Origin of the sequence: Sphingopyxis chilensis, assembly GCF_035930445.1 — a bacterium.
Lineage (GTDB): Bacteria > Pseudomonadota > Alphaproteobacteria > Sphingomonadales > Sphingomonadaceae > Sphingopyxis > Sphingopyxis chilensis.
This window is the reverse complement of record NZ_CP142394.1, coordinates 3,501,884-3,559,554: the sequence shown is the minus strand read 5'-3', so window position 1 is coordinate 3,559,554 and position 57,671 is coordinate 3,501,884. Positions and strand designations below refer to the sequence as shown.

Sequence of the window (57,671 nt, the reverse complement as noted above, 5' to 3'; positions counted from 1 at the left end):
GCAGCTGGTGTCGGCACGTCAGAAGGGCCGCGAATATAGCGTCGATGAACGCGACGGGACGCTCTATATCCACACCAACGACGAGCATCCCAATTTCCGCGTCGCCACTGCGAGCCTCAAGGCGCCGGACGATTGGAAGACGCTGATCCCCGGATCGGACACGAATTACATTACGGGCCTGTCGGTCTTCCGCGACTATTTTGTCCTCGAATCGCGCGAGAAGGGCGTCGATCAGGTCGATGTCCGCCAATATGATACACCGCTGACCCCCGGCCGGATACAGTTCCCCGAAGCCACTTATGTCGCGGGACTCGGCGACAATCCCGAATATCACCAGGACAAGCTGCGGCTCGATTATGAATCGATGGTCACCCCCGACACGGTGTTCGATTACGACCTTGCGAGCGGCAAGCTCGAGACGCTGAAGGTGCAGGAAATTCCGTCCGGTTATAATCATGACAATTATATAACCGAATTGGTAAACATGCCGGCGCGCGACGGTACCCCGGTCCCCGTGTCGCTCGTCTATAAAAAGGGCACGCCGCGCGACGGAAGCGCGCCGATGCACCTCTATGTCTATGGCTCTTACGGCTACCGCGTCCCGCCGGGTTTCTCCACGACGCGCCTCAGCCTCGTCGACCGCGGCATGATTTACGCCATCGCCCATGTCCGCGGCGGCGACGACCTCGGTCGCGGCTGGTATCTCGCGGGCAAGACCGACAAGCGCAAGAACACGTTCAACGATTTCATCGACGTCGCCAAGGGGCTGATCGCCGCGAAATATACGAGCGCGGGCAAGATTTCGATCGAGGGCCGCTCGGCGGGCGGGCAGGTCATGGGCGCGGTGTATAATCAGGCGCCCGAGCTGTGGGGCGCGGTGCTCGCGGGCGTGCCCTTCGTCGACGTCATCAATACGATGGTCGATGAAACGCTGCCGCTGACCCCCGGCGAATGGCCCGAATGGGGCAATCCGATCACCGACAAGGCGGCGTTCGACTATATGCTTTCGTACAGCCCCTATGACAATGTGACCGCCAAGGCCTATCCGCCGATGCTCGTCTCGGCGGGGCTCAACGACCCGCGCGTGACCTATTGGGAGCCCGCCAAATGGGTCGCCAAGCTCCGCGCAACGCGCACCAACGACGCGGCGCTGCTGCTGCGCACCAACATGGGCGCGGGTCACGCCGGCAAATCGGGCCGCTGGGGCGCGCTGCGCGAGGATGCCGAGGAGTTTGCCTTCGTGCTGACGCAGCTGGGGGTGGAGAAGTAGGGCGCCAACCCGGCACTATGGGAGAAATGCATACCAGCTTGAGCGCAGACTTGCTCAGCGAAGCATTCCCTGAGTCGCTAGATACGCTCGCGACTGAGGCCGCGACATATGCCTCTGTTCAACTTCAGGTTAGCCAATGGACCGAGCAATTTGAAGTCTCGCTCGGTGGCGAGACAATTCGAATTCCCGCGCGATTGCGTTTCCGCAACAATCACGCTGATGAGGCATTGAACGGCGATATTCGCTTGATGGTGCGGTGCCTGCGATCACGCAGTAGCGACGGGTTTGAACGACAGCGCACGGTCCGTGACCTCTTGCGGGATATTCAGCCTTGGGCTGCACCGTTCATTGTTGCACTGATCGGCGAATATCTGGTCGAGATTTTGGACGATATCGCTGGCGTGTTCGGCGAATCGGTTCCGGAGCCGATCATTGAGTTTCTGAGAGAAAATCCGGCTTACTGGTTTCTGACGAAGCAACGCGTTTCCAGCTATTGGAATGTCTACTACCGGCGCTCCACGCGGAAAAAAGACTAGGCCGGCTTCAAATTGAAGCGTCAGATCGATCGGCATCTACGTCAAGTAGCCAGATAACCCCGCTCCACCAGCTCGCGCTCCAGCGTCTCCGCATCGACGAATTGGTGCCCTGCAATCCCGACCGATTCGGCGCCCGCGACATTCGCCGCGACATCGTCGATGAACAGCGCGCCCGCCGGATCGATGCCGAATCGCTCGATCGCAAGGGCATAGATCGCGGGGTCGGGCTTCATCATTTTCTCGGTGCCCGATACGACGATGTCGCGGAAGCGGTCGAAGACGGGCTGGGTCGGGCGAAAGCCTTCCCAGAATTCATGTCCGAAGTTGGTGATCGCGAAGAGCGGCACGCTCGCATCGTCGAGGCGCTCGACAAGTTCGAGGCTGCCGGGCACCGGGCCGGGGATCGTCTCGTTGAAGCGCGCCGCATAGGCGTCGATCAGCAAGTCGTGCCCCGGAAACTCGGCTTTCAGTTCGGGTACCATCTCGGCGAGCGGGCGGCCGGCATCGTGCTGGAAATGCCATTCGGGCGTGACGACATTCGTCACGAACCATTCAAGCTCCTGCCGGTCAGCGATCAGCTTGGCGAACAAGTGACGCAAATCCCAGTCGAACAGCACCCTGCCGACGTCGAAGATCACGCTTTGGCGAATCATGCTTGCTCCAGACACGCGAAAGCGCCGCCGGAAGCATCCGACGGCGTTACGCTAACTTCGCTATACGCGCGGGGCGAGCAACGCCCCGGCAGGGCCATCAGCCCTGGCGCGCCTTGAAGCGGCGGTTGGTCTTGTTGATCACATAGGTGCGGCCACGGCGGCGAATAACGCGGTTATCCCGGTGGCGGTCCTTCAGCGACTTCAGGCTGTTGCGAATCTTCATGATCTCTGTCCGTAAATCTTGGCGTATTGACGCGAAGCGGCGCAACTATGGGGAAGCGGGTAAAAAGTCAACCGGTTCACTCCCCTAATTTCGTCATGCCGGACTTGATCCCGCATCCATAGCCGCGGCGACGTTATGGACGCCGGATCAAGTCCGGGGTGACGAGGAGGATCATCCCGCCAGCGCCTTTTGACGCCGCCTTTGCACCGACGAACCATAGCCCATCGCCTCGCGATATTTGACCACGGTACGCCGCGCGATGTCGTGGCCTTCGGTCGACAGTCTCTGCGCGATCGTCTCGTCGGAAAGAATCGCCTTCGCGTCCTCGCCCTCGATCATCGCCTTGATCCGGCTCTTTACCGCCTCGGCCGACACCGCGCCGTCGCCCTCGGTCGCGGAAATGCCGGACGAGAAGAAATATTTGAGTTCGAACAGGCCGCGCGCGCAGCTCAGATATTTGTTGCTGGTGACGCGGCTGACGGTCGATTCGTGCATGCCGATCGCTTCGGCGATCTGGCGCAAGGTCAGCGGGCGCATATGCGCGACCCCGTTCAGGAAAAAGCCCTCCTGCTGCTTCACGATCTCGCTCGCGACCTTGACGATCGTGCGCTGGCGCTGGTCAAGCGCGCGCACGAGCCAGTTGGCGCCGGCGAGCTGTTCGGAAAGCCACGCCTTGCTCTTCGCCGCGGCGCCTTGCGCCAGTTCGGTGTAATAGCGGCGGTTGACGAGCAGGCGGGGCAGGGTGCCGCTATTGATCTCGACCGCCCAGCCCTTTGCGGTCTGGCGGATATAGAGGTCGGGAACGACCGCAGGCGCGCCGTCGCCGCCGAATCGGAGGCCGGGCCGCGGGTCATAGCCGCGCAGTTCGCGGATCATGTCGGCAAGATCCTCGTCGTCGACGCCGCAGATACGTTTCAACTGCGGGAACGCCCCTTTTGCGACCAGATCGAGATGCGCGATCATCGTCGCCATCGCGGGGTCGTAGCGGTCGGCCTCGCGCGCCTGGATCGCGATACATTCGGCAAGGTCGCGCGCGCCGACGCCCGACGGATCAAAACACTGGATGCCGGCCAGCACCGCCTCGACCAGTGCCAGTGGCACGCCGAGCTGCGCGGCGAGCTCGGCCAGGTCGGCGCGCAGGTATCCCGTCTCGTCGATCAGTGCGACGAGCTGCCCCGCGACGATTGCCTCGATCCCGCCGAAACGTTCGCCGACCTGCGCGAGCAGATAGTCGTGGAGCGTGCCTTCATGTTCGGCAAAGCTGTCGAAATCGATATCCTCGCCCGCGCCCGACAGCCCGACATTGTCGCTTGCGCTGTCGTGGTGGAAGCTTTCGGTGAGGTCGACGTCGAGGTCGTTTTCGCTTCCGCCATCGGCCGACAGCGCCTGATCGGCTTCGAGCGACGCGGCTTCGGCCGCGGGCGCATCGCCGCCGACTTCGTCGCCTCCGCCGCCCTCGCTGTCGGGCGAAGCCGTGTCGAGCAACGGATTGCCCTCGAGCGCCTCGGCCAGATAGGCCTCGAGTTCGAGGTTCGACAGCGCCAGCAGCTTGATCGCCTGTTGCAGCTGCGGCGTCATCACCAGCGATTGCGACTGGCGGAGATCGAGGCGTGGACCCAACGCCATCAGCGCGTCACCGCATCACAGGGAGAAACCCTCGCCGAGGTAGAGGCGGCGCACCTCGGGATCGGCGACGAGTTCGGCCGGCGAGCCGGCAAGCAACACCTTGCCGTCATAGATGATGCAGGCACGATCGACGAGGTCGAGCGTTTCGCGCACATTATGGTCGGTGATCAGCACGCCGATGCCGCGCGTCTTCAAATCGGCAACAAGGTCGCGAATGTCGCTGATCGACAGCGGGTCGATGCCCGCGAAGGGTTCGTCGAGCAGGATGATCGACGGATTGGCGGCAAGCGCGCGCGCGATTTCGGCGCGGCGCCGTTCGCCCCCCGACAGCGCCATCGCCGCGGCGTCGCGCAGCCGCGTGAGCCCGAATTCGTCGAGCAGTTCCTCGAGCCGGCGTTCGCGCGCAATCTTGTCGGGTTCGGCGAGTTCAAGCACCGCCTCGATATTCTGCGCCACTGTCATCCCGCGAAAGATCGAGGTTTCCTGAGGTAGATAGCCGAGGCCGAGGATCGAGCGGCGGTACATCGGCAGCGCGGTGATGTCGGCGCCGTCGAGCATGATGCGCCCCGCGTCGGGCTTCACCAGCCCCATGATCGAATAGAAACAGGTCGTCTTGCCGGCGCCGTTGGGGCCGAGCAGGCCGACGACCTCGCCCTTGCCGACCGACAGCGAGACGTCCGACAGCACGACGCGTTTGTCATAGCTTTTGGCGATCGAAATGACCGCCAGTCCGTTGCCCGCGGCGGCATCCTCGCGGACATGCGCTCTGTGCTCGGTGACGCCATGATCGTCATCGGAAAGCGTCGCCACGGTGGATTCGTCGTCGGTCATAGGTTGGTCGGTTCCGTTTCTAGCCCCCGTGCGGCGTTACCCCAGCGACGCGGCCAAGGTCAATCTGGCAAGATTTTTGCAGGATGCGCGGGGGAGGCGCCGGCAACGGCGCCTAATGCGCGGCCTGCGGACCGCGCACGATCCCCGAGAGGGCAAGCTGATCGTCGATCGCGGCGAGCAGGCGCGCGAGCGCCGTCTCGTCCTTCGCCTCGGCACGCGCGACGAGCACGTCCTGTGTATTCGAGGCGCGCAGCAGCCACCAGCCATCGTCGGTCAGCACGCGCGCGCCGTCGGTCCGGTCGACCTGCGCACCCGATGCGCCGAGCCGGTCGAGAACCTCCTCCACAATGGCGAATTTGCGGCTCTCATCGACCTGGAAGCGCATTTCGGGGGTGTTGACCATCGGCGCCATGGCGCCGCGCAGATCGGTGACGCTCTGCCCCAATTTGGTCGCCGCCTCGATCAACCGTATCGCGGCGTAAGGCGCATCGTCATAACCATAATAGCGGTCGGCGAAAAAGATATGCCCGCTCATCTCGCCCGCCAGCGGGCTCGCGGTTTCTTTCATCTTCGCCTTGATCAGGCTGTGGCCGGTCTTCCACATCAGCGGCTGGCCGCCGAGCTGCGCGACCCGGTCGAACAGCGCCTGGCTCGCTTTCACATCGGCGATGACCGTCGCGCCGGGCAAGTCCTTCAGCACCGCGGCGGCATAGATTTGCAGCAACTGGTCGCCCCAGATGACGCGGCCCTCGCCGTCGATCGCGCCGATGCGGTCGCCGTCTCCATCGAAAGCGACGCCGAAATCGAGGCTCTTCTCCGCGACGAGTTTCCTGAGGTCGGCCAGATTCTTTTCTTCGGTCGGATCGGGATGGTGGTTCGGAAAATGGCCGTCGATGTCGGTGAACAGCAAGTGATGCTCGCCCGGAAGGCGCGCGGTAAGTTTCTCGATGACGGTGCCCGCGGCGCCGTTGCCGGCGTCCCAGCCAATGCGGAAAGCGCCGCCCGCGAACCCCTCGACCAACCGGTCGACATAGGCGTCGACGATATCGATGCTCTGCGACGTGCCTTCGCCAGCCTCCCAGTCGCCCGCGGCGGCCATTTCGCCGATCGCCAGAATGTCGGCGCCGAAGAAGGGACGCCCCTGAAACACCATCTTGAAACCATTATAGTCGGGGGGATTGTGGCTGCCGGTTATCTGTATACCGCCGTCCACATCCTCGGTTGACGCGGCATAATAGAGCATCGGCGTCGGACCGAGCCCGACATTGAGCGCATCGACGCCGGCGGCGTTGATTCCCGCGATCAGCGCGTCGGCGAGCATCGGCGACGACAGCCGCCCGTCATAGCCGACCGCGACGCGCTTGCCGCCCGCGCGGCGGATCAACGTCGCGAAGCTGCGGCCGATGGCATAGGCGTCCTTGTCCGAAAGCGTGTCGCCGACGACTCCGCGAATGTCATATTCGCGGAGCATCGTCGGGTGAAATTGGTGCGTCATCTTGAACCTCTTGGGGAGAGAAGGGATCAGGCGGCGGCGAACAAATCCCCGTCCGGATGCAACCGCTCGCGCGCCGGAAGGTTCAGTCCGCCCATCGCCTCGCGGAGTTCCTGCCGCGCGACGACGTGGCCGATACCCATGCCGCCGAGATGCGCCTTGTCGAGCAGGGTGAGGCCGGCGGGGAAAAGTTCGCGATAGATGACGCGCTCGCCGAGCCCCGGGATGACGCGAAAGCCGACGCGGCGCGACAACTGGGTCAGCGCCTCGCCGACGCGGCGCATATTATGTGCATCGACATGCTGGAGGCGGTTCCTGAGGATGATCCAGTCGATCGTCCGCCCGTCGCTCTTGGCGCGCGCCTTTCGCGTGTCCCAGATGAGTTCGGAATAGAAGCTGGGGCGGGTGACCTGGAACGTCTCGGGATCGACCTGTCCGATCAGGTCGAAGTCGATGAAGCTGTCGTTGATCGGCGTCACCAGCGTGTCGGCGGTTGTTGCCAGGTGGCGCGCGAAGACATCGTCGCGGCCCGGTGTGTCGGCGATCAGATAGTCGGCGTCTTCGGAGAGTCGCGCCACTTGCTCGTCGAGTTCCTCGATCGTCGATCCGGTGAACACCTCGAAGCGCGGCGTCGGCAGCGCAATCTCGCGGCGCTTCGCGGTATTTTCGCGGTTTTCGAGGTAGCGATGAAAGGTGCGCTGGCGCGGGTCGAGGTCGATCCCCGCGACGCGCCATCCCTGGCTCGCCAGCGCGACCGCGAAATGCACGGCGCAGGTCGATTTGCCGGTCCCGCCCTTTTCATTGGCAAAGATGATGCGGTGCGGTGCGGGCGTCGTCATGGGCGTTGCGATTTTCCTGTTGGCACGGCATGGGCGGCCGTCGCGCGAAGTGATATAGTCGCGCCAATATCGGAGGGCGACGAGCCGTGCAAATCATCCGTGACATCGCGATGCTGCACCGTGCCGTTACGGCACTGAAGCAGGGAGGGAAGAGCGTCGCGCTCGTGCCCACCATGGGGTCGCTGCACGACGGCCACCTCTCGCTCGTCCGCATGGCGAAGCGCGTCGCCGACCACGCCGTCGTGTCGATCTTCGTCAATCCGACCCAGTTCGGCCCGAACGAGGATTTCGACGCCTATCCGCGCGACGAGGCGCGCGACGCCGCGATGCTCGTCGAGGAAGGCACCAGCCTGCTCTGGGCGCCCGACGTCGCGACGATGTACCCCGCCGGTCACAGCACGCGTATCGAGGTCGCCGAACTTGGCGCCGATTATTGCGGCGCTGCGCGCCCCGGCCATTTCGACGGCGTCGCGACCGTCGTCGCCAAATTGTTCAACCAGGTCCGCCCCGACGTTGCGATCTTCGGCGAAAAGGACTGGCAGCAGCTCGCGATCATCCGCCGCATGGCGCGCGACCTCGATTTCGCGATCGACATATTGGGCGCGCCGATCGCGCGCGATACCGACGGCCTCGCGCTGTCTTCGCGCAACGCCTATCTGTCGAACGAACAGCGCGCGGCGGCGGCCGCCTTTCCGGGCGCGCTGAACGCGGCGGCAAAGGCGATCGCGGGCGGCGCCGACGTCGCCGAGACGCTCGCCAAGGCCGAGGCGGTGATCGTCGGGGGCGGTTTCGAGAGCGTCGATTATGTCGCGCTCGCCGAGGCCGACAGCCTTGAAAGATTGAGCGCTTTCCGCAGGCCCGCACGCCTGCTCGCGGCGGCACGGATCGGAAAAACGCGGCTCATCGACAATCTGCCGGTAGGCTGAACAACGTGGAAACCCCGAGGTTTCCGACGATCTTGGACGATGCCCACAAAAAACGACGTCACCGTTAACGCTTTGTTGACCATAAACCGCAAATTTGACCCCGAGGTCTCCATGTGGGGTGGAGGTAAAGGGGGTTATCATGGCGAACAGTCTGAAGTCTGCCCAATATCTGATCGAGAGCCGCTTGCTCGATGCCGCGCGCGGCGATGCCAATGCCTATTTCGATCTGGGTATCGCGTTTTCGACCGGATCGGGCGGGGTCGATGTCGACCTGATCCAGGCGCATAAATGGTTCAACCTTGCCGCGCTCGGCGGCAATATCGAAGGCCAGCAGTGCCGCGCCGATGTGTCGGGCGAAATGTCGCAGGGCGAAATCGCCGAAGCGCAGCGCCAGGCGCGCGCCTGGCTCGACGAGACGGCCCGCCGTCCCGCCGCCCGGCGGTTCGCGGCGTAAGTTTTCTGCGCTTCGACCTCGTCATGCCGGACTTGATCCGGCATCCATCCGGCTACAAAGCCTCGACCCCGGATCAAGTCCGGGGCGACGACAAGGGCAAAGTCAGCCCTTCCGCTTGAAGGGTGTGTGTCCCTCCAGCCATTCCATCTCGACCGCCTCGGCCTGTCGCTCCTGTTGCAGATAGTCCGCGACCGCGCGGCGAAAGCCGGGATCGGCGATGAAATGCGCCGACCAGGTCGCGACCGGGCCATAGCCGCGGGCAAGCTTGTGCCCGCCCTGTGCACCCGCTTCGACCCGCGAAAGCCTGCGTGCGATCGCGATGTCGATCGCGCGATAATAGCATAGCTCGAAATGCAGATACGGGATCTCGGCCAAGCATCCCCAATAGCGGCCATAAAGTGTGTCGGCGCCCAGGAAGTGCAACGCGCCGGCGACCGGCCGCTCCTCCGCATCATAGGCGATGAGCAGGATGATCTTCTCCGCCATCGCCGCGCCCATCAGGTCGAAAGCCTCGCGCGTGAGGTACGGATGCCCCCATTTGCGCGCGCCGGTATCCTGATAGAATAGCCACATCGCGTCCCAATGCTCGGGACGGATCGCCGCTCCCGTCAGTTCCTCGATGCGCAAACCTTCGACGGCACGGAGCCTTTCCTTGCGCAATTGCTTGCGCTTCTGCGAATTCAACGTGCCAAGGAAATCGTCGAAGCTGGCATAGCCGCTATTCGCGAAATGGAACTGGATATCGCGGCGGACGAGCCAGCCGGCCTCCTCGAACAGCGGCATCTGTTCGGGGGCGACGAAGGTCGCATGCGCCGATGACAAGCCGTTCTGCCGCACCACCGCCTCGGCCGCGCGGAGCAGCAGCAGCGCGTCGGCGCTGTCTTTCGCCAGCAAGCGCGGCCCCGGGACGGGGGTGAAGGGTGCCGCAATCTGAAGCTTCGGATAATAATCGCCCCCGGCGCGCGCCCACGCATCGGCCCACGCATGGTCGAAGACATATTCGCCCTGGCTGTGCGATTTCAGATAGGCGGGCGCGGCGGCGACGAGCGCGCCGGCCGCATCCTCGATCAGCAAGGGTGCGGCCTGCCAGCCCGTGCCCGGCCCCACGCTGCCCGATTCCTCGAGCAACGAAAGGAAGGCATGGCCGACGAAGGGATTGCGGCCGTCGTGTAGCGCGTCCCACGTCGCCGCATCGATTGCGGCGACGCCCGTACCGAGCGAAATCGTCCGTGAGGGTGGGTCGGCTTCGGCCACCGGCGTCCTTAAGCTGGCTTCACCGCAACGATCGCGTCGGCCTCGACCGCCGCGCCGAGCGGTAGCACCGCGACGCCGACTGCGGCGCGCGCATGGCGGCCCGCGTCGCCGAACAGCGTTTCGAAAAGTTCCGATGCGCCGTTCGCGACCTTCGCCTGATCGGTGAAGCTTGGCGCGCTGTTGACGAAAACGCCGAGCTTGACGACGCGCTCGACGCGCGACCAATCGCCGCCGAGCGCCTGCCCGATCTGCGCGACGAGCATCAGTGCGACGCGCTGTGCTGCATCCTGCCCGCCGGCAATGTCCATATCGTTGCCGAGACGGCCGGTGACCACCTGCCCATCACGGAAGGGCAATTGGCCGCTGACATAAAGCATCCCGCCCTGCTCGACGACGGGTACATAGGCGGCGACCGGGGCGGCGGGCTTGGGCAGCTCGAGGCCGAGTTCGGCGATCTTGGCGGCGATATCCATGGGAGGTTCCTTCTTAAACCGGCTCGGAGGCCGGGGCGGGGATATTTTCGGCGAGGCGCGCCAATATCCAGCGCTGCGCCTCTTTCCAATCGTCGATTCGCGCATGGGCGTATTGCGCCGGTGCGATCTTGCCCGCGATCGCGGGCTCGCCGACCAGGTGGAGGCGCCACACGTCGGGCGCGGTCTCCGCAACCGACTGGTGATGGCCGGCAAGGTCGTCGATGAAAACCGCAACCGAAGGCCGATACTCGTCGATCAGGCGACGCACCGGCCCACCCTTGCCGCCGCGGCTACCGATGACGGGCGCGCGGAAATCGTGGAGTGCGAGCTGGTCGATCCGCGCCTGCTGATGCTCGGGGCCGACATTGGTGAGGACGACGATATCGGCCTCGGCGCCGATCGCCGCCATTGCCGTCAAGGCACCCGCGATCGGATATTGCCGCGTCATTTCGGTGCGGAAGAAGCCGTCGAGCAGCGGCCACACTTCAGCCGCTTCGAGCGGCGTGCCGCACTCCTTGCGCTTGAGTGCATTGGCAAAGCTCGCATCCTCGATGCGGAAGATCACGCCATGTTCGGCATCGACCCATTCGGCAAAGGGCACGACCATGTGCATCAGCACCTCGTCGCAATCGGTGATGACGAGCGGGCGGTTCATGCAGTCGTTCCTTCAAGTCGTTGGGCCGCAGCGGCAAGGCGGGCAGGCGGCACCTGCAACGCATCGGCGCAGGCGACAAGGTCGTTTTCGTGGGCGGTGAGGAATGAGAGGATCGCCGCGAGCGTCGCCCGTTCGCCGAGTGAAGCGCGCAGCTCGGCGGGCGCGAGCCCGGTGAGCGCGAGCAGCCGCTCGGCGCGCGGCTCGTCGCTCAATATCCAGCCGAGCGCATGGAGCGCCAGCGCCGCATCATCCTCAAGCAAGCCCGATCCCTTCGTCGCGATGCAATTGTGTCGTGCGGCCGATTCGCCTAAACGGGCCGCGCACGCAAGGTGGGGAACGGAACGCACATGGGCAAGACCATCCTGGTCGTCGAGGATAATGAACTCAACCTGCGCCTCTTCTGCGATCTACTGAACGCCCACGGCTATAGCGCGCATCCGGTGCGCGACGGGCGCGACGCGCTGGCAAAGGCGCGCGAGATTTCGCCTGACCTGATCATCATGGATATCCAGTTGCCGCATGTCAGCGGGCTCGAACTGATCGGGCAGATGAAGGCCGACCTGACGCTGCGCGCGGTGCCGATCATGGCGGTGACCGCCTATGCGGGCAAAGGCGACGAGGAGCAGATCCGCACTGCGGGCGCCGAAGCCTATGTCTCGAAACCGATTTCGGTGATCAAATTCATCGAAAGCGTCGGCGCGTTCGCCTAGCGCCGGTTTCGGACGCATGGTTCCTACGTCGTCAACCCCGCGAAAGCGGGGACCCATCGCGTGCGTAAGTTGATCCCACACCGGGTTCCCGCTTTCGCGGGAATGACGAATATTTGGTGTGCCCGCTTCCCACCCCAATGCCTTCCCCTGTCCCCTAAAAAGGAAAGGGCCTGTCGCGACAGTGCCCGGCCGCGGCAGGCCCTCCCTACGCCCTCCCCGCCTTCGGGGAGGGGGAGAGCCCGTCAGAACTGGCCGCGCAAGGTCACGCCATAGGTGCGCGGTTCGCCGGGGAAGCCGACGAACAACTGGTTTGCGGTCGCCGGGAAGCCCAGCGCTGCGGGCGCGGCGACCGAGCGGAACGAGCCGCTGCCCTGCAACGGCATGTCGGCGCCGATCTGATAATATTGCTTGTTGAACAGATTCTGCCCCCACAGCTCGATTCCCCAGCGGCGATCGCGGCCATAGAGGCCGATCCGGCCGTTGAAGACCGCGAAGCCGTCCTGGACCTTTTCGACGTCGAGATCCGACCCGGTGTTGGTGTCGCTCTGGAGGCGCGTGTCGAAATAGACGAGCGCGCTCAGCCCGCTGCCGCCGATCGGCGGCGTCCAGCTGATCCCAGCGGTCGCCACATATTTGGCGGCGTTCGACACGCCGCGGCCGGGCAGCTGGAACAGGACGGGCGACAGCGCCCGCCCGCCGGTGCCGACGAGGTTGCGGCGATAGAGGGTGTCGACATAGGTGAGCCCCATGTTGACCGACAGATGGCGCGCGGGACGCAGGAAGGTCTCGATCTCGAACCCCTTGGCGACGACGCCGGGTTTCAGCCGGTCGGATGCGCAGGCGCCGGTCGCGGCGCTATTGTCGGTCGGCCCGGTCCCCAGGTCGTCCTTGCACGCCTGGATATTGGTGACCTCGAAATTGACGCCGTTGAAGGTGTTGAGCTGGTAATTGCTATAGTCCTGATAAAAGGCCGCGAGATTGACGTCGATCCCCGGACCGTCCCATTTCAGCCCAAGTTCATAGGCGTCGACCTTTTCGCTCGCGAATTGCAGGTCGCTCGCTTCGGGCCGCGCGTTGCCGGACGTGTTCTCGGGCCGCGCGAGCGCCGCGACGCAGGCCGCATCCTGCGCGTCGGACCCCGCAGTGGTGCTGCACGGCCGGTCGAGCGCCGAATAGTCGAGGTTGAAGCCGCCGGCCTTGTAACCCTTCGATGCCGAGGCATAGATCAGCCATTCGGGCGCGGGCTTCCAGCTCAGCACCGCGGTCCCCGTCCACTGGCCCTCGCTGAACTTCGTCCCCGGCGCGCCGCGGACGATGTCCGGCGCGGTGCCGTTGATCACGCAGGCGAGGCTCGCGAGCGCCTGTAGCGGCGAGTTGACGATCGCGGGGCACAAGGTGTTGGTGAAATTGGCGTCCCCCGCCAGGGTCTTCTTTTCGTGGGTGTAGCGCGCGCCGACGGTGAACGTCAGCGTATCCTCGACGATATCGAAGCTGTTATGCGTAAAGATCGCATAGTTGGTGCTGCGCTGCGCAAAGGTCGAGTCATTGTTGCCCGTGCCATTCAGCGGTGCGGCACCGAGTAGCGCGGCGATGCCCTGAAAGCCGGGAAAGCTCGCCGCGGGCAGGTTCGAACAGGTCGCCGAGGCGGGGTTGATGAGGGCAGGCGCGAGCGCCGCCGCCGCAAGGCAATTGGCATAGCGCTGATAGTCGGCGCCATAGACGATATCATCGTCGACATCGAGTTTCTCGTTCGCATAATAGCCGCCGACGAGCCAGTCGAGCCGCCCGTCGAACGCTTCGCCCTGAAGCCTGAGTTCCTGCGTGAACAGCCGGAACCGGCGGTCGAGGTCGGTGCGCCGCAATATGTCGAGCGTGTTGAAATCGGCGTCCTGGCCCTGTGCATTCCTGTAGTCGCGATAGGCGGTGATCGAGGTCAGCGTCGCGCCGCCGAAATCCCAGTCGAGTTCGCCCGACACACCCCAATCCTTGGTGTCCGACCGATAGGTGACGCCCGGGGTCGTCGACTGGCGGCGGACGAAACTGTCGCCCGCGGGTGGAACCTGATGGTTGGCGCCGAGGAACTGGAGCAGCGGCAGCAGCGTGTTGGGCGACGCCACCGGGAAGCCGTCGGGACCGCGCGTCAGGTTGCGCACGGGGTTCAGCAGCACGCCGCCGCAGCAATTCTCGTTGCGCTTCGAATAGTCGGCAATCAGCCGCAGCGTGATATTCTCGGCGGGCTCGAGCAGCAGCTGGCCCTTGGCCAGCCAGCGATCGCGGTCGTTGATGTCGGGCTCGCCGGCGGTCGCATTGTCGATGAAGCCGTCGCGCCGCTGCCAGACGCCGTCGACGCGCACCGCCGCCTTGTCGCCCAGCGGCGCGTTGATCATGCCGTCGACACGCCAATAATCATAATTGCCATATGATAGCGACCCCTTGCCGGCGAACCGGCCGAGTTCGGGCCCCTTGGTGACGATGTTGATCAACCCCGCGGTCGAGTTGCGGCCGAAGAGTGTGCCCTGCGGACCGCGCAGCACCTCGACGCGTTCGATATCGCCGAGTTCGGACAGGCCGACCCCCGTCCGGCTGCGATAGACGCCGTCGATGAACAGGCCGACCGAGGATTCGAGGCCCGGATTCTCGCCGACCGTGCCGATGCCGCGGATGCGCGCGGTGAAATTGACCTCGCTCGTCGCGCCCGACACGAGCAGCGACGGCGCGACCTGCCCCAGCGCACGCACGTCGGTCGCGCCCGTTTTTTCGAGCGTATCGCCGGTGACCGCGGAGACCGCGATGGGCACGTCGGACAGCGCCTCGCTGCGGCGCGTCGCGGTGACGATGATCATGCTGTCGTCGGGTTCGGCGCCCGCGGCATCCTGCGCCATGGCGGGCGCGGCGGCGAGGCCGAGCGAAAGCGGCAGGCCGACGGCGCTGGCGCGCAGCAAGCCGGTGGTAAGGCGGCGACGGTTTTTCATGAAATGACCCTCCTCTCGCAATCTGTCGTCGGCGCGGGGAGAGCGGTTTTGTTTATGGCGCAGGCGTATCACGACTTGCGCGCGCCATGCCAGCGCGTGACCTCTGCCGTAACGTCATTCTGCGAAACGCGCGGCTTTTGTGCCACAGCTGTCAGATATGACGGGTTGACGGGTCTGGATAAAGAAAAGGGGGCGAAGCCATCGGCTCCGCCCCCGGGAAATTCAGGTGATCGTGCGCGATCAGAACTTGCCGCGCAGCGTCACGCCATAGGTCCGCGGTTCGGCAAGGAACTGCGAGAAAATCTGGCGGCCGCCCGGATATTGCGGGTCGGCAAAGGCGGCGCTGGCCGAGGTGTCGCCTTCCTGGAACGGCGAGTTGAAGGCGACCTGGGCATATTGCTTGTTGAAGATATTCTGCGCCCAGAGTTCGATGCCCCATTTCTCGTCGGGACCGCGCACGCCGAGGCGGGCGTTGAACAGTGCATAACCATCCTGTCCCTTCTGCGGGAACAGGTCCGACCCGGTGTTATAGTCGCTGGTCATGCGGCCATCGACATAGACGAGGCCGGTCAGCCCGCTGCTGCCGATGTCGGGGGTCCAGGCAATGCTGCCGGTCGCGACCAGTTCGGGCGCGTTCGACAGATTGTTGCCAGGCAGCAGGCGCAGCGCCTGATCGAGCGGCGCGCCCGAATCATTGCCGACCAGCTGACCGCGATATTTGGTTTTCGCATAGGTCAGGCCGGCGGTCATGCGGAAGCTGCGCGCCGGAACGAGCGAGGCTTCGAGTTCGAAGCCCTGCGACCGGACGCCGTGGCTGACGTCATCGGTGGGGCAGGCGCCGGTCGTCGCCGCCGCGGCGTTATAGTTCGGCGCGCCGGTGAACTTGCTCTGGTCGCGGTCGCCGCCGGCGAGGTCGCTGTCGCAGCCGTTGATGTTCTGGACGAGGAAGACCGTGCCGTTGAACGTGTTGAGCTGGAAGCTCGAGAAATCCGACCGGAAGAGCGTCAGGCCGAGGCCGAACGGTCCGGTCGAATATTTGGCGCCGATTTCATAGCTGTTCACCGTTTCGGGGTCGAACTGCAGCGCGCCGACCAGCGCCTGCGCCCCGCCCGCCGCCGCGAAGGGCAGGATCGGCGATTTCAGCGCCGACCGGTCGAGGTTGAAGCCGCCCGCCTTGTAGCCGCGCGAATAGCTCGCATAGACCATCAGGTCGTCGACCGGCTTGTACGACAGGATCGCCGTGCCGGTGAACTCGTCCTCGCTCCGCTTGTCGTTGATCGACACACCATTGAGTTCGGCGGTCGAATTGCCCTGACAGCTGAGGCCGATGAGCGCGCCCGCCAGCGCGCGCGCCGTGGCGTTCGTGCTCGAAAGATCGTCGAGCACCAGCCCCTGCACGGTGGTGCAGACCGTGTTGTCGTTGGTGAAGCTCGCCGAGAATTTCTTCTTGTCGTTGGTGTAGCGGAGCCCGAAGGTGAAATCGAGCTTGTCGGTGATGTGGAAGATATTGTGCGTGAACAACGCCCAATTCTCGCCATCCTGACGATAGACGTCGTTGATGCTGCCAAGATCGCTGAGCCCGTCGAGCGCATTGAACGCCGCGAGGATGTCGGGCCCCGAAGCACCCGATGCGCCGGCGATCGTCGCCGGCCCGACGCCGGGGAAGACGCACAAGGGGCTGGCCGGCGAGTAGAGACCGGCAAGGCCGCCGCCGGAGATGATGCGGCACGTCGCGAAACGGCCGTAATCTTCTCCGAAGCGGAGGTTGTCGCGCACGCGCAGCTTTTCATTGGCGTAGAATCCGCCGACGAGCCAGTCGAGCTTGCCGTCGAACGCTTCGCCCTGCAGGCGCAATTCCTGCGTGAAGGTGTGGAACTGGCGATAGGCGTCGGCGTCGGGCGCGCGATAGAGGATATCGACGGTGCCATAATCGACGTCGCCCGCCTGGCTCGACCGATATTCGCGGTACGCGGTGATCGAGGTCAGCGTCGCGCCGCCAAAATCATAGTCGATCTGGCCCGAGAAGCCGTAATCCTTCGTCTTGCCGGCGAAGCTGCGTCCCGGCGTGACCGAGATGTCGCGGCTATAGCCCTGGTCGAACGCCGAAAGCGACTGGCCGAGATCGGCCAGCACCTGGACGATGTTGTTCGTGGTATCGCTGGCGGGAACCCCGGGGTTGTTGAGGTTGCCGATATAGGGATTGACCGACGGGCCGACATAGGTGGCGGCGCAGCATTCCTCGTCGCGAGAGGTATAATCGGCAATCAGCCGGACCGACAGCGCGTCAGTCGGCTCGAACAGCAATTGGCCGCGCAGAAAATAGCGATCGCGGTTGTTCACGTCGCGGTCGTTCGCGGTGTCGTTATAAAAGCCGTCGCGCTTGACCCACACGCCGTCGAGGCGCGCGGCGAGCGTGTCGGTGATCGGGCCGGTGACGCTGCCGCCCAGACGCCAGTAATCATAATTGCCATAGGTGATTTCACCGGTGGCGCCGAACTGGAAATCAGGCTTTTTCGAATAGATGCTGATCAGGCCCGCCGACGAGTTGCGGCCGCCGAGCGTGCCCTGCGGGCCGCGCTGCACTTCGATGCGGTCGAGTTCGCCGAGTTCGTTGAGGCCGATGCCCGAACGCGAGCGATAGACGCCGTCGATGAAGACCGGAACCGAGCTTTCGAGGCCGGGGTTGTCGCCGACCGTGCCGATGCCGCGGATACGTGCCGAGCCATTGGCTTCCGAACCCGTCGACGAAACGAGCAGCGACGGCGCGACCTGGTTCAGCTGGCGAATGTCGTTCGCGCCGCTGTTCTGCAGCGTTTCGGCGCTCACCGCCGAAATCGCGACCGGCACGTCGGACAAGAGCTGCGAACGCCCCTGCGCGGTGACGATGATCGGCGTATCGTCGCTGTCGTCGGTCGCGGCATCCGCGGCCGCATCGGCCGGTGCGTCCTGCGCGAAGGCCGGGGCCGCGACCGCCGCCATGGCGATCGAGACGCCGAGCGCGCTGGTGCGGAGAAAACGGGCAGCACGAAGGGAAGATGATTTCATATCGGGCACTCCTCTCAACATTTCATTATTTTTGTTGCGGGGGGAGCATAACTCAATTGCGCCCCCGATCCAGCCGGAGGGGCGTATTTGCGTCGTTTTTGAAGAGGTGATGCTTTTCGGCCACAGGCGGAAAAAGCGCCTGTTCGGCGGGACTTAGGTCCGCGCCTGCCGAAGGAGGCGGCTTGCCGTAGCGTCATCGCGCGCCGGGCCGGGGCAGGGGAAGCCGAGCCGTCGTCCGCCTGCGACGAGCATCGCCTGATAGGGACCGTCGAAATTTTCGGCGATGACCGGGTCATCGGCGGCCAATCCGCCGGTCAGGCTGCCGAAAGCCGGCAGAATCAGCCGCCGCGCGTCGCCCGCGAAGCAGGGACGGGAAATCGGGCGACCGCGCACGTTGAGTCGCAATTTGGGGTGGAAATGCCCCGAGATTTCGGGCCGCGTCTCGTTCGTCAGGCTCTGGTGGCGAAAGACGATGCCGTCGACGGCGAGTTCGTCGGCGACCTCGCCGCCCCACGCGCCGCCGGAGAGCCCGTCGTGATTGCCGGCGATCCACAGCAGCCGTGCCGATGCCGCCTGCCGCGCCAATCGATCGGCCACCGCGGGGACGATACGTTCGGCGGCACGGCGGTCGTGGAAGCTGTCGCCAAGGCACCAGATCGCGCGCGCGCCGGTCTGGGCGACGAGCGCGGCGAGCCGGTCGAGCGTGTCATGGCTGTCGTAAGGGGGCAGCGGTTGCCCTAATGCCGCATACCAGCTCGCCTTTTCCAGATGCAGGTCGGCGACGATCAGCGCGCCGTGACGCGGCCAGAACAGCGCCCGGTCGGCCAGCATCTCGAACTGCTGGTCCGCAAAGGCAAAGGTCGGCGCGGCAGACATGGCGCTGCTATGGAGGCGCCGCCGCTCCGCCGCAAGCGCCCATCATGTCCCGGCGCTAACCGCCGACGCGGAGGCCATTGGCGGCAAAGCGCCGCCCCATGTCGCGGCTGGCGCCTTCGGGCAGGTCGAAAACGACACGCTTGTTCGGAAAATCGATTTCGACGCGGTCGAACAGCGACAGGCTGTCCATGCCCAGCAGCAGCGCCGGTCGCTCGACAAGACCCAGCGCGCGGAACGCCTGGCTGTCGGCAAAGCTCACCGGCAGATCATTGACGTCCATGCCGTTGATCACGATGCGCCGGATCGCGGTGCGCACCGCCGGGACCGCCTCGCCGGTCACCGCACCGAGCGTGGTCGGCAGGAAGGGCAGGCGGTTCGCGCGCTTCGCGGCGACGAGTTTCTGCAGCGCGAGATTGCCGACGCTGGTCTGGGCGCCGGTATCGACGATGACATCGATGCGCTTGCCGTCGAGCCGCGCGTCGGACAGGATCAGCCGCCCCGCCGAATTGCGCGCGGTGACGACGATCGCATCATCGTCGCGGATGATCGGGCGCGCGCGCTTGCGCGTTTCCAATATCTCCATCGTCTCCTTGCGGAAATCGATCAGCACCCGTCGCTCCTCGAGCATGTCGACGCCGATCAGCCCCGCGGCGCCGATGTGCCGGCCGAAAAAGGCGGGGGCATCGACCGGTGCGAGGTGCAGGTCGGACATCCGCAGCGCGGCGACGCGGAAGCTTGGCACCACCGCCGATCCGCCGATCGTCGCGAGCTTGAGCTTGCCGCCTTCGACCAGGGCCAGCCGTTCGGCAAGCTCGCGCGCGATCACCGTGCGCTCGGCGCCGGTATCGACGAGGAAGGAAAAAGGGCCTTCGCCGCCGACCATGACCTTCACCGACATGCGCCGTGTCGCGTCGAGGTCGAAAGGCTGGACGAAGGGAACGACCGTGACCGGCGGGGCGATCAGCTCGCCCGGCGGCACCGGCGTCGCGGCAGGCGCGGGTGCGGGATCGTTCGGCGCGGGCGTCGCGGCGGTCAGCGCGGGAGCGGCGAGCAGCAGCGTCAATGGGACGGACCACCTGGTTGCATGGGTCATCGCTGGCATCCTCATTATATCTTGCGCCAGTCTACGCCTGTGCGGCCGTTGCGGCAAGCGATGCGCCGCCGGACGTCCTATTGATGCGGGTCAACGTGCATCGCCTGTTCCGCCAATGCGTCAGCCAGTTCGCCGAGCAGCATGTCGTCGAGGTCGGACGCCGCGACATTCTCGCGCCCGATCAGCACCAGCACGGGGATGGCGAGCGGGCTGATCCGGTCGAGCTTTTGATGCAGCATCGTCCCCGCGGCGCGGTCGAGCAGGTCGCCGAGCCGCGTGACATCGGTCAGCCGCTCGCGCGCGTCGGCCCAGGCGGCTTCGAGGAGCAGGTGGTCGGGCTCATATTTGCGGAGGACGTCAAAGATCAGGTCGGTCGAAAAGGTCACCTGCTTGCCCGTCTTGCGTTTGCCCGGATGCTGGCGCTCGATCAGCCCGCCGATCACCGCGACCTCGCGGAACGCGCGTTTCAACAGGTGCGATCGCTCGACCCATTCGACGAATTCTTCTGACAATATCTCGGAGTCGAACAGATTTTGAGGGTGCGTGACGGGACGCAGCGACCAGATCGCGATCGCATAGTCGGAAGCGACGAAACCGAGCGGCTGCAGCCCGGCGCGTTCCATCCTCTTGGTGATCAGCATGCCGAGCGACTGGTGCGCGTTCCATCCCTCGAACGGATAGCAGACGAGATAGTGATGGCCTTCGTGCGGGAAGGTCTCGACGAGCAGCTCGCCCGGTCGCGGCAGCGCCGAGCGCAGCGCCTGCATCTCGAGCCAGAAGCGCACATCTTCGGGAAACCGCTGCCAGCTTGCGGGATCGGCGAGGAAGGTCCGCACCCGGTCGGCCAGCCGAGTCGATATCGCGAGCCGTGCGCCCATATAGCTCGGGATGCGTGCGGGACGCGTCGTCGCGCGCACGATCAGATCGGTGTCGCGGATCGCCTCGACCTCTAGGCTGAGGCCGGCGAAGGCGAAGGTGTCGCCGGGGGTCAGCGTGCTCGCGAAATATTCCTCGACCTTGCCGAGCCGCCGGCCGTTCCTGAAGCGCACGTCGGCCATCGGCGCTTCGACGATGATCCCGGCGTTGAGCCGGTGCTGGGCAGCCAACCGGGGGTGTGCGATGCGCCAGCGTCCCGGCCCGTCAGGGGCGAGGCGGCGGAAACGGTCGTAGCTTTTGAGTGCGTAGCCACCATCGCGCACGAAACCCAGAAGCCGCGCGAAGGTCGGGGCGTCGATCCAGCGGTAGGACGCCGCGGTGCGGATCTCGGCGAGCAGCTCGCCCTCGTCGAACGGCGCCGCGCAGGCGAGCGCCATCACATGTTGCGCGAGCACGTCGAGCGCGCCGGGCCGGAAGCGGTCGGCGTCGCGCTCGCCCGCGCCCACGGCGTCCAATGCGGCCTGCGCTTCCAGATATTCGAAGCGGTTTCCGGGCACGATCAGCGCCCGGCTCGGTTCGTCGAGCCGGTGGTTGGCGCGCCCGATACGCTGCAGCAGCCGTGAGCTTCCCTTGGGAGCCCCCATCTGGATCACGCAGTCGACGTCGCCCCAGTCGAGCCCCAGGTCGAGGCTCGCGGTCGCGACGAGCGCGCGCAGCCGCCCTTCGGCCATCGCCGCTTCGGCCCGTTGGCGCGCCTCGCGGTCGAGGCTGCCGTGATGGATCGCGATCGGCAGCGACAGGTCGTTGACCTTCCACAATTCCTGAAAGATCAACTCGGCAAGCCCGCGCGTGTTGCAGAAGATGATCGTCGTGCGGTTCTTGGCGATGACCTCCATCACCTGATGCACCGCCCACCGCCCCGAATGCCCCGCCCACGGCACCGCGCCTTCGGGGAGCAATATCTCGATGTCGGGCTCGGCGCCCGCCTCGCCCTCGACGAGCGTTACCGTGCCGGCATCGGCATCGGGCGCGAGCCAGCCGGCATATTGCACCGGATCGGCGATCGTCGCCGACAGGCCGACGCGGCGCAGCCCCGGCGCGATCGTCTGGAGCCGCGCCATCGCGAGGCTCAGCAAATCGCCGCGCTTGCCCGGCGCAAAGGCGTGGATCTCGTCGATCACCACCGTCTTCAAATGCGCGAACATGGTGAAGCTGTCGGGATAGGACAGCAGCAGCGACAGCGATTCGGGCGTCGTCAGCAGGATGTTCGGCGGCCGGCTGCGCTGGCGCGCCTTCCTGTCCGACGATGTATCGCCGCTGCGGCTTTCGACGCTGATGCCGAGTTCCATTTCGGCGATCGGGCCGAGGAGGTTGCGCTCGACGTCGGCGGCGAGGGCTTTCAGCGGCGACACATAGAGCGTGTGGAGCCGGTCCGACGGGTGCTGCGCGAGGTCGACGAGGCTCGGCAGAAACCCCGACAAGGTCTTGCCCGCCCCCGTCGCCGCGACCAGCAGGGCATGCTCGCCCCTTTCGCCCGCGCCGAGCATATCGGCCTGATGCCGCCGCAGCCGCCACCCGCGCGCGGCGAACCAATCGGCGAAGGGAGCGGGGAGCGGCATGACAGAGATGTGGCGCGGCGCGCGGACGGGAGCAAGAGCTTCAGACCCCTACCGCGCCGGACGGGATTTTCAGAAGATGCCGGCGGCAAGCCCTTCCGCGAGCGCGGCGCCGATGTCGCGCGCTTCGGCCAAGCGGTCCGGCGCGATGGTTTTCGGCGCGAGGATGGCTTCGGGGGTCTGCGCCGCCGTATTGACGATCACCGGCTCGGCGACGCGCTTGAGCCGCCAGCCGGTGGCGACGCGGTCGAGCTGGCGCTGGGCATTCTCGCCGTCGGACCCGGCGCAGATGATCGTCGCATAGGGGCGGCCCTCGAGCTTGCCGAGGCAGGGGTAATAGCAGCGGTCGAACATCTCCTTCATCGCGCCCGACAGCGCGGCGAGATTTTCGGGACCGATGAAGAGATAGCCGCCCGCCGCAAGCAGATCGCCCGGGGTGACGTCGCTCGCCGCGACCAGCCGTGCCGTCGCGGCGCCTTCGGCAGCGGCGCGGGCGAGCGCCTCGCTGCCGCCGGTGCGGCTGTGCCAGACGATCAGCAGGAACGGTGCATCGGTCATGCGGGGATGCTTGCCAAGCAGAAGGGTGCGGCGCAAGCTGCCCCGAAACATTGGGGGAGAGAGAAGATGCGCCGACTGACCGCCCTGCTGCTTGCTGGCTGCCTGCCCTTTACCGTAACCGCCCAGGACGCCGCGAGCGACGCTACGCGGACCGCGCAGGTCGAACTGGCGAAGCGCCTGCCGCTTGATGACCCGCGCGACGAGGCCAATGCGACGCGCGGCAAGATTGCCGAGATTCCCGGCGGACTGATCCAGGCGGCCGACGGCAAGGTCGTGTGGGATCGGCGGCCCTATGCCTTCCTCGACGTCAAGGAGGCTCCCGATACGGTCAATCCGTCGCTCTGGCGGCAGGCGCGGCTCAACAGGGTCCACGGGCTGTTTGAGGTGGTGCCGGGCAAAATCTGGCAAATCCGCGGCTATGATCTCTCGGTCATGACGATCATCCGCGGCAGGACCGGCTGGATCGTCGTCGATCCGCTCTTGTCCGAAGAAGCGGCGGCAGCCGGATGGAAGCTGTTCGCCGATACGGTCGAAGCCAAATCGGGCAAGCGGCCGATCAAGGCGGTGATTTTTTCGCATAGCCACAGCGACCATTTCGGCGGCGTCGGGGGGATCGTGACGCCCGAACGCGTCGAGGCGGAGAATATCCGTATCATCGCGCCGCACGGTTTTTCGGAGGAAGCGACGTCGGAGAATGTCCTCGCGGGCGGCGCGATGGGGCGGCGCGCGCTCTATATGTTCGGCGCGATCCTCGCACCCGGCCCGACGGGCCAGGTCGACACGGGGCTGGGCCCGAAGCTGTCGTCGGGGACGATCGGCTATATGGAACCGACCGAAAGCGTGGGCGAAAAGGGAGGCACGCTGACGATCGACGGGCTGGTCTTCGACTTCCTCGACGCGGGCGGCACCGAGGCACCGTCGGAGTTTGTTTTTTACATCCCTGCATACAAGGCGCTGCACACGACCGAGGTCGTCACCCACAATCTGCACAATATCCTGACCTTGCGTGGGGCGCAGGTGCGCGACGCGCTGCGCTGGTCGAAGGTGATCGACGCGATGTTGCTCAAATGGGGCGGCAAGGCCGAGGTCGCGATGGCGTCGCATCATTGGCCCACATGGGGCGCGGGCGAAGTGTCGTCGCTCCTCGCCAACCAGCGCGACGCCTATCGCTATGTCCACGACCGCACGCTCTTCCTCGCGAACCGCGGCGCGACCTTGCACGAACTCGCCGACCAGACCGCCGAGGCGCCGGTGCAGGCGGCCGATTTTTCGACGCGCGGCTATTATGGCACACTCAACCACGACATGAAGGCGACCTATCAGCGCTATTTCGGCTGGTGGGACGGCAATCCGGCGAACTTCAACCCGTTGCCGCCCGAGCAATCGGCGCCCAAATATGTCGCGCTCGCGGGCGGAGCCGACAAGCTGCTCGCAGCGGGGCGCGAGGCGCTGAAGGCGGGCGATTATCGCTGGGCGGCCGAGCTTTTGAACAAGCTGGTTTTTGCCGAGCCCGATAACAGGGACGCGCGCGCGGCGCTCGCCTCTGCCTATGACCAGCTCGGCTATCAGGCCGAATCGGGGGCGTGGCGGAATTACTATCTCGCCGGGGCGGCCAGCCTGCGCGGCAACGCGGTCGAGGCAGCGACCGGCAATGGCCAGAGCCGCAGCTTTGTGAGCGCCATCCCCACCGGCGTCTTCTTCGACGCGCTCGCGACGCGCTTCGACGCTGCGAAGGGGAGCGCGGTCAAGGGCATTTTCCAGTTCGTCCTGCCCGACAGCCAGGAGACGGTATCGGTCGTCGTCGGCGGCGGGGTCGAATTCCCGCGTTACGGCGTCACCGACCCGGCCCCGACCGCGACGATCACGATCGACCGCAATATCCTCGACGAGGCGATGATGGGGCGCGCGCAATTTCCCGCGCTGATCCAGTCGGGCGCGATTCGTATCGACGGCGACAGACAAGCTTTCCTGTCGTGGTTCGCGCTCCATCCGCCGGCCGATCCGCGCTTCAATGTGGTTGTGCCATAGTCATATAAGACGCTAACGGAGTAACATGACCGACACGCCCGCTGCGCATCCGACCGATCCCCTTGACGCCGAGGCGATCAACGCCGTCGAGGGATTGCACGCGGTCGATCCGGCCTATGCAAAGGTGCTGCGCATCGCGACCGCGCTCAACCTGATCCCCCTCGCAATCGGCGCGAGCGTCTTCGACGCGCTGCTGATCCGTCATATCGAGGGGCCCTACGGGTTGATCACCGCGCTGGCCTGGCTGATTGCGGCCGTCACGATCGTCAGTTTCCCGTCGAGGCGTGTGTCGCGCTGGGGTTACAAGATCGGCGAAGGGCAGCTGCGCGTCGCGCGCGGCTGGCTGTTCCGCACCGACACGATCGTGCCCTTCGTGCGCGTCCAGCATATCGACGTCGGACAGGGCCCGATCGAACGCTGGTTCGGCCTGTCACACCTGATCGTCCACACCTCGGGTACGCACAACAGCACGGTCACGCTGCCGGGATTGCCCAGCGACCTCGCCGCGGCAATGCGCGAGACGATCCGCCGCCATATCCAGACCGACTTCGCGTGAACGACGCCGCCGCCATCGCCGCGCCGGAGGGCGAGGCCCGCTGGCAGCGGCTGCACCCTGCGACGCTGGCGCTCGCGGTCGCGGCGCTCGGCCCGAAATCGCTCAACGTTCTGCCTGCGGTCGCCGCGCTCGGCTTTACGGGCAACTGGATATGGATCGTCCCGGCGGTCGGCGCTTTCCTCCTGATCTCGCTACTCGCCGCGTGGTTCCAATGGCTGCGCTTTCGCTTCCTCGTCGGCGACGACGAAGTGGTGATCGAAAGCGGCGTCCTTGCGCGCCAGCACCGCACCATTCCCTTCGACCGGATCCAGGACGTCAGCATCGAACAGGGGCTGGTCTCGCGCGCGCTGGGCATCGCCAAGGTCGGTTTCGAAACCGGCGCGGGAGGCAAGGAGAATGACGCGAGCCTCAATGCGATCGCGCTCGATGCCGCACAGGTGCTGCGCACGACGATCCGCGCGCATCGCAGCGGCGAGATGATGGCGGAGGCGGCGGCCGGCGCGCCCGCCGCCGCGCCTGCGCAGGAGGACCGGTTGCTCTTCGCCATGGGGCCGAGCCGGCTGCTGACCGCGGGACTGTTCAACTTCTCGCTCGCCGCGCTGGCCGTGGTCGGCGCCGCGATGCAGTTTTTCGACGGTTTGTTTCCGTTCGATTTCAACATCTTCAACCCGATGGACTGGATCGACATTGCGGAGGATTATGGCCTCGACCAATGGCTGCTCGCGCATCGCTGGGTCGCCGCGGCCGGCGGCGTCCTGTCGCTGCTCCTCATCGGTTTCGCGAGCGGGATCGCGACCATGTTTTTCGCCAACTGGGATTTCCGTCTGACGCGCGAGCCGCGCGCGCTGCGCCGCACCCGCGGCCTCACGACGCGAACCGACGTGGCGGTGCCGGTCAAGCGCGTGCAGGCGGCGATTCTCATCACCGGCTGGTTCCGCCGCCGCTTCGGCTGGCACGAATTGCGGCTGCAGAGCCTCGCGAGCGACGGCGAGAAAGAACGCGACCATCAGGTCGTCCCTTTCGGCAAGCTGGACGAGATCGACCCGGTGCTGGACGAGATACTGATCGCGCGGCCGGGCATGGACGCGACATGGCAGCATAGCCACCGAGTCGTCGCCCTCGGCGGGCTGGTCGGCGCGGTGTGCGCCGCAGCGGGCGGCCTTGTCGCGGTGTCGTTCGGACAGCCGCTTGGCTGGCTCGGTCCGGTCGCGGGGTTCCTGATCGGAACCGGGTCGCTGCTGGGCGCGCGCTTCCACCGCTGGACCGAACTCGGCGAGCAAGTCGTGATCCGCCGCGGCATGTGGAAGCCCAAGACGACGCTGCTGCCGCACGCATCGGTGCAGAGCGTCGATCTCAAGAGCGACTTCATCCTCCGCCCGCTTGGCCTTGCGACGCTCGTTTTCGGCGTGCCGGGCGGCAGCTCGCTTGCCACGCACGAAATCCCGGCGATCCCGGCGGCGACCGCGCGCGAATTGCGGCACCGTATCCTCGCAGCGAAGGCACGCCGATGAGCGACGCAGCCCTCGGCATCACGCGTTCGATCATCGGCCAACCATGGCATTGGCGGCGCGCAAGCGCCGACATGGCCGCCGAAAACCTCGCCCCCGACGACCTCGTTACGCAATTGCTGCTCGCGCGCGGGGTAACGCGCGACGACCTCGACCGCCAGCGCGCGCCGACCCTGCGCGGCTTCATGCCCGACCCGTCGCTGTTCCGCGACATGGACGCCGCCGCCGCGCGGCTCGCCGATGCGGTCGAGCGGCAGGAAGCGGTGACGATCTTCGGCGATTACGATGTCGACGGCGCAACCTCGGCGGCGCTGCTCGTGCGGCTGCTGCGCGGGCTCGGCCTGCCCGTCGGCGCCTATATCCCCGACCGTCTGATGGAAGGCTACGGCCCTTCGGGCGCGGCTCTCGTCAAGATCGGCGAGGCGGGGTCGAAGCTCGTTGTCACGGTCGACTGCGGCGCGCAGGCATTCGACGCGATCGCCGAGGCCAAGGCGGCGGGGGTCGAGGTGATCGTCGTCGATCATCACCAATGCGCGACGACGCTGCCCGCGGCGCTCGCGCTCGTAAATCCCAACCGGCTCGACGAGGACGCCGATGCGGCGATCCATGGCAATCTCGCCGCGGTGGGGGTCGCCTTCCTGCTCGGCGCCGCGCTGCTCCGCACCTTGCGGATGCGCGGCTTTTTCGCGAACCGCGACGAGCCCGCGCTGATCGAGCTGCTCGACCTCGTCGCGCTCGGCACCGTCGCCGACGTCGCGCGGCTGACCGGCTTCAACCGCGCGCTGGTGACGCAAGGTCTGAAGGTGATGGCGCGGCGCGGCAATGTCGGCCTCGCCGCGCTGATGGACGCCGCGCGGCTGACCAAGCCGCCGAGCGCGAGCGACATGGGTTTCGCATTGGGTCCGCGGATCAACGCCGGCGGGCGCGTCGGAAAGTCCGACCTCGGCGTGCGGCTGCTCACCACGTCGGACCCGCAGGAAGCCGCCGAAATCGCGCTCGAACTCAACCGGCTGAACGAGGAGCGGCGCGCGATCGAGGCCGCGGTTCTCGAACAGGCGATCGAGGCGAGCGCGGCGTGCGGCAATGCGCCGGTCGCGATCGTCGCCGGACAGGGTTGGCACCCTGGCGTGATTGGTATCGTCGCCGGACGTCTCAAGGAACGGCTGCATCGCCCGGCCATCGTTATCGCGGTGGACGAGGATGGCACCGGCAAGGGATCGGGGCGCTCGATCAGCGGGGTCGATCTCGGCGCCGCGATCCTCGCCGCGAAGGAAAGCGGCCTGCTCGTCGCGGGCGGGGGCCATGCGATGGCGGCGGGCCTCACGGTCGCCGCCGGCAAGGTCGATGCGCTCGGTGCCTTCCTCAACGACCGCCTCGCCGCCGATGTCGAGCGGGCGAGCGGCGACAAGTCGCTGCTGATCGACGCGGTGCTCGCGCCGCGCGGCATCAATCCGCTGTGGTGCGACGCGATCGAAAGCGCGGGGCCCTATGGCGCGGGCTGGCCCGCGCCGCGCGTCGCGACGGGGCCGGTGCGAATCGTCGAATCGGGCATCGTCGGTACCGACCATGTCCGCCTCATCGTCGCGGGCGACGATGGCGCGCGCTTCAAGGCGGTCGCATTCCGCAGCGCCGAAACCGAACTGGGGCAGGCGCTGCTCCACGCGCGCGGGCGCAAATTGTGGCTCGCGGGCCGCGCAAAACGCGATGATTGGGGCAGCCGCCCCGTCGCGGAACTCCATCTCGAGGATGCAGCGTGGGCCGACTAGCGACCGGGTCGCAGGGTGCGGCGCAATATTTTTGCGCGGGGCGGGCGCCCCACGCTTGACCGCGCTCTAGCGCCCGTCTAAGGCGCCCGCTCACCGATCAGACGGCCCCTTCGTCTAGCGGTCTAGGACGTCGCCCTTTCACGGCGAAAACACGGGTTCGAGTCCCGTAGGGGTCACCATCGGTTCAGCGGGCGGTCGGCCCGCACTTTCCCGGAACATCCGACCCTCAAGGCCCCTTCGTCTAGCGGTCAGGACGCGGCCCTCTCACGGCTGAAACACGGGTTCGATTCCCGTAGGGGTCACCAAAATCCTCTCTCAGAGGTGCACCGGCCGGCTATCACATATCCCAGGGGACCGAAACTTCGTCTCTCAAGAGATGGATGAAACAGGTCGGCTGCATTCCGCGGACGATTCGCGCGGCGGAGAAATCATTCTCTGCACGCGCCGTCCCCCCGCCGTTGTTTGTCGGCGGGTTAGGTGCATCGGGTTGTGCAATGCTCTTGGCTCTCTTCCTGTTCTAGAGTGAGAGAACCGCTAACGAAATAGCCCTATCTCGCCGAGCCATGTCGGCCCACCACTCGGCGCCTAGCCTGCCTTGAATATTCCGCAAGCAATGCGGTCGCCGCTATTGCCCGAAGGGTCGGTCTTTTGATCGTCCGCGGACGAATGAACAACCATCGCCGATCCGTCGTCGTCCATCAAACCCGCGAAGGTGGCACCCTTTAGTTCATATTCGAGGGTCCCGCGGCCATTGTCATCGACAACGAGATTGGGCATGTCGCCGGCATGTTGTCCGGCGGGCGCGTCGAGCCCGTGCTGGGCGTCGGCGGGATTCCAATGGCCGCCGGCGCTCTCGAATTTGGGCGCATCACATTTGCCTGTCATGTGAACATGCGCGCCATGCTGGCCGGGCGGAAGCCCTTGGACCTGCAAAGTCAACATGACGCGGCCATTGATGGTGGCCGCTGTGGCCTTGCCTGCCGCCGCGCCGTCCGCTGTCTTGAGATCCGCTGCGGCCCTCTCTGCTGCCGGCGTCTCCCCTGCATTGGTTACCGCTTCGGCGGCTGGCGCATTCTCATCGGCTGGCGGCGTCGATGCGTCCGGCGCATTGCAGCCAGCCAAGAGGAAAGGAATGGCGGTCGCGGTCCAACATAGCTTCTTCATCTTGAGTTCCCTTGTCGGTGATCATGCAAAGCCAACCATTGAATGCCGCCAATGTTCCCTAAGTGGGTGACGGGGGCGACCTGGCCCGCTCTCGCCGCAGGGACTGGCCGGTTCGCGACAGTCCGATATAGAAGCAAATCATGAGAAGCGGTCATTTGGCGGTCCGCCCGTCCGATGGATTGCAACCGCAATCGACCTCGGGATTGCGGAAAGGACAATGGTCCAGGCCTTCGTCGACACCGTAGCTCGCTTCGCGATGGATGGGATCGGTTCGAGTTCGTCGCCCTGCCACGCCGCCCCGCACGGTGGAACTTCGTGAGTCGCCGTTCATTAATTCCGCATATGCGACGCGGGTTACAGGGCGTTAAGATTAAGGGATTATGATTTGTCGCATGAGAAGGTCGGACTCCCCCGCACCGATCGCGCACATCTTTCGCCTGCGCATTTTCCCGGATCCCGCGACGCTGCCGCTTCCGGTGTACCGCGACTTCGTCGACATGCTCTTCAGCATGCGATTGCCGATATTCGGACTGGGGGCAGTATTTGTCGGCATATGCATCCTCGCCGGTCACGAGTTCGGCAGCGTCTTTCTGTTCGGCCTCGCCGGCCTTGGTGCCGTCACGACCCTGGCGCGCCTTTTGACGATCCGCGCCTATCGCCGGGCCGAGCCTGTCCTCGCATTCAGCGAGCTGCGAAAATGGGAACGGCGCTACGCGGTCGGAAATCTTACCTCGGCGGTGCTTCTCGCACTTCTCAATGTCGCCGCGATATCGGCCCATAACCCCCTGCTCCATCTCATCACCGTCAGTCTTGTCTTCGGATTCGGCGCGGGGATCGTCGCGCGGACGTCGATCAGGCCCGGGATCTGTGTTGCCGCGCTCCTCACGGCGACCGTGCCTACGGTGCTGGCGCTTGCGATGCACGCCGCCGAGATCCACGCGATGTCGCTCCATCGGGAAATGTATGTGATCGAGGCATTCATCGTCGCCGCGATCACAGGGCTTAGCCTCCAGACCGTCGCCCACCTCTATCGCTCCGCAGTCGAACATCACACGGCCCGCCACGATATGGCCAAGCTCGCCCGAACCGACGCGCTCACCGGGCTCTCGAACCGGTTGCTGCTGCGCGAACTATTCCAGGACCGCGCCGCGAACGCAGTGCGCGCCAAAAGCCTCGTGGCCCTTCACTATCTCGACCTCGACGGGTTCAAGGCGATCAATGATCGATATGGTCATCCCGCCGGCGATGCGCTGCTTGAACAGGTGGCGCGGCGTCTCGAAGACATGGTTCGGGCCGACGACGTCGTAGCGCGCCTCGGAGGCGACGAGTTCATCGTGTTGCAGGCCGGCATAGCCGAAGAGACGGAAGCCGAATTGCTGGCACGCCGGATAATCCGCGACATCAGCAAGCCCTATGTCGTCGACGGCATTTCGATGTCGATATCGGTCAGCGTCGGCATTGCCACGGCGCCCAAGCTCGGCCTCGAGCTCGAACGCCTGCTCGCCTGCGCCGATGCCGCGCTCTACCGGGCCAAAGCAGGCGGCAAGGCCCGCGCTCTATTCTGTCTGGACGCGGACGCGGTGGCTGCCGACATGGCGGCCTGAGGCCGGGGTTTCAGCGCGAGAAACGCGTTTGATGCGATCGGCAGTGGCCGTAAGCAGCCAGGGGTGCTTTTGTTCAAAAGCAGGAAAAAGCCGATGCTTTAGAGCAGCCGCTGCACGAGGCGCGGGCGGGTCCTTCCTTCGGTCATGCCGAGCGGATGGGCGGGTCGGCAGCGACCCGGTCGGTCACCGACTTCGACCAGCCCGGAAGATTCTGTGACCATTTTCGTAGCCAGGCCGGTACGCGTTCGGCGCTGATCGCGCGGCTGAAGAGATAGCCTTGCGCGATATCGCAACCGAGACTGCGCAGCTGGACCAGCTGATTATCATTTTCTACGCCCTCGGCAACGGTGACGATGTTCATGCGATGCGCGATGTCGATCACGCCATGCACGATTGCGAAGTCCGCGCTGTCGGCGCTGTCGAGACGCGAGATGAACGATCGGTCGATCTTGAGCACGTCGACCGGAAACTGCTGCAGGTGCGTCAGGGAAGCATAGCCCGTCCCGAAGTCGTCGAGCGCAATCGAGACGCCCTCGGCCACCAGTGCCCGCAGGGCGCGCTCAACATTGAGCGCCAGATGATCGACGAACACGCTTTCGGTAACTTCCAGCTCGAGCAGCGTGGGCGGAATGCCAGCCCGCTGAAACTTTCGGAGGATACGATCCGCGAAGTCGTCGCGCCGGAAATCCGCAAGCGAGCCGTTGATCGCGATGCGGCCAAAGGCAACGCCCTTCTCGCTAAACTGCACAACATCGGCGAGCACGCGGTCGATCATCCGGTCCGTCAGGTCGCTCGCGAGCAGGCTGTCGTCGAATGCGGCCTGGATGCTGTCGGGCGGCTGAAGACCGCGCCGATGATGATGCCAGCGCAGCAAGGCTTCGAAACCGATAACGTCGCCGCTACGAAGGTCGATCTTTGCCTGATAGAAGGGGATGATACGATCGTCGCGCAGCGCCTCGCGCGCCTCGCGCAGCATCGACTTACGGCTCTCCGCGGACTCGCGCATTTCGGAACGAAATTCGCGAACGACCCCCGCACCCTCTGCCTTCGCCGCGTAAAGCGCGAGGTCTGCGCTCTTCAGTATTCCTTCGGCGTTATCGCCGTCGGCAGGCCACACGGCGGCGCCCGCGCTAATGCTGACGGGCAAGACGCTCTCGTCGATGGTGAGCGTATCGGCCACGCCCTTTAGGATTGCATCGACAGCCGAAGCGAGCGCGGAACCAGGAGCCAGCCCCGGCACGATTACCGCGAATTCATCGCCGCCAAGCCGGGCCACCGTCGCTTCGGCAGGAAGGTTTCCCTGCAGGCGTCGCGCTATGGTTCTGAGAAGCTCATCGCCTGCCGCATGCCCCATGCTGTCGTTGAGGAGTTTGAAGCCATCGACGTCGATCACGATGACGCAGACGCACGACGCGTTGGCGGACGCGGCCGTCAGCGCCTGTTCCAGCACTTCGGCGAAGAGCTTGCGGTTGGGCAGACCGGTCAGCGGGTCGTGGTTCGCGGCCCAGCGCAGTTCCCCTTCCGCCCGGCGCGCGGCAGTGACGTCGAGAAGGGCGCCGATCGAGCGCACCGCCTGACCTTCATCGTCGCGCACGACATATCCTCGCGAGTAGAGGTTGATGAAATTGCCCTGCGCGGCACGGAACCGATATTCATGATTCCAGCTGTCGTGGAGCTTCCGCAGAATCCCGTCGAATGTCTTTTCCACCATCGGCAGGTCGTCGGGATGAATCCGCTCCTTCCACCAGGCGACTGCCGTGCCGGTTGATACTTCCGGATAGCCCAGCACCTCTACCGCGCCATTGCCCCATTCGATCCGGTCGGTACGATGCGACCAGTCCCAGATCACGTCGTTCGTGGCATGGGAGGCCAGGCGGTAACGCTCCTCGCTCTCGCGCAGAGCCAGCTCCGCGGTCACCTGATCGTGAATATCTTCGAGCGTTCCGTACCAACTGACGATCCGATCGTCGGAGTCGCGACGCGGATTGGCTCGGGCCCGGCACCATCTGTAGCTGCCGTCCGAATTGCGAACTCTGTACCGCACGTCGGCAAAAGCATTATCGACCGACGTCAGCGCCTCTTCCCAGTGCGCGAGAACGCCGGGCAGGTCGTCGGGATGGAGCGAATTGGTCCAACCCGCGCCGAGCGCATCCTCGGCCGGCGTGCCGGTAAGCTCGGTCCAGCGAGGTCCCACTTCGACGATCTGGCCTTCGGGATCGCTGATCCATGGAATCTGGGGATTGAGCTCGACGGAAAACCGATAATGTTCTTCGCTGCGCCGAAGGGCTTCGATCAGCACGGACATTTCCGAACGCGCCCGAAGCGACTCGAATACAGCCGACCGCGTCGTCGCGATCGTCCGTAGAATGACGCCGGCCCCCAGCAGGAACGTCAGGCCCATGCCCGTGAAGTACCAATTACCCGAAAGGAGGAGGCCGATCGTCACCGGTGTCGCTCCGAACAGGAGGACGAGCCGGGCGGCGGCGGGAAGGGCCTGGAGACAGTAACAACAACTGATCGAGCCTACGAATATGAACAGCGCAATCGCGGTCGTGTGGAACGGATCGGCCGTCAGGAAAAGATAGAGGCCCCAGCCGCCGAACAGGAGACTGAAAGCGCCGGCGCGAAAAACCGTACCGCGCAGATATCGGCGAATGTGATCGTCGGTGGTGACGGCACCCCTTCGCGCATACCACGCGGCCGCGCGAACCGCGATGATCCCCGTCAAAGCCAGCGGCGCCACGAAGCTGACTGCCCAGGATCCCCCGTCGGCGGTTACGAGCGCGAGGAACAGGACGTTGAGGAACATGAGTGCGTACATGAGGGGGACCTGCCGCGCCAAGCTCGCATATTGCTCGCGGAGGACAGCTTCCGATTGAACGTATAAATTACCGCTCGCGCCGAGGGCCATTTTTACTGCAATCCCGTAAATAGTGGTCAGAGAGGATATCGCTCCCCCATTTAACGAAGCGTTTAGCCGCTCGTTGCGCCAGCTTGGAAATTGCTTGCTGCCTTCTCCGGAGGCTCGTGAACATGAAAGGAGAAGACAAGCTCTTCAATCTTCGGGCTAGTCCGGCGGCGTTTGAGAGCAGAGTGGTCGATACGGCTGGGGAAAGCATAGCCCTCGATCGATCCGCCCCGATGTGGCCGGGTTTGCGCGAAGGCCCGGCACAATCGGCTTGGCCCGCTACTGGTAGGTAATAGACTCGCCCATCGCAAAAATAGGAATTATACAAATCAAGTCTATTGTTACTGATATGTAATTTTATTAGAGAATTGATATTATATTAACATTAAAAAATGGAAATTTACCGAAAAATTTATTGTTTTTAGATTTTCTAAAACGTTCATATTATTAATGTCGCTACCCTTGTTTTGGAGCATATATTCCCCACATCATCAGAAGACACGCCAAGGAAGCACCAGGCCCCGTGGTTCCCGATTCATCGCGGATGCGTCGACGCGCTGTCATCTGAAAGTTGGAACAAATGCACGAAGTCATCGACCGCGTGGCGTTCGACGAAGCCTGCTCGCCGGTTCTCGCGCCGGAAGCCGCCGCGCTCCCGGGAACGCGTCTGGCGCTTGTCGGCGGTTTTCTGCCGCGGCGATGCGGGATCGCAACCTTTACCACCGACATCCATGCGTCGCTGGGGCTCGCCGCTCCCGACCTTGCTGTCGATGTCTATGCTATGGCTCCCGCCATCGACGCGATCGCCTTCGATCCCTCCGCCTGCTCGACGATCACCGAAGGCGACGCGGCGAGCTTTGTCGATGCCGCGCGGCGGATCGAAGCGAGCGGCACCGACGTGATTTGGCTGCAGCACGAGTTCGGCCTGTTCGGCGGACTAGCTGGAGACAAGATATTCGAACTCGTCGATCGCGTCAGCGCGCCGCTGATCGTCACGCTTCACACCGTACTTGCCGATCCCGACGCCGATCAGATGCGCGTTATGCAAAAGCTGATCGGAAGCGCCAGCAAACTGGTCGTCATGTCCGACTGCTCACGGATCCTGTTGAAAACACTTTATGCCGTCGATGACGAGCAGATCGCCATGATCCCGCACGGCGTGCCCGACCGTCCCTTCGGACGAACCGAGAGCTTCAAGGCGGCCGCCGGCCTGGCGGGCCGCGATGTCCTGATGACGTTCGGCCTGCTGTCGCCGGGCAAGGGCATCGAGGCCGCGATCGCCGCGCTGCCCGCGGTTATCGCCGATTGCCCCGACATCCTCTATTGCATCGTTGGAGCGACCCACCCCAACCTGCTCGCACGCGAGGGCGAAGCCTATCGCGAACGCTTGCAGGCACAGGCGAAGGCATTGGGCGTCGAAAACCACATCAGGTGGATCGATGCCTTTCTGGAAACCGACGCATTGCTGGACCTGATCGAGGCGGCCGACGTCTACGTCACCCCCTATACCGGGGCGGGACAGTCGACGTCGGGGACGCTGGCCTATGCGATGGCCTTGGGAAAGGCGGTCGTTTCGACACCCTATGCGCACGCCGCCGAGCTGCTCGACGATGGCCACGGCATCCTCGTGCCCTTCGGTGACAGCACGGCAATCGCGAGTGCGATCGTCGCGCTGTTCAGCGACCGCGAACGGCTCGGTGAGATGCAACGGCGCGCATACGAGCACGGGCGGCTCATGATCTGGCCTGCGCTCGCCGCAGAGCTCGCCGGCCTCGTCAGCGCCACCAAGGTGACGCCCCGTGTCTCGGAACACCCCGCGCACGTCGGGATCGGTGGCCTGCTCCGCATTTGTGACGACACCGGCATCCTCCAGCACAGCGTCCACGACATCCCGGACCGCGCGCATGGCTATTGCGTCGACGACAATGCGCGGGCGCTGATGCTGACAAACCGGCTGGGTCCGGAGGCAGAACCGCACCGCAGCCGGCTGGGAAGCATTTTCGCGGCCTTTGTCGAGGCTTCGTGGAACGCGGACAAGGGGCAGTTCCGAAACTTCATGGGTTATCGCCGGAACTGGCTGGAAGACACCGGGTCCGAGGACAGTTGCGGGCGAACGCTTTGGGCGCTTGGCGCGACCGCGCTCGAAGGCCGCACCGCAAGCACGCGTTCGTGGGCGCGGCGGCTCTTTGCCCGCGCCGCGACTTCGATCTCCGATTTCCGTTCGCCGCGCGCGATCGCCTTTGCCATGCTGGGCGCCGACCATCTTCTCGCCGCCGAAGAAAACGCGCCCGCGCGCGCCATATTGGAGCAGGGCAGCAAGCGACTGCTCGCGCTCTACGACCGCGTGTCGGCCCCCGACTGGGACTGGTTCGAGCCCGTGCTGGCCTATGACAATGCGCGCATTCCCGAAGCCCTTATCCGCGCCGGCATGAGGTTGCGGCGCGCCGACGCGACGCAATGCGGCCTCGCCACGCTCCGCTGGCTCAACAACAGCCAGACCGCGCCCGCCGGCCACTTTCGTCCGGTGGGATCCGACAGCTTTGGCCGTCATCGCGAATTGCCGCGTCCGTTCGACCAGCAACCGGTCGAGGTGTGGGCGGCGATCGATGCTGCTTCGGCGGCCTATGACCTTACCGGCGACGCGATCTGGCTTGCCCACGCCCAGCGCGCCTTTCGCTGGTTTGCCGGCGCAAACGACCGCGGGCTTGCGGTTGCCGATCCGCTTACCGGCACCTGCCGCGACGGGATCAATCGGCGCGGCGTGAACCTCAACGAGGGCGCGGAATCGGTGTTGGCCTATCAGCATGCGTGCCTCGCCCTTCGCGCGTTGACGGCCAAAATCCATTAAACGTCCCTCTGCTCTCGAACTCGTTCAGCACGAACTGCGACTCCACGCCGACCCGACGCGGGTCGTGGTGCGGCCATTCCATCTGGCCTGGCAGGCGTCGGGTCCGGATCTCGTCCGGGTCCAGCGTCTCGCCTGCGATATCGCCGGTCTTGATATGCGCACGGTGCGCAACGAACTCGCGTCGGTCCTGCGCGATTTTGCCGACAGGCACTGGCAAATCGAAAAAGTGTTCGAAGAAAGATACGTCGAGATCGAACCGAAGCTGGGGCTCGACGGAAAGGTGCTGAAGCGCGAGATGCGTCTCCTGATCGGGGCCTATTTTTGCCACGAATACAGCTATGCCGCTGCCGCAGTGATGAACCCCAGCGTGGTGCGGCATCCGGACCAGACGGGATTGCAGGAAGGCAGCGTCCGTATCATCCTCTCGCTGCGCGCGGTCGGCGAAGGCCATATTTCGACAATCGCCTTTCGCGAAGGGATTGTATCACCGGGCGGCGAATTGACGCTGGCGCCCCAACCCACCTTTGCGACCACGGCCATGCTGGGCGTGCATCAGGCGGGCAATCAGGTGGACCGCATTTCGGTCCGCTGCGACCCCGATAGCAGTATTTCCGGAACCGTTATCTTCCCGATTACCGAAGCCCAGCGCAACGGACTCGAGGACCTGCGCCTCGTCGAGTTTAAGCGCGATAGCGGCAAGAGCGAATGGATCGGCACCTACACCGCCTACAGCGGCCGCGATATTCGCTCGGAGCTGCTTCGGACGCGGGACTTTCGGGATTTCACGCTGACCCCGATCAAGGGGGACGCCGCCCGCAACAAAGGCATGGCGCTGTTCCCTCGCAAGGTGGACGGAAAATTCTGCATGATCGGGCGGCAGGACGGCAAGAATCTCTATCTGCTGCGATCGGACTCGATCGACCACTGGGAAAGCGGCGAGCTGCTGCTGGAACCCCGTTTTCCCTGGGAGTTCGTCCAGATCGGCAATTGCGGCGCGCCGATCGAACTAGACGAAGGCTGGCTTGTACTCACGCACGGCGTCGGAGCGATGCGAAAATATGCGATCGGCGCGATACTCCTAGACAAGCAGGACCCGTCGAGGGTTCTCGGGCGAACGCCGAACCCGCTTCTGTCCGCTGCGGACGAGGACCGCGAAGGCTATGTCCCGAACGTCGTTTATACTTGCGGCGCCATCCGCGTCGGCGAGGACCTCTTTCTGCCTTATGGGGTCGCCGACAGTTCGGTGTGCTTTGCCTTCATACCCATCGCAGGAATCCTGGCGGCGATGGAAATGCAAGCCGCCGCGCCGCCGTGACAGACCTCAGCCCCGAGGCGGGCTCATTTGCCAGGGCATGCCGGGCAATTTGACCATCTCGCCCTTGCATATCGCGCAATGGCTGACGAACCGTCCCCTGTCCCAATGGCTGGCCTTGAAATCGACCTGATGCCGCCCGAACAGATTGTGCAAGATCATGCCTCCGCTCCCAGCACGGATTGCGCACGATCGTTCGCAGCCGACGCATGGCGAACTGCCGCGCCCACGGTGGGTGCCGGTTTCAGGCAGGCGATGATGGTGTCGATCACCGCGCGGGTCTCGCGCGGATCGCGCACGCACACCGTGTCGACCCCCAGCGTCTTGGCGGGATAGTCGTTGCCGCCGGGAAAGATCGCATCGCCGACGAAAAGCATGGCATCGAGCGATATGCCGCTGACGCCCTGCAATTTCGTCAGGCCATACGCCTTGTCGACCCCTTCGCGCGTGACGTCGATCGACGTTGCGCCGCCCATGTTGATCGAAAGCCCCGGGAGCCGCTGACGAAGGTCGCGCTGAATGACCTTGCGCTTCGCAAAGTCGGGATCCCATTTTTCCTTGGCATCGATCGGAGCTTTCTGACCCAGCGCCGAGAAGGTGATCTGGCTGCCGCGGTCCTCGACGCGTTCGCCCCACACGGTTTCGGGAACGAAGCGGGTGGCTTCGAGTGACGCGTCGAAGGCTCCGAAGATGAGCTGCTTTTCATCGTCCGCGAACAGTTCGGCATAGACCGGCCGCCATGCGCCGGAACCGTGAGTGTAGAGTTTGGTGCCCGTCGTCGGCATAAGCCACAGCCGCGCGATGTTCGCGCGGGCAGGAAGACGCGACGCGACCTGTGTTTCGAACTGGGGCCAGTCGCCGCCCGAGATCACCGCGACATCGACGACATCGAGAAGATCGGCGAGCGCTTCGCCCATCGCGGCATCGAGCGGCTGCTTGCTTTCCGCAAGCGTCCCGTCGAGGTCGAAGGCAATGAGCTGTTTCATGTAGCGGAAACGCAGCGTTGTGCGACGACCAGGTCACCCACGAACGGGCTCGGCTTTGCCTTGGCGCAATTCGCCGGTCCGCCGCCCCATTGCGCGATTACCGGAATATCGAAGGTCAGGCCGCGGCGCTCGCGATATTCGTTGATACGCCTGGCAAAATAGCAAGGGAGATCGAAATTGTCGATCGAGCGCCCGTCGCGCTGCGCCCGGCCCACGGCCATCAAAGCCATTTGATGATGATAGAGAAGTTCGTTGAGGTCCATATCGTCGCTCCGTTCGGCGGGAGCGCAAGAGTCTCTCAGTCGTCGGCACGCTCGGGAAGCCGTCGATATTCCATATGTGGTGTCGCGGCTGCGGATTTACAATCGGCTGCCGATTAAGCGATATATGCTCTTGGCCCGACTTTGGATCGCTGGGGCGTCCTTTGGTCACGAGTTCAGAGGATGAAAGGGCTTCGCCGGGGCGGCGGAGCCCTTTTGCCGTCGCGGCCCAGGCAAATTCGCTGACGCAATCCGCGCCTATTGGCCGGTTCCGGCCAGGCGGCGTTCGGACGCGGATCGAAAATATCCGACATTCGTCATGATCCCGCGCGGGCGACCCATTGCGGACCTTAGCGTGTGGAAAACGCGAAGGGCCAAATAAGTCGCGGCTTCGATCGACTAGCGCTGCAAATGGAATGACGAGAAACAGACGTTCAGGGCTATAACCCTCGCAGTCCTGCGAAAAGTGCCCGTAAAGGTTACCAAAAGCCGTGTTGCGGACGTAATTCTCGAAAATTTCGGCAAACGCGCCGAAATGGCGCCGGCATCGACCCTTTTTCGCTGTCCTTCCGACCCTTTGGTGCGCAGCATCGCGACGTGACCGAAAGCGGGGGCCATATCCATCTGATCCTGCCTGACCCGATCGAACGGGCGGCCTGTTTTCGTGTGCTCGCGGCAGGCGCCGATCGGGTCGTGCGTAGCTTTGCGAGCGCCGACGCCTGGCTCGAGGCGGAAGGCGACGATCTGTCCGCTATCCTGCTTTTTCACTGGCGCCAGCCGGGGCGGACGGACGGCGCGGCGCTGCTCGATCGGATCGCCGGGAGTCCCGCCATCACCGCCTTTGTCGCCGCCGAACAGCTCAGTATCGCCGAATCGCGCGCCATCCTGCGCGGCGGCGCGCGGGATTTGCTGCCCGCGCCGCTCGACCCGCGCCTCGTCCGGCGCACGATCGATGCGGCGCTTTCCGACTGGCGCGCGGCGCAGGACGCGGTCGCCCGACGCCGCGAGGCCGAAGCGCGGCTGGCCGCGCTGACCCCGCGCGAGCGCGACATATTGGACGCGATCGCCGTCGGCCTCGGCAACAAGGCGATCGCGCGTCAGTTCGACCTCAGCCCGCGCACGGTCGAAGTGCATCGCGCGAATATCATGCGCCGGGCGGGGGCGGGCAATATCGCCGAATTGCTGCGGTTGCAGTTCACCGCCGAACCTGCGCGCGCCGCGCCGGTCGATCGGGTCCGTTTTGGTGCATGATCGCGCGGGAACCCGGCCAAGTGCCAAACGTAGCGCCTATAAGGAAAATGAACGGTATATCGCCCTTGAGTTGGTCCCCATTGGCGCTGCCGTTCATCGCCCGGGGTCAACCCCACCTGACCCCGGGCAAACAACAGGGCCGGCAGGGATGTTCCTCCCTGCCGGCCCTATCGCTGTCCGGTAACCTGCTCTCGCTGGTCGGCGCGGCCCATCGAGAGCAGGATCGGGTCCGACGCCTGCCGCGCCATGAAGTCTGCCTTGCTTGCCAGGCCCTGCCAGCCGATGCCGATCAGCGATTGCGCGATTGCACCCCCCAATGTGTCGCCGGGGCCGGGCAGGATGATGACGTCGGGCGCATATTCCTTGACCGCGACCTGCACCGACAGCGCGAAATCATAAGGCGCGAGGATCTGGTCGCCGAAGGTGTAATCCCAAACCTCGGCAGGGTCGCTGGAGAAGCGCCGCCAGATATGCCCGCGGCCGTCGACCATCGGGATCGCCGGGGCGGCGAACAGCGAGGGCGGCAGTTCGGCCTTCGCCTTGTCCGAGCTGCCGAACATCAAAGGCGTGTGGAAGGGGCCGTGGCCCGCGAGGCGCAGCGGGTCGCGGCCGGGGGTCGGCGACGCTTCGGCGAGCAGCGCGGCGAGGCCTTCCTCATTGCCCGCGAGGACGAGCATGCCCGCGAGGTCGATCGATAGTGCGAGATCGTGGCCCGGCCGCTCGGCGATGGCGGCGACCAGCGCCAGTAGCGCATCGCGAAGCCCCGGAACCGGGCGCCAGTTCTCGTCGACAATCTGAAGGAGGATTTGCCCGCCGGGGCCGTGCGTCTGGCTGTTGAGGCCCATCGCGTTGGATATGCGGAAGCCGTCCGCGACCGAAACCGCGCCGCCAAGCGCAAGCGCGCTGTACCAGCCCATCGAATTGCCCGCGACCGCAACGACGTCGAACCTGTCGCGGTCGATACTCAGATAATCGAGCGCGGTGGCGGCGTAGATCAGCGGCGCGGCGACGTCGCCGCGCATATGCGTCGCCACGCTAAAGCGCTCGGCACCGTCGAGTTCGCTCACCGTCGGCTGGCCACGATCGCGGCGCTGGGCGTCGAAATTCGCGATGTGGCTCGCGAAGCGCTGGCCGTGCAGCCGCGCGATGCTGCCGAGTTCGCCCTTGCCATAGGTGCCGCGTCCGGGCGCGATCACGATGGCGGTCTTGCGGGCGTTCATGCCAGCAACTCCTTTGCGGCGGCATAGATGGAATCGCGGCTCGGCAATGTCAGAGTCGCGGCCCTGCCCAGCGGGATGAAGCTGTCGTCGGCGGCGATGCGCTTCAGCTTCTTGTCCGGCGTGCGCTCGACAAATGTCGCCATCAGCGCCTCGCTCTGCGATCCGGTGATGCGGCATTCGTCGACGATCAGGATGCGTTTCGCGTCGCCGACGGCGGCGACGAGCTTGTCCTCGTCGACGGGTCCGAGCCAGCGCAAGTCGATCACGCGCGCCTTCACGCCATCGGCGGCGAGCAATTTCTCCGCCTGCCGCGAGAGATAATAACCATTGCCGTAGGTCACGATGGCCAGGTCGCTGCCCTCGCCATGAACGCCGACGTCGCCGAGGCCGATCGGCTCGCCCTCGCCGGGCGCTTCATAGACGCTCGTCCACAGCCCATCGCCTTCTTCGTGCAGGTCGCGGGTCATATAGAGCGCGATCGGCTCGACGAAGACGACGACGCGCTGTTCCTCGCGCGCCAGCCGCACACATTCGCGGAGCATCGCGACCGCGTCGCGGCCGTTCGACGGCACCGCGAGGATGACGCCCGGAATGTCGCGAAAGACCGCGAGGCTGTTGTCGTTGTGGAAATGGCCGCCGAAGCCCTTTTGATAGCCAAGCCCCGCGATGCGGATGACCATCGGGTTGGTATATTGGCCGTCGGAGAAGAAGCTGAGCGTCGCCGCCTCGCCGCGGATCTGGTCCTCGGCATTGTGGACATAGGCGAGGAACTGGATCTCGGGCATCGGGACAAAGCCGTTGTGCGCCATGCCGATCGCGAGCCCGAGGATCGCCTGTTCGTCGAGCAAGGTATTGACGACGCGCGCCGATCCGAAGCGCTGGTGGAGCTTTGCCGTGACGTTGTAGACGCCGCCCTTCGGCCCGACATCCTCGCCCATGACGGCGATTTCCTTGTGCGCGAGCATCAGGTCGGCCAGCGCCCAGGAGAGGAGCCGCGCCATGTGCATCGGCTTGTCCATCTGCGCGGCGTCGCTGCCGAACATCGCCTTGCGGTCTTCGGGAGACGGTGTGTTGGGCCGCGCCACCTCGCGCTTCGGCGGGATCAGGCTGTGCATTACATGCGCGGGCGTCGTGATCTTGGGCCGCTGGATCGCCGCCTCGGCCTGCCGCGCCAGCGTCGCGCCAGTCTCTTCATAGGCCTCGACGATCTCGGCGCGCGACATCCAGCCGTGCGCGTCCATCAGCGCCGCACCCGCAAGCAATGGATCGCGCGCCTCGTCGGATTCGATCAGCGCCTTGGGCAGATAGGCGCCCTGCACGTCCGAGCCGGCGTGGCCGTAGAGCCGCACGGTCGCCATGTGGAGGAAGACCGGCTTGCGATAACGCCGCGCATGATCGGCGGCCTCGGCGGCGCCGGCATAGGCCGAGACGAGGTCGGTGCCGTCGCATTTGATATAATGAAGCCCCGCGCGGTGGCGGAACTGCGCCTCGATCCAGCCCGTCGGCGTGCGCGTCGAGATGCCGATCCCATTATCCTCGCAAAGGAAGATCAGCGGCATCGGCGACCCCTGGAACGCCGACCAACCCGCGGTGTTGAACGCGCCTTGCGCGGTCGAATGGTTTGCCGAAGCATCGCCGAAGCTGGCCAGCACGACGGCGTCGTCGGGCAACGCGCAACCGGTCAGGCCCTGACGCCGCGCGATACCGATCGAAAAGGCCGCGCCCACGGCCTTGGGCAGGTGCGAGGCGATCGTCGAGGTTTGCGGCGGAATGTTCAGCGGTTTCGATCCGATCACCTTGTGCCGCCCGCCCGAGATCGGATCCTCGCTCGATGCGGCGAAGCTCAGCAGCATGTCCCACGTCGGGGTGCCGCCCGGAAGCTGGCGCGCGCGGTGGAGCTGGAACGCGTTCGAGCGATAGTGAAGGAACGCCATGTCGGTGACGCGGAGCGCCGCCGCGACCGCGGCATTGCCTTCGTGCCCCGACGAACCGATCGTGTAAAAGCCTTCGCCGCGCGCCTGCAGATGGCGCGATAGCCGGTCCATCTGGCGGCTCGTCAACTGCGACAGGAAAATGTCGGTGGCGTCGCGGCGTGACAGGCCGGCGGCGGCGGGATCGGGCGCGCCCGCGCGATCGGGAAGCTTGCCCGCCGCCAGCGCCGCGAGGAATTTCTCATGTACCGCCTGCGCCGCGTCCACCTGTCTCTCCTGTCGCGCGGCCGGTGGTTACAAGTAGTGGTTACAAGTGCAACGATCAGGCCGGTTTTGCCGCGCGCTAGAACGGAGCAGTCGCACGCGCAAGCATCTCTTGCCTTGCCGCGCCCGCTCGCGCTACCACCATATTCGATGCACGATCGGGGCGGGGCCATCTTTTCAACATGATATCCTTGTGGATCGCCCAGGCGTCGGCAGCGGCCGAACCGTCGAGCAGCGACACCGGGGGAGGATGGCTGCTCGATCCTGAACTCATCGATCCGGGCTATAGCCAGACGATCGCGGGCGGCGAGATCCAGACCGCCTTTCCTCCGCCGCCTCCACCCCCGCCGCCGACACCCGAGTGGCTGAAGTCGCTGCTCGGCGCGCTCGGCGATTTCTTCGAATGGAGCGCCCCCGCGGTCAAGCCGCTGATGTGGATCGCGGTCGCGCTGCTCCTGCTGTTCCTCCTCTATCATTTCGTCCCCGCTTTCGCGCGGTGGGTCGATACCCTGCGCTACGGACGCAAGCGCGGCGGCGACACCGACGATCATGTTGGACAGGCCGAGGCGGGCGCGGCGCGCGCGCTGCTTGCCGAGGCCGACGCGCTCGCCGCCGAAGGGCGTTTTGCCGAGGCGGTGCATCTTCTGCTCTATCGCAGCGTCGAGGATATCGAGGGGCGCCGCCCGGGTCTCGTCAAGCCCGCGATGACATCGCGCGATCTGGCCGAGGCGAACGACTTGCCGTCGGTCGCGCGCGGGGCCTTCAGCCGCATCGCCCGCGCGGTCGAGATCAGCCTGTTCGGCGGGCGGTTGATCGATGCCGGCGCGTGGGAGCAATGCCGCAGCGCTTATGCCGAGTTGACGGTGCCGAAGAATTGGGCGCGCGCATGAGCAACGCAGCGACGAACGACCATGGCTTCAACCCGCGACTGATCGCGGCCGTCGTCGCCATCGGGGTGATCGCCTTCATCGCGCTGTGGGCGCTGATCGCGCTGGCGCCGCAGATCAGCAGCGGCAACGACGGCGGCGGCCATGCCTTGTCGAAGGCGGCGCCGGGTTATGCCGGCATCGTCGACCTCGCCGAACGCGCGGGCGCCGAGGTCGAGCTGCGGCGGCGGGTCGAGGTGGAATCCTATGAGGAATATGAACCGCTTCTGGTTCTGACCCCGACGCACCGCACCCGCGCACCCGAAATCGCCGAACTGCTCGACGCCCAGCGCACCGGCCCCGTGCTGATCGTGCTGCCCAAATGGCAGACAATGGCCGTGCCGGGGCAGACGCCGAAACCCGGCTGGGCCAGCGCAGGGTTTCCGGTGCGTCCGCCCGCCAAGATGCTGCCGCCTGCCTATTTTGGAACGGTCGCGATCAAAGCGGCGCCGAGCAAGGCGCAGCAGGTGCCCGCTCGGCTCGGCGGCCGCAGCTTCGCGGCCTCGCTACCCGGCAATGTCCAGACGATCGAAGGCAGGAATCTGGAAATGTTGATCGCGGGGCCTGGCGGCGCTGCGGTGCTCGCGCAGGTCGGCGAGCACGACATCTATGTCCTCGCCGACCCCGACCTTATCAATAATCTGGCTTTTGCCTCACGCGACCGAGCTAGTGCGGGCGTCGTTTTGATCGACGCGCTCGCCGAATATGCCGACGCCGACGGGCTTGCCTTCGACGTCACGCTCAACGGTTTCGGCGGCCAGCGATCGCTGCTTCGCTTCGCCTTCGTGCCGCCGTTCATCGGCATCACCCTCTGCCTGATCGCCGCCGGGATGCTGGCGCTGTGGCAGGCGTGGATGCGCTTCGGTCCGGCACTGAAACCCGGCCGCGCGATCCCGGTGTCGAAAGCGGCGCTGATCGCGAACAGCGCCGACCTGATCCGGCAGGCACGGCGCGAACTCGACGGCGCCGACGCCTATGTGAAGAGCCAGCGCATCGCGATCGCGCGGCGACTGCACGCCCCCACCGGGCTCGACGATGCCGAAACCGACCGCTGGATCGACCGGCATCTGCGCGGTGGCAGCGACCTTTTTTCCTCGCTCGCGCGGCGCCTGCCGCTCGCGCGCAATACGCATGAATTCCTCGCAGACGCGCAGGCGCTGCACGACATCAGGAAGGATCTACTCCGTGACAGCTAATCCCGTCGCCCAAAGCGTTCAGAGCGTCCAAGCGCTCGGTGCCGCGATCGAGGGCGAGGTCGCGAAGGCGGTCTTCGGCCAGGGGCCATTGACGCGCATGGTAACGATCGCGTTGCTCGCGGGCGGCCACGTCCTGCTCGAAGGGCCGCCGGGCACCGCCAAGACCCTACTCGCGCAGGCGTTCGCGCGCGCCACCGGCCTCGATTTCGGGCGCATCCAGTTCACCCCCGACCTGATGCCCGGCGACATTTTGGGGTCGAACCTCTTCAACTTCCAGACGTCGAGCTTCACGCTGACCAAGGGGCCGATCTTCACCGAACTGCTGCTCGCCGACGAAATCAACCGCACCCCGCCCAAGACGCAGGCCGCGCTGCTCGAGGCGATGCAGGAACGCCGCGTCACCATCAACGGCGAGCCGCACGCGATGAGCCCGCGCTTCACCGTACTCGCGACGCAGAACCCGATCGAGCAGCAGGGCGTCTATCCTCTGCCCGAGGCGCAGCTCGACCGTTTCCTGTTCAAGCTCGTCGTCGATTATCCCGACGCCGCCGAGGAACGCCGCATCGTCGCCGACCATGGCGGGCGCTTCAAAAGCCCGGCGGTTAGCGATTTCGGCGTGGCGCAGGTCGCCGATGCCAAAACGATCGGCGCCGCGATCGACACGATAGCGACCGTCCGCCTGGCCGAGGAGATCGTCGACTATATCGTCCGCCTCGTCCGCGCGACGCGCGAGAGCGCCGACCTGGAATGCGGCGCGAGCCCGCGCGCCGCGACCCTGCTCGCGCGCGCGGCGTGCGCCGCGGCGGCGCTCGACGGGCGTGACTATGTCATTCCCGACGATGTCCAGCGCCTCGCCGCGGGCGTGCTTCGCCACCGCGTCATCCTGTCGGCGGCCGCCGAGATCGAGGGCCGCAACGTCGAGCAGGTCGTCGCGGCGTTGCTCGATCGCGAGGAAGTCCCACGGTGATATACCCCACCCGCCGGGCGATCTACTTGCTGCTCGCGGGCGCGCCGATGGCGCTTGCGCTCGGGCTGATCCGGCCCGAGCTGTGGTCGGTCGCGCCCGGCTGGATCGGGGTGATTCTTGCCTGCCTGATTCTCGACACCATGGCGGGTACCAATCCGCGTCACCTGAGCCTCGACGCCCGCTTTCCGAATCAAGTCGGGGTCGGCGACCCGTTCGACCTGTTGCTCGCCGCGAGCGGCCGCGATGTCCCGCCACGCGCCGAAATCGCGCTCGCGCTCGACGAACGGCTGGCCGAGGGTGGCCGGCTCGCGGACGATATGCGGCGCACGGCAAGCGGCGAAGCGCTGGTCCGTACCCTGTCGCTCACCGCGTCGCGGCGCGGACAGGCGGTCATCGATTCGTTGTGGATCCGCTGGGCAGGGCCGCTCGGACTCGTGTGGAAGCAGCGCAAATTCGCGATCGGGGGTGCGATCAACGTCGTGCCGAGCCTGCGCGCGGTGACCGACGAGGGGAGCCGGCTGTTCCAGCGCAATAGCTGGTTCGGACTTCGCCAACAGCGTTTTCGGGGCGAAGGCACCGAATATGAGGCGCTCGCCGAATATCAGCCGGGGATGGATCGCCGCGCGATCGACTGGAACGCCTCGGCACGGCACGTCAAATTGCTTGCCAAGGAATATCGCGTCGAGCGCGACAATCGCGTCGTGCTCGCGATCGACGGCGGACGGACGATGGCCGAGCCCGTCGGCGGCATGCCGCGCGTTGACCGTGCGGTGTCGGCGGCGCTGCTGCTCGCCTATGTCGGCTTGAAGCTCAACGATCGGATCAGCCTCTTTTCCTTTGCCGCGAAGCCGCAGGCACTGACCCCCGCCTATATGCACACGCAGGATTTTCCGGCCCTGCAACGCGCAGCGAGCCTGATCGACTATGCGCATGTCGAGAGCAATTTCACCCTCGCACTGACGACGCTCTCGGCGCAGCTCAACCGCCGCTCGCTGATCATCCTCTTTACCGAATTCACCGATGCGACGAGCGCCGACCTGATGATCCGCGCAGCCGGACGGCTGGTGCAGAAGCACCGCCTGTTGTTCGTCGTGATCCGCGACGAAGAGGTCGAGAGCGAGGAGCGCCGCCGCCCCGAAACCGGCGCCGACGTCACGCGCTCGAACGTCGCCGCCGCGATGCTGCGTGACCGCCAGCTGGTGATCGCGCGGCTCCAGCGCCTGGGCGCCGACGTCATTGAGGTACCCGCCGACGCGATGGGGGCGAGCGCGGTCGAGGCCTATCTCGGCATCAAAAGGCAGGGCAGCCTGTGATCCCCCCCGCTGCCTCCGCCCGCGCGGTCGACGCGCCGAGCTTCTCGACCGGCCGCTTCCGCGCCGAGCGCGAGGCCGACTGGATCGCCTTCGACCTGCTGCTTGCCAAGCTCGAGAAAAAGGGTGCGAAGGCGCTGACCAGCGACGAGTTGCTCCAACTGCCGCTCCTCTATCGCGCGACCCTGTCGTCGCTGTCGATCGCGCGCGCGACGAGCCTCGACAAGGCGCTGCTCGACCATCTCGAGGCGCTGTCAATCCGCGGCTATTTCCTCGTCTATGGCGTGCGCGAGAGCCGTTGGAGCCGCCTCCGCCGCTTCTTCCTCTACGACTGGCCCGCTGCGGTGCGATCCGTCTGGAAGGAAACATTGATCATCGCGCTCGTCATCCTGCTCGGCGCGCTGACCAGCTATTCGCTCGTGTCGAGCAACCCCGAATGGTATTTCAACTTCGTCGACGAGGAGATGTCGGGCGGCCGCGACCCGCGCGCAACGGCCGAATTTCTCCAGTCGACGCTGGGGCACGGCAAGGCCGCCGGCGAAAAGGGCGAAAGCGGGCTGCACGTCTTCGCGACCTATTTGTTCACGCACAACAGCCGCGTGTCGATCCTGTCCTTCGCGCTCGGCTTCGCCTTCGGCGTGCCGACGCTGATGCTCGAATATTATCAGGGGATCGGCCTCGGCGCGATGATGGCGGTCTTTTCCGCCAAGGGGCTCGGCTACGACTTCGGCGGCTGGCTGTTCATCCACGGCACCACCGAATTGTTCGCCGCCGCACTGTCGGGCGCCGCAGGGCTGCGCATCGGCACCGCGGTCGTCTTTCCCGGCGCGCGCGGACGGCTGCAGGCGGCGTCGGATGCGGGGCGCACTGCGGGCAAGGTGATGGTCGGTGTCATCCTGATGCTGTTCGCCGCCGGCCTGCTCGAAGGGTTCGGGCGCCAGCTGATCACCGACACGATGCTCCGCTATGCGATCGGCTCACTGATGCTGCTTCTCTGGCTCGGCTATTACTACATCCCGCGGCGCGAGGATGTGACGTGACCGCCGCCGCCAACGCGAAACAGCGCGCCGTCAAGGCAAAGAAGATCCGCCAGTTCATCACGCCCGAAGGGATCGACCTCGAACTCAGGATCGCCAGCGCGGGGCTACGTTTCGGTGCCTTGCTTGTCGATTTGTTGCTGATCGTGCTGACGCTGTTCCTCTTTTCCCTGTTCATGCTGTGGGTCGGGCTCGCCTCGCGATCCGACGTCACGGTCGTCGTCTGGATGCTCGGCGCCTTCGTCCTGCGCACCTTCTGGTTCATCGGCTTCGAACTCGGTTCGCGCGCCGCGACGCCGGGCAAGCGCCTGATGGGAATCCGCGTCGTTGCGCGCGATGGCGGGCGCCTGACCGCAGACGCGGTGGTCGCGCGCAATCTGATTCGCGAGCTCGAGCTGTTCCTGCCCCTGATCATGCTCGGCGCCGGCGCGTCCGAGGATATGGTGTCGGGGTGGATCATGCTCGCCGGCGTGCTCTGGTCGCTGACCTTGAGCCTCTTCCTGCTGTTCAACCGCGACCGGATGCGGATGGGCGACCTGATCGCGGGAACCTGGGTCGTGATGGCGCAGCGCGTCAAGCTCGATGCCGATATCGCGAGCGACGCCGCAGGCGAGGCGATGACCTTCACCGACACCGAGCTCGCCGTTTACGGGATTTTCGAACTGCAGGAACTCGAACGCGTGCTGCGCGGCCGCGACCCGCGCGCGATGCGTGAGGTGGCCGACGCGATCCGCGCCAAGATCGGGCGACCCATCGCCGAAGAGGATGACGTCTTCCTGCTTTCCTATTACCGCCAGCTGAAAGCCCGGCTCGAACGCAAATTGCTGTTCGGCAAGCGGCGAGAGGATAAATATGCCAGCGACTGACACCGTTTCCGTCACCGAAGCCCTCCACGCGCGCCGCTCGGTACGTGCCTTTACCGACAGGCCGGTCGATCCGGCGCTGCTCAAGGAGATTTTCGCTGCGGCGCAGCGCGCGCCGTCGGGCGGCAACCTGCAGCCGTGGCAGGTGACGGTGCTCACGGGCGAACCCTGGCAGGCGGTGAAGGATGCCGTCGCAGGCCGGATCGCGATGGGGCGCGAGGGCCAGGAGCCCGAATATGACATCTACCCCCCGGCGCTGACCGCACCCTGGACCGACCGCCGCTTCGGGGTCGGCGAGGCGCTGTACGCGTCGCTCGGCATTCCGCGCGAGGACAAGCGGGGGCGCCTCGCTCGGTTCATGGACAATTACCGGGGTTTCGGCGCACCGGTGATGCTTTTCCTCCATTGCTCGCGCATCATGGGCCCGCCGCAATGGTCGGACATGGGCATGTGGCTGCAGTCGGTGATGCTGCTGCTCGTCGAACATGGCCTCGCAAGCTGCCCGCAGGAGTGCTGGGCGATGTACGGTGCGACGATCCGGCGGACGCTGAGGCTCGACGAGGGGCAGATTTTGTTCACCGGGCTCGCAATAGGCTATGCGGATAACGATGCGGCGGTGAACCAGTGGCCGGTGCCGCGCGCGCCGCTGGGTGAAGTGATCGATTGGCAGGGGTTTTAGGGAATGAAAATGTCCGTGTTTCGCTGTGTGTTCGCAGGAACGCTGATGCTGGGCATTGCGGGCTGCGCCGCCATCCCCCAGCCCGCAGCGCCGCCCCCCGCCCCGCAACCCGTCGCCCCCGCCCCGACGCCCGCTCCGCTACCGACGCCGACGCTCGGGTGGGAAGACCGCGCCGTCGATCGCGGCGCATGGCGCTATGACGCCGCCAGCCGGACCGCCGCCTTTGTGCCGACGGGCAGCGCGAACCCGCTGCTGACGATGGCGTGCAGCGGCGGCAGCATCCGCATGACCTCGGCGCTCGCCGGCAATGTCAGCCTGCACACCAGCGCCGGCACCGACCAGATCCGCTTCGACGGCGGCAGCGCGAACTTGCCGAGCCGTGATCCCCGGCTCGACCGCATCGCCTTCAGCCGCGGTCGCTTCGCGCTCGAAACGCCGGGCGGCGGCGCGCTGACGCTGCCCGTCCAGTCGGAAATCGGCCGCGTGATCGAGGATTGCCGCTAGGCCGGAGCCTAGCCGCCCAATTGTACCGTCCCGCCCCTGATCCAGCCCCAGCGGCACGGGCCCTGATATTCGCGGGCGTTGGGCACCGACTTGCCGACGCCGCACATGTCGGGATCGGTGCCGGGACCGGCGAAAACGACGCCGAACCATGCGTCACTCTCGGCCGCCTCGCACAGCGACACGTTCGCGCCGCCGGCGAGCTTCGCCTTGACCGCGCGCGTTTCGTTCGGCGCCCAATAGACGTCGGTGCCGCCCGCCTTGACGCGGCTGATGCTCGAGCAGGCGGGCAGGCTCGGCCCTTCGGTGCCGATCATCACCGCGCGCGTCGCAAGCGGTTCGCCTGCAAGCGCGGGAGCATTGTCGGCGGGCGGCGCGGGCTGGCTGCACGCGGCGAGCGAAGCGAGAAGAAGGGCGGCGAGGGGAAGGGCGATACGATGTTTCATGCCCACGAAACTAGCCGCCGCGGCGCGGGGGCGCAACGCTCGTCGTCCCGGGCCCGAGAGCCGCATTTTCGCTTGGGTTTTGCGGCCTTCGACCCTATATAATCGATATGACAGACATGCCCGAAAACGGCGCGCCCGAAAGCGCCTCCAAACAGCCCAACACAAATGCCTATGGCGCCGATTCGATCAAGGTCCTGAAGGGTCTCGACGCGGTGCGAAAACGCCCGGGCATGTATATCGGCGACACCGACGACGGTTCGGGCCTGCATCACATGGTGTTCGAGGTTTCGGACAATGCGATCGACGAAGCGCTTGCGGGGCATTGCGACCTCGTCCTGATCACATTGAACAGCGACGGATCGGTCAGCGTCGAGGATAACGGCCGCGGCATCCCCACCGGCATCCACGCCGAAGAAGGCATTTCGGCGGCCGAGGTCATCATGACCCAGCTCCACGCGGGCGGGAAGTTCGAGAATACGAGCGACGATAATGCGTACAAGGTGTCGGGCGGCCTGCACGGCGTCGGCGTCTCGGTCGTCAACGCGCTTTCGGAATGGCTCGAGCTCACCATCTGGCGCGACGGCGAAGAGCATTGGATGCGCTTCGAGCATGGCGATTCGGTTTCGCCATTGAAGGTCAACGGCCCCGCGCCGGCTGGCAAGAAGGGCACGCGCGTGACCTTTCAGGCGTCGACCGAGACGTTCAAGAATGTCACCGAATTCGATTTCGAGAAGCTGGAGCACCGTTATCGCGAGCTCGCCTTCCTCAATTCGGGCGTCCGCATCAAGCTCGTCGACGCTCGCCACGCCGAGCATGAGACGCACGACCTGTTCTACGAGGGCGGGATCGCGGCGTTCGTCAAATATCTCGACCGCAACAAGACCCCGCTGCTGCCCGACCCGATCGCGATCAGCAGCGAGCGCGACGGCATCGGCATCGACGTCGCGCTGGAGTGGAACGACAGCTATTACGAGAATGTCCTCTGCTTCACGAACAACATCCCGCAGCGCGACGGCGGTACGCACCTGGCGGCCTTCCGCGCGGCGCTGACACGCACCTTGAACGGTTATGGCGACAAGTCGGGCATCCTCAAGAAAGAGAAGGTCTCGCTCACCGGCGAGGATATGCGCGAAGGGCTCACCGCGATCGTCTCGGTCAAGCTGCCCGATCCCAAATTCTCGTCGCAGACCAAGGACAAGCTCGTCTCGTCGGAAGTCCGCCAGCCGCTCGAAAGCCTGATGGCCGACCGGATGACCGAATGGCTCGAGGAAAATCCCGCCTATGCGAAGGCGGTGATCCAGAAGGTCATCGACGCCGCCGCGGCGCGCGAGGCCGCGAAAAAGGCGCGCGAACTGACGCGGCGCAAGGGGGCGATGGACATCGCCAGCCTGCCCGGCAAGCTCGCCGACTGCCAGGAACGCGACCCCAGCAAGTGTGAACTCTTCCTCGTCGAGGGCGATTCGGCAGGCGGGTCGGCGAAGCAGGGGCGCGACCGGCATGTGCAGGCGATCCTGCCGCTGAAGGGCAAGATTTTGAACGTCGAGCGTGCGCGTTTCGACCGCATCATCTCTTCAAAGGAAGTCGGCACGCTGATCCAGGCGCTCGGCACCGGCATCCGCGACGAATTCAACCTCGAAAAGCTTCGCTATCACAAGATCGTGATCATGACCGACGCCGACGTCGACGGCGCGCATATCCGCACGCTCCTGCTCACCTTCTTCTATCGCCAGATGCCCGAGATCATCGAGGGCGGTCATCTCTACATCGCCCAGCCGCCGCTCTACAAAGTCGCGAAGGGGCGGAGCGAGGTCTATCTCAAGGACGACACCGCGCTCGAAAACTATCTCGTCGACGGCGGCATCGATGCGCTGATGCTCGAAACCACGGGCGGCGCACGGTCGGGCGCTGACCTCCGCGACCTGATCGAACATGGCCGCCGTCTGCGCGCGCTGATGCGCTACGTCCCGCGCGGCCATAATTATGAGCTCGTTGAAGCCTTGGCGCTGAACGGCGCGCTCGATCCGGAGCTCGACAGCGCCGGACGCACCGCAGCGGGCGTGCGCGCGGCCGAATGGCTCAACGCGGCCGAACGCGCGCTGACCGGAGGCGCCGAAGCCAAATGGACGATCGTCGCGGTCGACGGAGGCTATACGCTCGAAAAGCGCTGGCGCGGGGTCAGCGACCATCATGCGATCGACGCCGCCTTCCTCGCCAGCCAAGAGGCCCGCCGCCTGCACAAGCTCGCGAGCGAACAGGCCGAAACCTACGCCCATCCCGCGCGGCTGGTGAAGGGCAGCAGCGCCGCGGCGCAGGCCGCCGACGCTGCTGCGCTCGCTGCCGCCGAGGCGGCCGAAGACGATGCCGAAGCGAGCGACAGCGATCTGCCGGCCGCTACCGCCGGCAAGGTCACGCCCATCACACGCCCCTCCGAACTGCTCGAAGCGATCTTTGCGCATAGCCGCAAGGGCCTCGCGATCAGCCGCTATAAGGGCCTGGGCGAGATGAATGCCGAGCAGTTGTGGGAAACCACGCTCGATCCGTCGAACCGTTCGCTGCTGCGGGTCGAGGCCGAACAGGCCGATGTCGCGCACGAAATCTTTGAACGGTTGATGGGCGACGAGGTCGAACCGCGGCGCGATTTCATCCAGACGAATGCGCTCTCGGTCGCGAATCTCGACGTCTGACCGTAAATTAGGTTCGATCTAACGCGCGGCGGCTTGTTTCGGCAGGCCGTCGCTGCTTTGGGCGCCTCACCAAAGAGGGAGAGGTGCCATGCGGGCTCTTGCAACCATGGTGATGCCGCTGATGCTCGTAGCGTCGGCCGCCGCGCAGGATAGCGATGCCGCGGCCATCGCGGGCGCCGCCGCCAGCGCGATCCCGCTCGCCTACCCGGAAACCGAAATCGACGGCGGTATGGCGAGCTATTACGGCAACGAGCTTGCCGGCAACCGCACCGCGAACGGCGAACGCTTCGACCCCGGCCAGCTTACCGCCGCACATCGCACGCTGCCTTTCGGCAGCAAGGTGCGCGTCACCAACATGTCGACGGGCGACAGCGTGATCGTCCGCATCAACGACCGGGGCCCCTTTGCCCACGGCCGCGTGATCGACGTCAGCCAGGCCGCCGCGCGCGAAATCGGCATGCATCGCAGCGGCACCGCGCGGGTGAAGCTGGCACTGCTGACCGACGATTAACGCGTCAGTCGAACACCGACCATCCCGCCGCATAGGCGAAATGTTCGAGCGCAGCCGCGCCCGCGAGCGACGTCCCCGCTTCGTTGAGCGCCGGCGACCAGACCGCGATCGATCCCTGCCCCGGCGCAATGCACAGGATGCCGCCGCCGACCCCGCTTTTGCCCGGCAGGCCGACGCGGAAGGCGAATTCGCCCGAATTGTCATAGTGACCGCACAGCATCATGACCGCATTGATGCGCCGCGCGCGGTGCGGGTCGATCAACTGCTCGCCCGTGAGCGGGTCGCGTCCCTCCATCGCGAGGAACAAGCCCGCCCGCGCCAGCTGGCGGCACGACAGGCAATCGCGCATTGGCGGAAATAGACCCCGACCACCGTCTCGACCGGATGCGAGAGATTGCCGAAGGCGTCCATGAAATGCGCGAGGCTGCGGTTGCGGGCGCCGGTTTCGGATTCGGAAAAGGCAACGTCGAAGTCGATCGCGACGCCGTCGTCGTCCGCGCGGGCGCGGATGAAATCGACGATCTCGTCGATCGTCGCATCGCCGCTGCGCCCGTCGATCAGCCGGTCGGTCGTGGCGATCGCGCCCGCGTTGATCAGCGGATTGCGCGGGATGCCCTGCTCGCTTTCGAGCTGAACGATCGAATTGAACGCCGACCCCGACGGCTCGCGCCCGACGCTGTCCCACAGTGAACTGCCTACGCGGCGGAGTGCGAGCGCGAGCGTGAAGACCTTCGACACCGACTGGATCGAGAAGGCTTCGTCGGCGTCGCCCGACGTATGGATCGTGCCATCCGGCAGCGCGAGTGCGAAGCCGAGCTTGTTCGGATCGACCTTTGCCAGCGCCGGGATATAGTCGGCGACACGGCCCTTCCCGAGGTGCGCCGCGGCCAGCGTCATCGCCTCGTCGATATGCTTTCTGAGGTTCTCCGTCATCGGGTTCGCCTAGCATAATCGCCGCGCAAAGCATGTATTTTCATTTTTCCAGAAATATTCTATAAAATAGAAATCAATTAGCCGAATCGGGAGACGAAGCATGGCCGACCATCCGCGTTCCAAGGGGCTTTCGAGTGCCGTCTGCTACAAGGACGCAAAAGCGGCATTTCGTTGGCTGGAAGAGGCGTTCGGTTTCGAGCCGACCTTCGTGTTGCTCGACGATCAAGGCAATCTGGCGCACAGCGAAATGGAATATGGCGCTTCGTCGATCATGGTCGGCAATGAATGGTCGGACGATCATCGCAGCCCCGCGAACCTTGGCGGCAAAAACACGCAAACGGTGCATGTCCAGCTGGGGCGCGGTGAAGATATCGACGCGCATTGCGAAAAGGCGCGCGCCGCCGGAGCCGATGTCATCGCCGAGCCCGAAACGCAATTTTACGGCGACCGCACATACCGCGCCAGGGATCCCGAGGGGCATATCTGGACCTTCGGCGTCACCGTCGAAGAGAAGACCGCCGACGAGTGGGATGCCGCGGGCGGCTTCACGACCAAGACGCGGCTCGACGATTGAGCGCGGCCCTCGACCGGATGTTGGGCGCGATCGCCGATCCGACCCGCCGGCGTGCGATCGAACTGCTGGGCGAGCGGCCGCGCAGCGCGGGCGAACTGGCGGGCGCGCTTGGCCTCGCCCCGCCGGCGATGAGCCGCCATTTGCGCGTGCTGAAGGAAGGCGGGCTGGTCGAGGACGGGCATCCCGCATTCGACGCGCGCGTGCGCATCTATCGGTTGAAGGACGGCGCGACGGGCGAGCTCAAGCAATGGCTTGCCGAGACCGAGGCGCTGTGGGTGCACCAGCTGGCGAGTTTCAAGCGCCATGTCGAAAGCGGGGAATGAGCGGGGCGGCGGTCATCGTCGCGCTGCGCGTTGCGGCGACTCCGCAAGCGGCGTTCACCGCCTTCACCCGCGACATCGGAAAATGGTGGCGGAGCCATCCGCTATTCCAGCTTTCGCGCAAGGGCGATGGCATGCTG

The 57,671-nt window shown here is 65.4% G+C and carries 50 protein-coding genes, 2 tRNA genes and 1 pseudogene (2 of these 53 running past the window's edge); 28 read left to right on the top strand and 25 right to left on the bottom strand.

The window, feature by feature from the left end; all coding sequences use genetic code 11:
• Both VSX79_RS16735 and VSX79_RS16730 read left to right on the top strand, forming a co-directional pair.
• Positions 1-1,270: the 3' portion of a S9 family peptidase gene (locus VSX79_RS16735; protein ID WP_407697288.1), read on the top strand. The gene continues 881 nt to the left of window position 1, outside the view; the window shows 1,270 of its 2,151 coding nt (coding positions 882-2,151); its start codon lies off the left edge, out of view; its stop codon occupies positions 1,268-1,270.
• Positions 1,271-1,308: 38 nt separating this feature from the next.
• Complete coding sequence (locus VSX79_RS16730) at positions 1,309-1,806, top strand: hypothetical protein (RefSeq protein ID WP_326913909.1); 498 nt, start codon at positions 1,309-1,311, stop codon at positions 1,804-1,806.
• A 41-nt stretch (positions 1,807-1,847) separates the two neighbouring features.
• Here the strand turns inward: VSX79_RS16730 and VSX79_RS16725 are convergent, their stop codons facing one another.
• From VSX79_RS16725 to VSX79_RS16700, 6 genes are all read right to left on the bottom strand, one after another.
• Complete coding sequence (locus tag VSX79_RS16725) at positions 1,848-2,459, bottom strand: HAD family hydrolase (RefSeq protein ID WP_179497530.1); 612 nt, start codon at positions 2,457-2,459, stop codon at positions 1,848-1,850.
• A gap of 97 nt (positions 2,460-2,556) precedes the next feature.
• Entirely contained in the window at positions 2,557-2,682 is a 126-nt protein-coding gene (gene ykgO / locus VSX79_RS16720; RefSeq protein ID WP_003046794.1) for a type B 50S ribosomal protein L36, read from the bottom strand.
• A gap of 171 nt (positions 2,683-2,853) precedes the next feature.
• The gene (gene rpoN, locus VSX79_RS16715; protein WP_326913908.1) at positions 2,854-4,308 is read right to left on the bottom strand and encodes an RNA polymerase factor sigma-54; all 1,455 of its coding nucleotides are present in this window, start codon (positions 4,306-4,308) and stop codon (positions 2,854-2,856) included.
• A 15-nt stretch (positions 4,309-4,323) separates the two neighbouring features.
• Positions 4,324-5,139: an LPS export ABC transporter ATP-binding protein gene (gene lptB, locus VSX79_RS16710; protein ID WP_179497526.1), complete on the bottom strand. Its 816-nt coding sequence runs from the start codon at positions 5,137-5,139 to the stop codon at positions 4,324-4,326.
• Positions 5,140-5,251: 112 nt separating this feature from the next.
• Entirely contained in the window at positions 5,252-6,634 is a 1,383-nt protein-coding gene (gene pgmG / locus VSX79_RS16705; protein ID WP_179497523.1) for a phosphoglucomutase/phosphomannomutase PgmG, read from the bottom strand.
• Between the two features lie 26 nt (positions 6,635-6,660).
• Positions 6,661-7,470 carry a division plane positioning ATPase MipZ gene (locus VSX79_RS16700; RefSeq protein ID WP_179497521.1) on the bottom strand — a complete coding sequence of 270 codons (810 nt, stop codon included), beginning with the start codon at positions 7,468-7,470 and terminating at the stop codon, positions 6,661-6,663.
• An 86-nt stretch (positions 7,471-7,556) separates the two neighbouring features.
• On the opposite strand from VSX79_RS16700, the gene panC reads away from it, so the two are divergent.
• Both panC and VSX79_RS16690 read left to right on the top strand, forming a co-directional pair.
• Positions 7,557-8,396, top strand: a complete 840-nt coding sequence (gene panC / locus VSX79_RS16695; protein WP_326913907.1) for a pantoate--beta-alanine ligase — start codon at positions 7,557-7,559, stop codon at positions 8,394-8,396.
• A 139-nt stretch (positions 8,397-8,535) separates the two neighbouring features.
• Positions 8,536-8,850 (top strand): hypothetical protein, encoded by a 315-nt coding sequence (locus VSX79_RS16690; protein ID WP_179497517.1) that lies wholly within the window; start codon positions 8,536-8,538, stop codon positions 8,848-8,850.
• Between the two features lie 102 nt (positions 8,851-8,952).
• On the opposite strand, the gene VSX79_RS16685 is transcribed toward VSX79_RS16690, so the two are convergent.
• From VSX79_RS16685 to VSX79_RS16670, 4 genes are read right to left on the bottom strand one after another with little or no spacing between them, the layout of a single operon-like run.
• On the bottom strand, positions 8,953-10,104 hold the full coding sequence (locus tag VSX79_RS16685; protein ID WP_326913906.1) for a GNAT family N-acetyltransferase: 1,152 nt from the start codon (positions 10,102-10,104) through the stop codon (positions 8,953-8,955).
• A gap of 8 nt (positions 10,105-10,112) precedes the next feature.
• Positions 10,113-10,577: a RidA family protein gene (locus VSX79_RS16680; RefSeq protein WP_326913905.1), complete on the bottom strand. Its 465-nt coding sequence runs from the start codon at positions 10,575-10,577 to the stop codon at positions 10,113-10,115.
• Positions 10,578-10,590: 13 nt separating this feature from the next.
• Positions 10,591-11,232 carry an HAD family hydrolase gene (locus VSX79_RS16675; RefSeq protein ID WP_326913904.1) on the bottom strand — a complete coding sequence of 214 codons (642 nt, stop codon included), beginning with the start codon at positions 11,230-11,232 and terminating at the stop codon, positions 10,591-10,593.
• Positions 11,229-11,492 carry a DUF3572 family protein gene (locus VSX79_RS16670; protein ID WP_179497509.1) on the bottom strand — a complete coding sequence of 88 codons (264 nt, stop codon included), beginning with the start codon at positions 11,490-11,492 and terminating at the stop codon, positions 11,229-11,231. Before VSX79_RS16670 ends, VSX79_RS16675 begins: the two co-directional genes overlap by 4 nt.
• Positions 11,493-11,579: 87 nt before the next feature.
• Between VSX79_RS16670 and VSX79_RS16665 the strand changes: the two genes are divergently transcribed.
• Entirely contained in the window at positions 11,580-11,942 is a 363-nt protein-coding gene (locus VSX79_RS16665; protein WP_179497507.1) for a response regulator, read from the top strand.
• 242 nt (positions 11,943-12,184) lie between these two features.
• On the opposite strand, the gene VSX79_RS16660 is transcribed toward VSX79_RS16665, so the two are convergent.
• The 6 genes from VSX79_RS16660 to VSX79_RS16635 all read right to left on the bottom strand — a co-directional run bounded on the left by VSX79_RS16660 (position 12,185) and on the right by VSX79_RS16635 (position 22,978).
• Positions 12,185-14,914: a TonB-dependent receptor gene (locus VSX79_RS16660; RefSeq protein ID WP_326913903.1), complete on the bottom strand. Its 2,730-nt coding sequence runs from the start codon at positions 14,912-14,914 to the stop codon at positions 12,185-12,187.
• A 240-nt stretch (positions 14,915-15,154) separates the two neighbouring features.
• On the bottom strand, positions 15,155-17,959 hold the full coding sequence (locus tag VSX79_RS16655) for a TonB-dependent receptor (protein ID WP_326913902.1): 2,805 nt from the start codon (positions 17,957-17,959) through the stop codon (positions 15,155-15,157).
• Between the two features lie 153 nt (positions 17,960-18,112).
• Positions 18,113-18,835 carry a ligase-associated DNA damage response endonuclease PdeM gene (pdeM, locus tag VSX79_RS16650; RefSeq protein WP_179497501.1) on the bottom strand — a complete coding sequence of 241 codons (723 nt, stop codon included), beginning with the start codon at positions 18,833-18,835 and terminating at the stop codon, positions 18,113-18,115.
• A 55-nt stretch (positions 18,836-18,890) separates the two neighbouring features.
• Entirely contained in the window at positions 18,891-19,928 is a 1,038-nt protein-coding gene (locus tag VSX79_RS16645; protein WP_179497499.1) for an aspartyl protease family protein, read from the bottom strand.
• A gap of 77 nt (positions 19,929-20,005) precedes the next feature.
• Positions 20,006-22,423 (bottom strand): ligase-associated DNA damage response DEXH box helicase, encoded by a 2,418-nt coding sequence (locus tag VSX79_RS16640; protein WP_326913901.1) that lies wholly within the window; start codon positions 22,421-22,423, stop codon positions 20,006-20,008.
• A 69-nt stretch (positions 22,424-22,492) separates the two neighbouring features.
• A complete protein-coding gene (locus VSX79_RS16635) occupies positions 22,493-22,978 on the bottom strand; it encodes a flavodoxin family protein (RefSeq protein WP_179497495.1) in 486 nt (161 codons plus the stop codon).
• A gap of 66 nt (positions 22,979-23,044) precedes the next feature.
• Here VSX79_RS16635 and VSX79_RS16630 point away from each other — a divergent pair, with 66 nt between their 5' ends.
• The 6 genes from VSX79_RS16630 (at position 23,045) to VSX79_RS16605 (ending at position 29,141) form a co-directional block, all read left to right on the top strand.
• Entirely contained in the window at positions 23,045-25,006 is a 1,962-nt protein-coding gene (locus VSX79_RS16630) for an alkyl/aryl-sulfatase (RefSeq protein WP_326913900.1), read from the top strand.
• Positions 25,007-25,031: 25 nt separating this feature from the next.
• Positions 25,032-25,562: a PH domain-containing protein gene (locus tag VSX79_RS16625; protein WP_257018242.1), complete on the top strand. Its 531-nt coding sequence runs from the start codon at positions 25,032-25,034 to the stop codon at positions 25,560-25,562.
• Positions 25,559-27,073, top strand: a complete 1,515-nt coding sequence (locus tag VSX79_RS16620; protein ID WP_326913899.1) for a PH domain-containing protein — start codon at positions 25,559-25,561, stop codon at positions 27,071-27,073. Before VSX79_RS16625 ends, VSX79_RS16620 begins: the two co-directional genes overlap by 4 nt.
• Positions 27,070-28,836: a single-stranded-DNA-specific exonuclease RecJ gene (gene recJ, locus VSX79_RS16615; protein WP_326913898.1), complete on the top strand. Its 1,767-nt coding sequence runs from the start codon at positions 27,070-27,072 to the stop codon at positions 28,834-28,836. Before VSX79_RS16620 ends, recJ begins: the two co-directional genes overlap by 4 nt.
• 103 nt (positions 28,837-28,939) lie before the next feature.
• Positions 28,940-29,015 (top strand) — tRNA-Glu (locus VSX79_RS16610).
• Positions 29,016-29,066: 51 nt separating this feature from the next.
• A tRNA-Glu gene (locus VSX79_RS16605) sits at positions 29,067-29,141 on the top strand.
• 280 nt (positions 29,142-29,421) lie between these two features.
• Here VSX79_RS16605 and VSX79_RS16600 read toward each other — a convergent pair.
• Positions 29,422-29,778 carry a superoxide dismutase family protein gene (locus VSX79_RS16600; RefSeq protein ID WP_326915264.1) on the bottom strand — a complete coding sequence of 119 codons (357 nt, stop codon included), beginning with the start codon at positions 29,776-29,778 and terminating at the stop codon, positions 29,422-29,424.
• A gap of 698 nt (positions 29,779-30,476) precedes the next feature.
• On the opposite strand from VSX79_RS16600, the gene VSX79_RS16595 reads away from it, so the two are divergent.
• A complete protein-coding gene (locus VSX79_RS16595) occupies positions 30,477-31,604 on the top strand; it encodes a GGDEF domain-containing protein (protein WP_326913897.1) in 1,128 nt (375 codons plus the stop codon).
• Between the two features lie 142 nt (positions 31,605-31,746).
• Here VSX79_RS16595 and VSX79_RS16590 read toward each other — a convergent pair whose 3' ends face one another.
• The gene (locus VSX79_RS16590; protein WP_326913896.1) at positions 31,747-34,515 is read right to left on the bottom strand and encodes a putative bifunctional diguanylate cyclase/phosphodiesterase; all 2,769 of its coding nucleotides are present in this window, start codon (positions 34,513-34,515) and stop codon (positions 31,747-31,749) included.
• 577 nt (positions 34,516-35,092) lie between these two features.
• Here VSX79_RS16590 and VSX79_RS16585 point away from each other — a divergent pair.
• Together VSX79_RS16585 and VSX79_RS16580 are read left to right on the top strand one after the other, a co-directional pair.
• Entirely contained in the window at positions 35,093-37,360 is a 2,268-nt protein-coding gene (locus VSX79_RS16585; RefSeq protein WP_326913895.1) for a glycosyltransferase family 4 protein, read from the top strand.
• A gap of 64 nt (positions 37,361-37,424) precedes the next feature.
• Positions 37,425-38,675: a glycoside hydrolase family 130 protein gene (locus VSX79_RS16580; protein ID WP_326913894.1), complete on the top strand. Its 1,251-nt coding sequence runs from the start codon at positions 37,425-37,427 to the stop codon at positions 38,673-38,675.
• A 6-nt stretch (positions 38,676-38,681) separates the two neighbouring features.
• On the opposite strand, the gene VSX79_RS16575 is transcribed toward VSX79_RS16580, so the two are convergent.
• From VSX79_RS16575 to VSX79_RS16565, 3 genes are read right to left on the bottom strand one after another with little or no spacing between them, the layout of a single operon-like run.
• The gene (locus VSX79_RS16575; RefSeq protein ID WP_179493437.1) at positions 38,682-38,834 is read right to left on the bottom strand and encodes a hypothetical protein; all 153 of its coding nucleotides are present in this window, start codon (positions 38,832-38,834) and stop codon (positions 38,682-38,684) included.
• Positions 38,831-39,658, bottom strand: a complete 828-nt coding sequence (locus VSX79_RS16570; protein WP_326913893.1) for an HAD-IIB family hydrolase — start codon at positions 39,656-39,658, stop codon at positions 38,831-38,833. Before VSX79_RS16570 ends, VSX79_RS16575 begins: the two co-directional genes overlap by 4 nt.
• Positions 39,655-39,921 carry a hypothetical protein gene (locus VSX79_RS16565; RefSeq protein ID WP_179493439.1) on the bottom strand — a complete coding sequence of 89 codons (267 nt, stop codon included), beginning with the start codon at positions 39,919-39,921 and terminating at the stop codon, positions 39,655-39,657. Before VSX79_RS16565 ends, VSX79_RS16570 begins: the two co-directional genes overlap by 4 nt.
• Before the next feature lie 594 nt (positions 39,922-40,515).
• Between VSX79_RS16565 and VSX79_RS16560 the strand changes: the two genes are divergently transcribed.
• Entirely contained in the window at positions 40,516-41,169 is a 654-nt protein-coding gene (locus VSX79_RS16560; protein WP_326913892.1) for a response regulator transcription factor, read from the top strand.
• Positions 41,170-41,336: 167 nt separating this feature from the next.
• On the opposite strand, the gene VSX79_RS16555 is transcribed toward VSX79_RS16560, so the two are convergent.
• Together VSX79_RS16555 and VSX79_RS16550 are read right to left on the bottom strand one after the other, a co-directional pair.
• Positions 41,337-42,389, bottom strand: a complete 1,053-nt coding sequence (locus tag VSX79_RS16555; protein ID WP_326913891.1) for an ACP S-malonyltransferase — start codon at positions 42,387-42,389, stop codon at positions 41,337-41,339.
• Positions 42,386-44,587 (bottom strand): thiamine pyrophosphate-dependent enzyme, encoded by a 2,202-nt coding sequence (locus VSX79_RS16550; RefSeq protein ID WP_326913890.1) that lies wholly within the window; start codon positions 44,585-44,587, stop codon positions 42,386-42,388. The genes VSX79_RS16555 and VSX79_RS16550 overlap by 4 nt, the downstream gene beginning before the upstream one ends.
• Positions 44,588-44,766: 179 nt before the next feature.
• Between VSX79_RS16550 and VSX79_RS16545 the strand changes: the two genes are divergently transcribed.
• From VSX79_RS16545 to VSX79_RS16510, 8 genes are read left to right on the top strand one after another with little or no spacing between them, the layout of a single operon-like run.
• A complete protein-coding gene (locus VSX79_RS16545) occupies positions 44,767-45,474 on the top strand; it encodes a DUF4129 domain-containing protein (RefSeq protein ID WP_179493442.1) in 708 nt (235 codons plus the stop codon).
• The gene (locus VSX79_RS16540; RefSeq protein ID WP_326913889.1) at positions 45,471-46,706 is read left to right on the top strand and encodes a DUF4350 domain-containing protein; all 1,236 of its coding nucleotides are present in this window, start codon (positions 45,471-45,473) and stop codon (positions 46,704-46,706) included. Before VSX79_RS16545 ends, VSX79_RS16540 begins: the two co-directional genes overlap by 4 nt.
• Positions 46,696-47,673, top strand: a complete 978-nt coding sequence (locus VSX79_RS16535; protein ID WP_179493444.1) for an AAA family ATPase — start codon at positions 46,696-46,698, stop codon at positions 47,671-47,673. The genes VSX79_RS16540 and VSX79_RS16535 overlap by 11 nt, the downstream gene beginning before the upstream one ends.
• Complete coding sequence (locus tag VSX79_RS16530) at positions 47,670-48,986, top strand: DUF58 domain-containing protein (RefSeq protein WP_179493445.1); 1,317 nt, start codon at positions 47,670-47,672, stop codon at positions 48,984-48,986. Before VSX79_RS16535 ends, VSX79_RS16530 begins: the two co-directional genes overlap by 4 nt.
• Positions 48,983-50,023, top strand: a complete 1,041-nt coding sequence (locus tag VSX79_RS16525; protein ID WP_326913888.1) for a stage II sporulation protein M — start codon at positions 48,983-48,985, stop codon at positions 50,021-50,023. The genes VSX79_RS16530 and VSX79_RS16525 overlap by 4 nt, the downstream gene beginning before the upstream one ends.
• Entirely contained in the window at positions 50,020-50,886 is an 867-nt protein-coding gene (locus VSX79_RS16520) for an RDD family protein (RefSeq protein WP_326913887.1), read from the top strand. The genes VSX79_RS16525 and VSX79_RS16520 overlap by 4 nt, the downstream gene beginning before the upstream one ends.
• Positions 50,873-51,562: a nitroreductase gene (locus VSX79_RS16515; RefSeq protein WP_179493447.1), complete on the top strand. Its 690-nt coding sequence runs from the start codon at positions 50,873-50,875 to the stop codon at positions 51,560-51,562. The genes VSX79_RS16520 and VSX79_RS16515 overlap by 14 nt, the downstream gene beginning before the upstream one ends.
• Before the next feature lie 9 nt (positions 51,563-51,571).
• Positions 51,572-52,066 carry a hypothetical protein gene (locus VSX79_RS16510; protein ID WP_326913886.1) on the top strand — a complete coding sequence of 165 codons (495 nt, stop codon included), beginning with the start codon at positions 51,572-51,574 and terminating at the stop codon, positions 52,064-52,066.
• 8 nt (positions 52,067-52,074) lie between these two features.
• Here the strand turns inward: VSX79_RS16510 and VSX79_RS16505 are convergent, their stop codons facing one another.
• Complete coding sequence (locus VSX79_RS16505; protein ID WP_179493449.1) at positions 52,075-52,509, bottom strand: hypothetical protein; 435 nt, start codon at positions 52,507-52,509, stop codon at positions 52,075-52,077.
• A 107-nt stretch (positions 52,510-52,616) separates the two neighbouring features.
• On the opposite strand from VSX79_RS16505, the gene gyrB reads away from it, so the two are divergent.
• Both gyrB and VSX79_RS16495 read left to right on the top strand, forming a co-directional pair.
• Entirely contained in the window at positions 52,617-55,193 is a 2,577-nt protein-coding gene (gene gyrB, locus VSX79_RS16500; RefSeq protein WP_179493450.1) for a DNA topoisomerase (ATP-hydrolyzing) subunit B, read from the top strand.
• 88 nt (positions 55,194-55,281) lie between these two features.
• On the top strand, positions 55,282-55,704 hold the full coding sequence (locus tag VSX79_RS16495) for a septal ring lytic transglycosylase RlpA family protein (protein ID WP_179493451.1): 423 nt from the start codon (positions 55,282-55,284) through the stop codon (positions 55,702-55,704).
• A 4-nt stretch (positions 55,705-55,708) separates the two neighbouring features.
• Here VSX79_RS16495 and VSX79_RS16490 read toward each other — a convergent pair.
• Positions 55,709-56,637, bottom strand: a pseudogene (locus VSX79_RS16490) (glutaminase).
• 100 nt (positions 56,638-56,737) lie between these two features.
• Here VSX79_RS16490 and VSX79_RS16485 point away from each other — a divergent pair.
• The 3 genes in view from VSX79_RS16485 to VSX79_RS16475 are tightly spaced (each overlapping or abutting the next) and all read left to right on the top strand, a layout consistent with a single transcriptional unit that may run on beyond the window.
• Positions 56,738-57,211, top strand: coding sequence for a VOC family protein (locus VSX79_RS16485; protein ID WP_179493453.1), 474 nt, complete (start codon positions 56,738-56,740; stop codon positions 57,209-57,211).
• Positions 57,208-57,534, top strand: coding sequence for an ArsR/SmtB family transcription factor (locus tag VSX79_RS16480; protein WP_179493454.1), 327 nt, complete (start codon positions 57,208-57,210; stop codon positions 57,532-57,534). The genes VSX79_RS16485 and VSX79_RS16480 overlap by 4 nt, the downstream gene beginning before the upstream one ends.
• Positions 57,531-57,671: the 5' portion of an SRPBCC domain-containing protein gene (locus VSX79_RS16475; protein WP_326913885.1), read on the top strand. It continues 330 nt past the right edge of the window; the window shows 141 of its 471 coding nt (coding positions 1-141); the start codon lies at positions 57,531-57,533; its stop codon lies beyond the right edge, outside the window. Before VSX79_RS16480 ends, VSX79_RS16475 begins: the two co-directional genes overlap by 4 nt.

Coding starts and splice junctions, on each gene's coding strand:
- VSX79_RS16725 (WP_179497530.1), bottom strand. CDS start 2,459: ATGATTCGCCAAAGCGTGATCTTCGACGTCGGCAGGGTGCTGTTCGAC.
- ykgO (WP_003046794.1), bottom strand. CDS start 2,682: ATGAAGATTCGCAACAGCCTGAAGTCGCTGAAGGACCGCCACCGGGAT.
- rpoN (WP_326913908.1), bottom strand. CDS start 4,308: ATGGCGTTGGGTCCACGCCTCGATCTCCGCCAGTCGCAATCGCTGGTG.
- lptB (WP_179497526.1), bottom strand. CDS start 5,139: ATGACCGACGACGAATCCACCGTGGCGACGCTTTCCGATGACGATCAT.
- pgmG (WP_179497523.1), bottom strand. CDS start 6,634: ATGACGCACCAATTTCACCCGACGATGCTCCGCGAATATGACATTCGC.
- VSX79_RS16700 (WP_179497521.1), bottom strand. CDS start 7,470: ATGACGACGCCCGCACCGCACCGCATCATCTTTGCCAATGAAAAGGGC.
- VSX79_RS16690 (WP_179497517.1), top strand. CDS start 8,536: ATGGCGAACAGTCTGAAGTCTGCCCAATATCTGATCGAGAGCCGCTTG.
- VSX79_RS16680 (WP_326913905.1), bottom strand. CDS start 10,577: ATGGATATCGCCGCCAAGATCGCCGAACTCGGCCTCGAGCTGCCCAAG.
- VSX79_RS16675 (WP_326913904.1), bottom strand. CDS start 11,232: ATGAACCGCCCGCTCGTCATCACCGATTGCGACGAGGTGCTGATGCAC.
- VSX79_RS16665 (WP_179497507.1), top strand. CDS start 11,580: ATGGGCAAGACCATCCTGGTCGTCGAGGATAATGAACTCAACCTGCGC.
- VSX79_RS16660 (WP_326913903.1), bottom strand. CDS start 14,914: ATGAAAAACCGTCGCCGCCTTACCACCGGCTTGCTGCGCGCCAGCGCC.
- VSX79_RS16655 (WP_326913902.1), bottom strand. CDS start 17,959: ATGAAATCATCTTCCCTTCGTGCTGCCCGTTTTCTCCGCACCAGCGCG.
- pdeM (WP_179497501.1), bottom strand. CDS start 18,835: ATGTCTGCCGCGCCGACCTTTGCCTTTGCGGACCAGCAGTTCGAGATG.
- VSX79_RS16645 (WP_179497499.1), bottom strand. CDS start 19,928: ATGACCCATGCAACCAGGTGGTCCGTCCCATTGACGCTGCTGCTCGCC.
- VSX79_RS16640 (WP_326913901.1), bottom strand. CDS start 22,423: ATGCCGCTCCCCGCTCCCTTCGCCGATTGGTTCGCCGCGCGCGGGTGG.
- VSX79_RS16635 (WP_179497495.1), bottom strand. CDS start 22,978: ATGACCGATGCACCGTTCCTGCTGATCGTCTGGCACAGCCGCACCGGC.
- VSX79_RS16630 (WP_326913900.1), top strand. CDS start 23,045: ATGCGCCGACTGACCGCCCTGCTGCTTGCTGGCTGCCTGCCCTTTACC.
- VSX79_RS16625 (WP_257018242.1), top strand. CDS start 25,032: ATGACCGACACGCCCGCTGCGCATCCGACCGATCCCCTTGACGCCGAG.
- recJ (WP_326913898.1), top strand. CDS start 27,070: ATGAGCGACGCAGCCCTCGGCATCACGCGTTCGATCATCGGCCAACCA.
- VSX79_RS16600 (WP_326915264.1), bottom strand. CDS start 29,778: ATGTTGACTTTGCAGGTCCAAGGGCTTCCGCCCGGCCAGCATGGCGCG.
- VSX79_RS16590 (WP_326913896.1), bottom strand. CDS start 34,515: ATGGCCCTCGGCGCGAGCGGTAATTTATACGTTCAATCGGAAGCTGTC.
- VSX79_RS16585 (WP_326913895.1), top strand. CDS start 35,093: ATGCACGAAGTCATCGACCGCGTGGCGTTCGACGAAGCCTGCTCGCCG.
- VSX79_RS16575 (WP_179493437.1), bottom strand. CDS start 38,834: ATGATCTTGCACAATCTGTTCGGGCGGCATCAGGTCGATTTCAAGGCC.
- VSX79_RS16570 (WP_326913893.1), bottom strand. CDS start 39,658: ATGAAACAGCTCATTGCCTTCGACCTCGACGGGACGCTTGCGGAAAGC.
- VSX79_RS16565 (WP_179493439.1), bottom strand. CDS start 39,921: ATGGACCTCAACGAACTTCTCTATCATCATCAAATGGCTTTGATGGCC.
- VSX79_RS16555 (WP_326913891.1), bottom strand. CDS start 42,389: ATGAACGCCCGCAAGACCGCCATCGTGATCGCGCCCGGACGCGGCACC.
- VSX79_RS16545 (WP_179493442.1), top strand. CDS start 44,767: ATGATATCCTTGTGGATCGCCCAGGCGTCGGCAGCGGCCGAACCGTCG.
- VSX79_RS16540 (WP_326913889.1), top strand. CDS start 45,471: ATGAGCAACGCAGCGACGAACGACCATGGCTTCAACCCGCGACTGATC.
- VSX79_RS16515 (WP_179493447.1), top strand. CDS start 50,873: ATGCCAGCGACTGACACCGTTTCCGTCACCGAAGCCCTCCACGCGCGC.
- VSX79_RS16510 (WP_326913886.1), top strand. CDS start 51,572: ATGTCCGTGTTTCGCTGTGTGTTCGCAGGAACGCTGATGCTGGGCATT.
- VSX79_RS16505 (WP_179493449.1), bottom strand. CDS start 52,509: ATGAAACATCGTATCGCCCTTCCCCTCGCCGCCCTTCTTCTCGCTTCG.
- gyrB (WP_179493450.1), top strand. CDS start 52,617: ATGACAGACATGCCCGAAAACGGCGCGCCCGAAAGCGCCTCCAAACAG.
- VSX79_RS16495 (WP_179493451.1), top strand. CDS start 55,282: ATGCGGGCTCTTGCAACCATGGTGATGCCGCTGATGCTCGTAGCGTCG.
- VSX79_RS16485 (WP_179493453.1), top strand. CDS start 56,738: ATGGCCGACCATCCGCGTTCCAAGGGGCTTTCGAGTGCCGTCTGCTAC.